We start from the raw sequence: 56,252 nt of genomic DNA, 5'->3' as shown, positions 1-56,252 counted from the left end.
ATACGTCGGCCAGCAGGTCGTCGCGGTCGATCAGGTCCTCTGTCGTGTTCGAAAACTCCCGGAACTTCTCCGCTATCCAGGCCAGCTGGCCCGCCGGGGAGTCGTGCAGGCCGTACGCCAGCGTCTGGGGCTTCGTCGCCTGGAGCATCGCGTACGCCGTTCCCTCGCGGGAAAACTTCGTCCCCTTCGCCAGCGAACGTTGTCCCTTCTCCAGCTCCGGTCCCTCGATGCCTTCGAGGTCGGCTTCGGTGCGGACGACCGCCGACGGCAGCATCGTCACGTGGATGCCCAGCAGCCGCTCCGGGAACTGGGTGGCCAGCGAACGGGAGATCGTTGCGCCCCAGTCGCTTCCGTGGGCGCCGAAGCGGGAGTAACCGAGGCGGGTCATCAGCTCCGCGAACGCCCGGGCGATCCGCGCCGGGTCCCAGTCCGGCGTCGGTGTCGGGCCCGAGAAGCCGTAGCCCGGGATCGACGGCGCCACCACCGTCAAGGCGTCCGCCGGGTCGCCGCCGTACGCGCGCGGGTCCGTAAGGGGCCCGATGACGTCCAGGAACTCCACGATCGAGCCCGGCCAGCCGTGTGTCAGCAGCACCGCGGGCGCCGCCGGCTCCGGTGAGACCACGTGCAGGAAGTGCACCTTCGTGCCGTCGATCATCGTCGTGGCCTGCGGGAATCCGTTGATCCGCTGTTCTTGCGCCCGCCAGTCGAAGCTCGTGCGCCAGTATTCGGCCAGCTCGCGCACGTAGTCCACCGGCGCCCCGAGCCGCCAGCCCGTGTCCGCCGGCTGGTCCGGCCAGCGGGTGTTCGCCAGGCGGGCACGGAGGTCGTCGAGGCGGGACTGCGGGACGTCGACGCGGAACGGCGTCAGCTCGTGAGTCATGCCGCGACCCTAGGAACGATCGCGGACAGCTCCGGTCCTCAACGCCTCGGGCAGATCGTCAGCTCGCCCGCCGGCATCGCGTGGTCGCAGTCGAACCGGCTCCGCACACCCGCCGCGACGTCCGGTGGCAGCCGGTCCACCGCCAGCCAGGACGGCTGGACCACCAGGTACTTCGCGTCCGTTCGCTCGAGGCAGTCGAGGTTCTCCCGGTAGCTCACGAGCCCGCGCACCGCCGGGATGTACGTTCCGCGCTGCACGAACACCGGCGCCGGGTAGCGGCAGGCCGCCGGGTTGCCGAAGAAGTACGCCATGTCGCCGAACGCCAGGTAGACCACCGGGGTGTCCGCGCCGATCTGCGCGCGGACCGGCGCGAACAGGCGCTCGTCGGCCTGGGCTGCCGCGACGCGCTCGGAGTTCGTGTAGTCGGCGTGGATCGCATCGAACGAATACGGCGCGCTCGGCCACACCGGCACCGCGAACACCGCCAGCGCGCTGCACAGCGCCAGCACCGGCCACGTCCGGCCGCGATCCTTGAGGGCGAACAGCACGCCCACCACGACCAGCACCACCAGCGCCGCGTACACCGGCGTCCCGTGCGCCTGGCGCCACTCGGTCGACGCCGAAGCAACGATCGGCAGCCCGACGCCGAGGGCGATCGCCGGCAGCACCAGCGCCTTGGGCGGCCCGCCGTGCGCGGCCGACCAGCGCGCCAGCGCGAGTCCGCCGAGGGCGGCGGCGAACGGCACCAGCGCCGCGAGGTGGTACTGGAACCACTGCCCCTGCAGCACCACGGCCGCCAGCACGACGACGACCGCGGCCGCGGGCAGCAGGACCCACGCCAGGCGCGCACGCCGTCCCACAGCGAGCCGCGCCAGCACGGCGACGCTCACCGCGAGCAGGGCCACCATCGGGACGGCCAGCGCCTCGTTCAGCACGGTCGAGACGAGCGCCCGCGCGTCGCTCGACGCCAAGCCGCGGCCGAGGGGGCTGGCGCCGTTGAGCGTGGACAGCTCCCCGAACCACCGCCACTCCCGCGGCTCGATCAGGACCGTCAGCCCGAACAGGCCCAGGCAGATCGGCGCGCCGAGCAGGCCGGTGAGCAGCGCGCGGCGCCGGTCGACCACCGCGATCACGCCGAGCGCGACCACCGCGGTCGGCGCCGTCGTGTACTTGACCAGCACGGCCAGGGCCAGCAGCACGCCACCGAGCAGGGCGGCCGGCACCGGCCGCCGGATCCGGAACGCCGCACCGACGGCTCCCGCCGCGAAGACCGCGGCCAGCCACTCCGGCTGCAGGAAGTCCCAGTTCGGGGCCAGGGCCAGGGCCACACCCGTGGCCGCCGCGACGGCGGTCGCCTCCGGGGCCGGGCGGTAGCGCTGCAGGCCCGCGCGCAGCAGGAGCGACACCAGCAGCACGGCGACCAGCGCCAGCACCCGCACGACGGCTTCGCGGGCCGGGACCGGCAGCCCGCTCCCGGCGTCACCGAGGGCCAGCACCAGCCGGTACGCCATCGGGCGGTGCACGAAGACTTCGGACGGCGACAGCCCCGCGCGCCCGGCCGTGTGCAGCGTGCCGAGGACGAACCGGACGTCGTGGTTGAGCCCGGTCCAGGCGACCGTCAGCGCCAGCGGGACCAGGACCGGCACCGTCAGCCACGCCGGACAGGGCCGCCGGGAGGCGGCGGGCGGCGCGGCAGCGGCAGTGGTCAGCCGGTCACCTCACGCCTGGCCGCGAAGTCCTCCTCCAGGCGGGCCAGCCGCTCTTCGTACTTGGAGATCGCGGCGAGGCGCGCGCGGATGCGGGCGTGCTCGGCGCGGACCTCCTCGGCCTCGTCCGGCGCGTACTCGAGGCGCTCGGCCATCCGGGCCACCGAGCCCGGGCGTTCGAAGGCCGCGATGCGCGCTTCCAGCGCCGCGAGGTGCGGCGCCAGCCGGCGCTGCTCGTCGTAGAGCCACTTCACGTGGCCGTCGAGCTCCTTGGTGGCGTGTTCGACGTCCCGGCGGAGCGCGGCGATGTCCGAGTGCAGCGCGTCGAGTTCGGGCCGGATGCGGTCCAGCGCGATGTTCTCGATCCGCGGCCGCAGCTTCGCGACCACCGGCCGCCCCGCCACGCGGGCGAGCTCTTTCGCCCGCGAAACCACCCCGTGAATGTCACTCACTGTATGATCTCGATTCTTCCGGAGTCACGCCATGTGCTCAGCAGCCGGGATTCCGCGTGCAGCCGGTGTTCCGCCGTCACCCCGACCTTGCTGCCCCAGGCGTGCTCGAAGTCGGTCTGGTCGGGTCGTTCGATGATCGACACCCCGGTCAGGCGCACCCGCGCTTCGGGGAAGAGCTCCTGGCACATGTACGTCACCAGGGTGCCGGTGGTGGCCCAGACGTGTTCGTCCGCCGAAAGCCCCAGCAGCCGCGACAGCGGCAGCACGAACCGCCGGTTCGGGATCGGCACGAACCCGAGGTCCGCCGGCCACCAGTCGGGCAGCGTCTCGGGTTCCCAGAACAGCCGGCCCGGCTCGGCGAGCAGGTACAGGCGCGAGGTGTAGTCGGCGAAGGTGTACGGCGAGACGACGACACCGCGGTGCACCACCACGATGTCGGTGCGGTGCCCGTAGGCCGGCTCGGCGTCCGGCTCGTCCAGCGCGAACGTCGTCATCCGGATGACGAGGTCGCTGCCGTCGATCAGCGCGGCGCGCCCGGCGTCGGGGGCCATCGGCGCGTTGCCGACCACCGCGATCGTCTCCACGCGCTGTCCGCGGGCGTAGGCGAGCAGGAGGTCACGGAACATGCGGGCACAGTCGTCGAGCTGCTCGGAAGCTTCGTCCGCGAACTGAGTCCGATTCATCGCTCCCCCATGGCATCGGTGACCGGGGCCGCCGTCGGGCGGCAGCCGAGCAGACGGACAATAGCCGACAGACCACCGTCGATACCCGGAAGGGGTCCCCTGTGACCGCGCTGGCCATCGTCCCGGCGAGGGGCGGCTCCGTGGGGCTGCCGGGCAAGAACCTGGCGCCCTTCCGCGGCCGCCCGCTGGTCGCGCACACCGTGTACACCGCCGTTTCCGCCGGCATCGCCGACGTCGTCGTCACCACCGACGACGCCGCCATCGCCGCCGCGGCCGAGGCGGAGGGCGCCCGGACCGTCCACCGGCCCGCCCACCTCGCGGAGGCGACGAGCCGGACCCTGCCCGCGGTCACCCACGCCATCGACGCGCTCGGTGTCCCGGATTCCACGCTCGTCCTCCTGCTCCAGCCCACTTCGCCGCTGCGGACGGCCGAAGACATCGCCGAGTGCCTCGACATCCACGCGGACCGGCCCACCGGCTCGGTCGTGCAGATGTGCCGGACGGCCGAGCACCACCCGCTGAAGGTGTGCCTGCAGACGCCGGACGGCGGGATCGCCCCGGTCCGGGACTGGGCCGACCTGGAAGCCCCGCGGCAGACCCTGCCCGTCGTGCTGCGCCCCACCGGCGGCATCTACCTCGTCCGCGCCGGCGACCTCCGCCGGCACGAGCGGTTCTTCATCCCCGAGGTGCGGCCCCAGTTCGTGCCGGCCGAGCGCGCGATCGACATCGACTCCGCGGCGGACCTCGTCCTGGCCGAGCAGCACGCCGCCGGCTAACGGTCCACGAAGGCCTTGTACAGCGAAGGCCGCCAAATCTCCTCGCCCTCGAGCAGGTCGATGATCCGGCGGTGCGCACCCGGCTCGCCGAACTCGGTGTGCGGCTCGCACCGGCCCATCGCGCGGGCCTTGCCGATCCCGGCCGTGACGGCTTCGGCGGTCGGGTCGACCGCCAGCACGCTGGGCGCCATCGCCCGGTTGCGCTGCCGGGTGCCGACGGTCACCGACGGCGTGCCCAGCACGGGCGCCTCCCGGACGCCGGCGCTCGAGTTGCCCAGCACGACGGCCGCGTTCTTCATCAAGGTGACGAAGTACTCGAACCGCATCGAGGGCAGGCGGACGAACCGCGGGCCTTCGAGCCGGTCGAGTTCGCTCCTGATCTCGCGGCAGCCTTCGTCGTTGTTCGGGTCGATGACGACCCAGTTGCCTTCGGTCAGCACTGCGTCGACCACGGCGGCCGCGTTGCGCCGGTTCTGGTCGCGCTCGGTCGTCACCGGGTGCAGCGCGAGCAGGCCGTAATCGGTGAACGGGATCTCGTAGTGACGCCGGACCTCGTCGAGGTCGGGCAGCCGCGCTGAGGTCAGGACGTCGACCTCGGGGCTGCCGACGACGAAGATCCGGTCCTCCTCCTCGCCGAGCTGCAGCAGCCGGCGCCGGGCCGTCTCGTTGGCGACCAGGTGGACGTGGGCGTGCTTCGACAGCGAGTGCCGGATGACGTCGTCGATCGTGCCGCTGACCTCGCCGCCTTCGATGTGCACGACCCGCACGTTCGCCAGCGAGCCGACGATCGCGCCGGCGAGCGCCTCGACGCGGTCGCCGTGCACGACGATCGCCGCGGGCTGCTCCTCGTGCACCAGCCGGGCCAGCGCCTGGACGGTGTTGGCCAGCACGAGCGCCATCGGCTCGTCCTCGATCTGGTTCGGGATCAGGTGCAGCCGCTCCAGCCCGGCCAGCTCGATCTCGCGCACGGTGTAGCCGTAGCTGCGCAGCATGTGCATGCCGGTGACGACGATGCGGGCGGAGAGCACCGAGCTCCGCTGCACGGCCAGCATGACGTCCCGCAGCTTCCCGAAGTCGGCGCGGGTCCCGGTGAGGAACAGGACCTCACGCCGCCCGGTCTCAGCCAAGGTCCGCCCAGCTCACCTGCGTGTTCGCCGGCAGCGCCCGCGTGACGGCCCGGCCGAGGAGGCTCTCGTAGTCCTTGGCCTTGATCTCGCCGGTCCCCGGGCGCTTGACCCAGATGTTGTCCGCGCTCAGCGTCTCGCCCGCGGCGACGTCCTTGGTGGTGACGACGCAGGCGTACGCGAAGTCGATCGTCGGCTGCTCTTCGGCCAGGATCTGCTTCGACCCGCCACGGGCAGCGTGGATCAGCCGCGAACCCTCGACGAGCTGCTTGAACTCCGCGGGCGTCGAGGAGACCGGGATGTCCGGCCCCGGCCAGCTCATGTCGGACGTGAAGTGCCGCTCGAGCACCGAAGCGCCGAGCGCGACCGCGCCCAGGCACGGGTAGATCGTCACCGTGTGGTCGGAAAGCCCGAGTTCCGCGTCCGGGAACGCCTCGTGCAGCTCGGCGAGCGCGCCGAGGCGCACCTGCTCCGGCGGCGTCGGGTACAGCGACGTGCAGTGCAGCAGCGCGAAGCCGACGCCCGCCGCCCGCAGGATCTCGACGGCCGGGGTGATGGACGCGATGTCGTTCATCCCGGTCGAGAGGATGACCGGCTTGCCGAACGAAGCGACGTGGCGGATCAGCGGGTAGTTGTTGCACTCCCCCGAGCCGATCTTGAAGCCCTCGACCCCCAGCTCGGCCAGCCGGTCGGCGGCCGCGCGCGAGAAGGGCGTCGACAGGAAGACGAGCCCGCGCTCCTCGGCGTGCGCCTTGATCTCGCGCTCGTCCTCGGCGGTGAGCGCGACGCGGTTCATCATGTCCCAGATCGGCTCGTCGGCGTTGCCGGGCACGACGTCGTTCGGGATCATCTCGTCGTCGACCACGTGGGTCTGGATCTTGACGACCTGGACGCCGGCGTCCGCGGCGTCGTCGACCATCTTGTGCGCCTTCTTGGGATCACCCTCGTGGTTGATCCCGATCTCGGCGATCACGAGAGGGGGGTGGTCGGCACCGACCGGGTGCTCGCCGAGCATGAACATGGAGACCTCCGGGTCGCTGCGGGGCTGCGGTCCGTCCCCGACCCTATCCCGAGGCGCGCCGCGGGGTCCGGCCCGGCGCCAGTGCCCTGTCAAGGCCGCCGCACTCCCATCGGTACCCTCGTCCACGTGCATGCCACCAGCACGGTTCAGGCCGCGGAGTCACCCGTAGCGGCGTCGGCACCCCCGACGTCGGACAGCAAGACGTTCTCGCGCGCCTTCGCCGACATCAAGGCCGGTTTCCGCGCCCGCGAGCTGTGGGGTCACCTCGGCTGGCAGGACATCAAGCAGCGCTACCGCCGCTCGGTGATCGGGCCCTTCTGGATCACGATCAGCCAGGCGGTCATCGCGCTCGGGCTCGGGCTGCTGTACTCGCAGCTGTTCCACTCGCCGATCCAGGTGTTCCTGCCCTACCTGTCCACCGGCTTCATCCTGTGGGGCTTCATCAGCGGCTGCCTCTCCGAGGGCATGGAGACGTTCATCGCGAACGAGGGGCTGATCAAGCAGCTCCCGGCGCCGCTGAGCGTGTACATGCTGCGCACGGTGTGGCGGCAGACGCTGCTGCTGGTGCACAACATGATCGTGTACGTCGCGGTGCTGGTCATCTTCTTCAGCGCGCTCGACAACCCGTACTCGCTGGGCTCGAAGGACGGGCTCTGCACCGGCAACCTGTTCTGCCACCCCGGCCTCAGCTGGAACATCCTGCTGGCCATCCCCGGCTTCCTGCTGCTCGCGCTCAACGCGGGCTGGGTGACGCTGCTGCTGGGCATCATCTCGACCCGCTTCCGCGACATCCCGCAGGTCATCAACTCGCTGATCCAGCTGCTGTTCTACGGCACGCCGATCGTCTGGCCGGTCGACCAGCTCCTCGGCGGCGGGGCGCGCGAAGGCATCTCCTGGGTGCTGCCGATCATCCAGCTGAACCCGCTGTACCACTTCATGCAGGTGGTCCGGGCGCCGCTGCTGGGGCAGTCGTTCACGCCGGGCAACTGGATCGTCGTCGCCTGCATCACCATCGTCGGCTGGGCGCTCGCGCTCGTCGCGATGCGCAACTACCGTGCCCGCGTCTCCTACTGGGTGTGACACATGGTCAGCATTGACGTCCACAACGCCTTCGTCGACTTCCCGATCTTCGACGCGAAGACCCGGTCGATGAAGAAGAAGGTCCTCGGGAAGGTCGGCGGCAAGATCGGCACCGAGACCAAGGTGCCGATCATCGAAGCACTGCACGACGTGACGCTCTCCCTGCGCGAGGGCGACCGGGTCGGCCTGGTCGGGCACAACGGCGCCGGCAAGTCCACGCTGCTGCGGCTGCTCGCCGGGATCTACGAGCCCACCCGCGGTTCCGCGCGGATCGAGGGCAAGATCGCGCCGGTCTTCGACCTCGGCGTCGGCATGGACCCGGAGATCTCCGGCCAGGAGAACATCATCATCCGCGGCCTCTTCCTCGGCATGACCGCCAAGGAGATGGAGAAGCGCGTCGACGACATCGCGGAGTTCACCGAGCTCGGCGACTACCTGCAGATGCCGCTGCGGACGTACTCGACGGGCATGCGCGTCCGGCTGGCGCTGGGCGTCGTCACCTCGATCGACCCCGAGATCCTCATCCTCGACGAGGGCATCGGCGCGGTCGACGCGGCGTTCCTCAACAAGGCGCGCGACCGGCTCAAGGACCTGGTCAAGCGCTCCGGCATCCTCGTGTTCGCCAGCCACTCGGACGAGTTCCTGTTCGAGCTGTGCGACTCGGCCCTCTGGATGGACGAAGGGCACGTGAAGCAACGCGGCTCGCTGCGGGACGTCCTCACGTCGTACAAGGGGCGTGACCCCTTCGAGAACATGAGCCAGGAGACCCTGGACCGCTTCGGCATCGAGCCGGTGGCGACGACGAACGGCGGGGAATGATGGCCAGCGAGACCCGGCAGCTGCCCGACGGCGCGGTCGTCGGCGTGGTCGTCACGCGACACCGGCGGGAGCTGCTGGCGGACTCGCTCAAGGTCATCGCGGCCCAGACCCGGCCGGTCGACCACCTGGTCGTGGTGGACAACGGGCCGGACGACTCGGCGCGCGAAGTCGTCGAGAACTACCCGCTGCCGTACACGTACCTGCCGTCGCACCGGAACCTCGGCGGCGCCGGCGGGTTCGCGCTGGGCATGCTGCACGCGCTGTCGCTGGGCGCGGACTGGGTCTGGCTGGCCGACGACGACGGGCGTCCGGCCGACGAGAACGTGCTCGCCATCCTGCTCGAGGAAGCGGAAAAGCGGGATCTGGCGGAGATTTCGCCGGTGGTGTCGAACATCGAGGCGCCGGACAAGCTGGCGTTCCCGTTGCGCCGTGGCCTGACGTGGAAGCGGTCGCAGTCCGAGCTGGGCGTGGACTTCCTGCCCGGCATCGCGTCCCTGATGAACGGCGCCCTGTTCCGTGCGTCCACTTTGGACGTCGTGGGCGTGCCGGACCTGCGGCTGTTCTTCCGCGGCGACGAGGTCGAGCTGCACCGGCGGCTGGTCCGCTCGGGCCTGCCGTTCGGTACGTCGCTGAAGACGAAGTACCTGCACCCGGACGGCTCGGACGAGTTCAAGCCGATGCTGGGCGGCAAGTTCCACGCGCAGGACCCGGAGAACGAGGTCAAGCGCTACTACACCTACCGCAACCGCGGATACCTGTTGTCCCAGCCGGGAATGCGCAAGATCGGCGCGCTGGAGATCGTCCGGTTCGGACTGTACTTCGTGGGCGTGAAGCGGGACCCGAAGGCGTTCCTGCAGTGGCTGAAGCTGGTGCGGCAGGGCCGCGCGGAGAAGTTCTACCGCTACTGACGCACAAAGGGCCCCCGCCGCGCGGGGGCCCTTTCTCGCTTATTCGCCGATGACCGGCGGCGCGGTGCGCAGGTCGGTGCCGAAGACCTCGTCGGGATCGCCCTCGACCAGGTAGGTCGGCCGCGAGTGCTCGGTGTCCTCGTCGCCTTCGCCCTTCTGGCCGCGGCCCATGCCACCACGACCGGCTGTGCCGGCGCCGAGGCCGCCCATGCCGCGTCCCGCAGCCGCTTCGGCGGCACCGATCCCGCCGGGCCGGGCCGCCCCGGACGCGGCGCCCGCGCCGGTCGCGTTGCCGGCACCCGAGCCACCGGGCCCGAAGCCACCGCTGCGTCCGCCGCCACCGCCGCCGATCTTGGAGTTGTAGGCCTCGTCGCCGCCGAAGTTCATCCCGCCCATCGGCATCGGGCTCATCGGCGGCATGCCCCCGAACTGCTGGTTCGAGTTCGACGTCGAGGCGCCCGGGATCGAGCTGGGCGTGAAGCTGGAGGGCGTGGTGGTACCGGCCGGGACGAACCCGGACCCGGTGGTCGAGCCAGGCCCGGCGATGGTGTGCCCGGCCGGCCCGCCGGTGCCGCCGGGGACGTTGCCGGGCACGAAGCCCTGGGTGCCGGCGCCCCCACCGGGCATGTTCACCGCGTGACCACCTGGCGTGTTGACGCCGGAGGGGCTGTTGACGCCGTTCTTGTCACCGGTGCCGCTGGAGTCCTCGCCACCCCCACCGGTGCTGAAGCTGGGCGGCGGCGCGAAGGCGGGCTGCTTGGACGCGGCCTCGTAGAGGTTCTTGTCGTAGGTCGCCATGACACCGGCGGCCTCGTCGTGCGCGGCCTGGCTGTCCTTCTGCTTCTGGATCGACTGGTCGATGTTGTCGGCCAGGTTCAACGGGTTCGACGTCGCCCACGACTTGAACTCGTCACCCCAGCTGAACGGAATGGGCGCCGGCATGGAGTTCTTCGCCGTGGCGGCGGCCTGGCCCTGTTCGTAGATGGTTTCCGAGGCCAGCTTGGCGTTCTGCGAGTTGGCGTCGGACCACTTGCTGAGGCTGGTGAAGTACTGCTGCGCGTTGTCGGCGGCGGTGCCTTCCCAGGTGCCCTTGGAGGCGTTGACCGCGGTGGTCATCGACTGCGCGAACTTGTCGAAGACCTGGTGGACCTGGTGATAGGCGGTCGAGACCTCGGACACCTGCTCGACGTCCAGATTGCTCTGGAGGAACGCTTGAAGCTGCGTGTGGTCGGTGCCCTTGTAGTCGGCATTGGGTGCGTGCAGGCCCCGGACGTACTCGACGTCGCGGCCCTGGGTGGCGTCCTTGACGTTCTTGTCGCCCATCTGCTGGGCCTGGTTCTTCGCCCGAGCCTGGGCCATCCACTGCTGAACGGGACCGAACAGCCAGCTACTGGGATCGACGCCCTCTTCGGCCTTCTGCTGCAGGTAGGCGTCCCGCTCGGCGGGCGCCATTTCCTGCACCTGCTGGGGGGTCTTGTCCTCGGTCTTCGGTCGCGGGCCCTGTCGCGTCGTCATCCGGTTTCCCCTTATCCCTTCGGCAGCCGCGGTTCGACAGCGGCCTTCGCGACCGCCTCGGCGACCTGGCAAGCCTCGTCCGACGACGCGACCGCCGTCACTTCCACGTCGACCCGGGAAGAGTCACCGACGGCCAGCCCCAAGGTGCACCCGGGAGCGGCACCATCGGGCGATTCCTTCGCCTTCCGGCCGTTGATCTCCTTGTCGGCCACCCCGCGGCCGGTGTCCCTGACCTGATCGATCGAGGCGTTGTCGCGGACGTTCGCGCTGATCACCATGGCCTTGTCGCTCGCCGAGGCGATCTGCTTCTGGTAAGTGCACGACCGGGCGCTGCCGATCTTGCCGTTCTCCGGCGGATCGAACTGGCCGTAGCTGCTCAGATCACCCATTTCCAGGAGCGAGCAGGGATCGGTGATCGACTGGGTGCCCCCGCCACCGGAAGAGGTGCTGTCCGGCGCCTTCGACTCGCTGGCCGACGGTGACTGCGCGGGTGAAGCCGTCCCGCCCTTGGTGGTGGTGCACCCGGCCAGCAGTACCCCGCCGACGAGGAGCGGGAGGACGATGCGAACGAGGGATTTCGTCATTACCTCAGGCCTGTTTGGTCTTGAACGCGGAGAAGGCGTCGTCTTCGGTTCCGGTGTAGAGCCCGGCCGCCCTGGCCAAGGCTTGGTCGGCCTGCGTGGCCACTTCCCGGAGCTGGTTCAGCACTGCCCGCGCCGACCCGGTGGCTTCGGTGGCGCTCTTCTGGTCGTGCGAAGCGACGGTTTGCCCGTACGGGTGGCTACCGAGCTGGGGCGCTTGGTCCAGCGCGTAGACCTTGTGGCCGAGACCGTCGAGGTCCTTGACCAATGCGGTCAGCGCGTCCCGGAGCGGCTTCACGCCCTCCGGCGTGATCTTGAAACCACCGCTCGCGGCCGCGGCGACCAGCTTGTCGGTCTGCGCCTTGGCCGCCTGGACCGCGGCACCCATGGCACCGGAAGACAGCGGGTTGAGGAGGTCCGCGAGGTAGGCACTACCCCCGCCGTCAGCTATCAGCATCGCTGTTCCACCCCGAATCGCTTCGCCCGTGCGTGTGCACCCGGGAGTCTACTAGCCGGGCACCCAGCGCAACCGCTGTTCACCGATCTTCCCTTCGGACGCACCAGGCGCCCGGCCGGTTCCCGGCGCTCAGAACTGCCCTTCGAGCTGGGCGTACAGCTGCTGGGCCAGCCGGGCGTTGTCCGCCGGGGCGTAGGTGATCCAGCGCTGGCCGTCCGCCGCCGCGCTGGAGGACATCAGCCAGCGGCCGCTGGGGGTGTCGAACCAGGCCAGGGGCGGGAACGTGGCGCCGCGGGTCTGGGCCGTGAACTGGCCCACCCGCTTCTTCGGCTCCTGGAAGACGCGCTCGATCATGCGGACCTGCGGGCCGCCGCTGCCGCTGTGCGACCGCGGGGCGCTGACGCCCGCGAACGGGTCGTACGCGTCGTCGCGGCGCTGGTGGCGGGGCTGCTGGACCGGGCGGGAAATCGTCACCGACTGGCCGGGCGCGGCCGGCGTCAGCGGGAGGAGGTCGACGATCGCCGGGACGATGCCCGTCGGGCGGACCTCCTCGAAGACGATGAGGTTCTCCTTCTGGTGGGCCAGCACCGCGAACTGGCCGTCGGAGGCGACGCGGGCGAACAGGTGGCGGTCGCCCAGCTCGGCCGCCGCGCTGATCGTCACGCTGCCGCGGACGAACGTGGCCAGCGCCAGCTCGGCGTCCGCGTCGAGGCGGCCGCGGCTCCACAGCCCGCGGCCGGTCAGGTCGCGGACGACGGCGTCGCGGATCATCGCGCGCTGCTCGACGGTCGTGCCGACGTGCGGGACCTCGAACGGTGTCGGCGCGCGGCCGAGCCCGAGCTGCTCCAGCAGGATGTCCACCGCTGCCAGCGACAGCGAGAACGAGTGCGGCATTCGCTTCCAACCCCCCGCGGATGAGTCCGGCCTTCGCGAAAACCGTAGCTCCGCCCTCAGCGAACCTGCTTGCCGGGGCAAGATCGCCGCTGGTCCGATGGACGCATGGCTGACCAGAAACCCGCACTCGTGCTGCACCTGGCGACCGGCGGCGAACCGCTGCTGTTCGCGCTGACCACCGAGGAATCCGGCAAGCTGGCGGGCAGGCTCGCCCAGCTCGTGAAGGCGGGGGCCGTCGAAACGGTGACCACCAAGGACGACTCGGCCGTCGCGGTCAACTTCGCCCACGTCGCCGCCGCCTACATCGACGACCTCAACCGCAAGAGCAAGGTCTTCGGCCTGCACGCGTGAAACGACGAAGGCCGCCTCACGACGTGCGTGAGACGGCCTTCGCGAAGCACCTCAGAGCTTGTACAGGCGCTTCCAGTTCTCACGCGAGGTGAGCTCCGGCATCGCGCGCTTGTACTGCTCCTGCACCGCCGCGCCTTCCTTGCGCAGCCGCTGGACGACCTTCGCGCCCTGCTTGGCCAGCGCGAACATCTTGACCCGGTCGTAGGACCGGACGCGGACGCCCTCCTGGCTCGCGTCGGTGACGACCGCGGTGTCGAACAACGCGATGTGCCACCAGTTCGCCTCGTCGATCGGCACCGCGCCGAGCCCGAAGCGGCTGCGGCCGAGCACCCGGTCGAGGACGCGCTTGATCAGCACCAGGCGCTGCATGCTGGGCCGCGGCGCGCTGTTGATGATGCCGATGTCGTTGGACGCGATGCCCGGGACGTCGGTCGCCTTGTGGCGCTTGGTCTCCGGGTACTCGTCGCGGATGCGGCGGATCTCCTTCATCGCCTCGACCCCGCCGTCACGCAGGATCTCGGGGCCCTTCAGGAAGTCCTCGACGGCCTTGATCAGCGTCGCCGACAGGCCGTACTGCATGCCGAGCAGGTAGCGCACCAGCTGGGCGAGCAGCACCCGCGAGAGCAGGTTGAGGTTGAACGGCGAGTGCAGCGCCGCGGTGATGATCGAGTTGCGCAGGTTGAAGTACCGGTGCCACTCGTCCCAGTCCTTCATGTGGAAGTCGGCGTGCCACACGCCCGCACCCGGCAGGGTCACGGTCGGGAAGCCGTGCGCGCGGGCCCGGTAGGAGTACTCCGCGTCGTCCCACTGGAAGAAGAACGGCAGCGGGTAGCCGGTGGCCTGGACGACCTCGTAGGGGATCAGGCACGACCACCAGCCGTTGTAACCGGCGTCGAGACGGCGCTCCTGGCGGTTCGGCTTCAGCGTCTCCTCGTCCACGCCGAGCAGGTCGGCGGTGGACAGCGAGTGCTCGACCGGCTGACCGGGCTCGAGCGTGTTGAGGCGGGCGTACTCGGCGCCGACGTGCAGCTGGTTCGGGTGGAACAGGTTCAGCATCTGGCCGCCGACGATGATCGGGTTGGCGGCGCGGTTGGAGAACGCCGTCATCCGGATCACCAGGTCCGGCTCGAGCAGCACGTCGTCGTCCATGAACAGGACGTTCGCGTGCTCGGTGGCGGTGTGCCCCGCCACCTCGAAGAGGCCGCGGGTGAAGCCGCCGGCGCCGCCGAGGTTCGGCTGCTTGATGTAGTGCAGCTTGTCGGCGAGGTCCTTGGCGACCTGCTCGAAGCCGTCGCGGGACTCGACGAGGTCGGTGCCCTGGTCGGCGACGTAGATCGCGTCCAGCGTCTCCAGCGACGAGACGTCCGCGGCGAGGGCCTGCAGGTTCTTCAGGCAGTCGTCGGCGCGGTTCATCGTGCAGATGGTCACCGCGGTCGGGCGGATCTTCTCCGGCGCCTCGACCGTCCAGCGGACCTGCTCGACGCGCAGCGTCTGGCCGCCCTCGGTCTCGAGGTCGAGCCAGAGCGCGCCGCCGTCGTAGAACTTGTCCAGCTTGCCGGTCAGCGTCACCTTGGCCTGCTTGACGTCCTTGACCTGCTCGGCGGCCACCACGCGGGGCTCGCCCTCGACGTCGGAAGCGCCCATCGACAGCAGGCCGGTACCGGTGACGACGGCCTCGACCGAGACCTCGGTCACCGTCGTCCAGCGCTGCCAGTAGCTGGCCGGGAACCGGCCGAAGTACGTGTTGCCCGACACCTTGGAGGCGGGCTCGAGCGTGATCGACGCACGTTCCCGCACGGCCGCGCCCCACTCGAGCTCGGCGTACAGGTCCTTGCTGACGATCGGCGCCGGGCCGGCGTAGAGCCCGCGCTGCGCCGTCAGGCGGCCCTGCGGAGTGTGCTCGGTGAACCGCGTCTCGGTGGCCGCGCCGGCTTCGGTGGTCGGCGCCGGGGTGGCTGTTTTACCGGGCATCAGGTTCCTCAGTTCTCCTCAGTCGACGGCGCTTTTGGGGGGTCCAGGGGGGCTCGTCCCCCGGCCGGGGTCTGGGGCTCGGCCCCAGAAGGCAGAGCCTCGCGGAAGACGACCCACTTCAGCATCACGAAATTGATCACGGTGGCGGTGGCCTGCGACACGGCCCAGCACAGGGTGTGCTGCCAGGCGGACTCCGGCAGCACGTTCAGCATCAGCTGGTTCACCCCGACCGCGACGAAGAACGTCACGGTGTAGAGCAGGACGAACGAGCCGACCTGCGCCTTGCCGTCGCGGCGCCCGCCGGCGAAGGTGAACTTCCGGTTCAGGAAGAACGCCGTGGTCGTGCCCACGATGAAAGAGATAGCGCGGGCGATGTCGACCCACGGTGAGGTGGCCATCCCGGCCACCTGGGTCAGCAGCGTGTAGGTGCCCAGGTCGACCAGGGCGCAGAAGCCCCCGATCAGGGCGAAGCGGATGAGCTGGCCCAGCAGTCCCGGGGAGGACTGAGCAGCCGTTGCCTCGGCTTGCGGATCGGTCGCCACCACTGCATTACCTCGTCACCTGAGTCACGGTCACCCGCGCGGGCGCTTGTGCCTTGATGCGCAAAGTGTAGAAGCGGGCACTTCAGGGTCACGTTCCGGGCGTCGGTCGGCGTGGCTACCCTGGTCGAGTGACCCAAGCACCCAATACACAGCGTCGCACGCTCATGGGCTGGGCGCGGACCGCACCGACCACCGCCGACGTCCTGAGCACGCCGGACGTCGAGGCCATCGCCCGCGCCGTGGCCCAGGCCGGTGCACGCGGCGTGATCGCCCGCGGCCTCGGCCGGTCCTACGGCGACCCGGCGCAGAACGCCGGCGGCCTGGTCGTCGACATGACGCCGCTGAACCGGATCCACTCGATCGACCCGGACAGCGCGCTCGTCGTCGTGGACGCCGGCGTGAGCCTGGACCAGCTGATGCGCGAGGCGCTGCCGTACGGCCTGTGGGTCCCGGTGCTGCCCGGCACGCGCCAGGTGACCATCGGCGGCGCGATCGCCAACGACATCCACGGCAAGAACCACCACAGCGCGGGCAGCTTCGGCAACCACGTCGTGTCGATGGACCTGATCACCGCCGACGGCCAGATCCGCACGCTGACGCCGGAGGGCCCGGACGCCGAGCTGTTCTGGGCGACCGTGGCCGGCATCGGCCTGACCGGCATCATCGTCCGGGCGACCATCCGGATGACGAAGACCGAGACCGCGTACTTCATCGCGGACAACGAGCGCACGAACAACCTCGACGAGACGCTGGAGCTGGTCAGCAACGGCTCCGACGACAACTACACGTACTCGTCGGCGTGGTTCGACACGATCTCCACCGGCTCGAAGCTGGGCCGCGCCGCCTTCGGCCGCGGCTCGCTGGCCAAGCTGGACGAGCTGCCGCCTAAGCTGCGGGCGAACCCGCTGAAGTTCGACGCCCCGCAGCTGGCGACCCTGCCGGACGTGTTCCCGAACGGCCTGGCCAACAAGCTGACGTTCGGCGCCATCGGCGAGCTGTACTACCGCAAGACGCCGAAGGCCGCCCGCGGCGTGATCCAGAACCTGACGGCCTTCTACCACCCGCTTGACATGTTCGGCGAGTGGAACCGCGCGTACGGCTCGAAGGGCTTCCTGCAGTACCAGTTCTCGACGCCGCTCAACGCGCACGAGCCGCTGCGGAAGATCGTCCGGAAGATCGCCGAGTCGGGGCACGTGTCCTTCCTCAACGTCTTCAAGCGCATGGGCGAGGGCAACGCGGCGCCGCTGTCGTTCCCGCACCCGGGCTGGATGGTCTGCGTCGACTTCCCGATCAAGGACGGCCTGAGCCGGTTCTGCCAGGAGCTCGACGAAGACGTCCTGGAGCTGGGCGGCCGGCTGTACACGGCGAAGGACTCGCGCACCTCGCCCGAGACGTTCGCGAAGATGTACCCGCGGCTCGAAGAGTGGCGCAAGGTGCGCGCGTCCATTGACCCCGAAGGCGTTTTCGCCTCTGACATGAGCCGGAGGCTCGAACTGTGATCGACGCGGTGGGCAACCCCCAGTCCCTGCTCCTGCTCGGCGGCACGTCCGACATCGCGCTGGCGATCGCCGAGAAGTACCTGGCCGAGAAGCCGCTGCGGGTGGTCTTGGCCGCCCGCCCGTCCCCCCGCCTCGACGCGGCCGCGCAGCGCCTGAAGGACCGCGGCGCCGAGGTGTCCACGGTGGACTTCGACGCTTCGGACATGGCCTCGCACCCGGCCGTGCTGGACAAGGCGTTCGAGGGCGGCGACATCGACGTGGCGGTGGTGGCGTTCGGCCTGCTCGGCGACCCGGAAGAGGTCTGGCAGGACCACGCGAAGGCGGTCGAGCTGGCAACGGTGAACTACACGGCGGCGGTCTCGGTCGGCGTCGCGCTGTCGGAGAAGCTGAAGGCCCAGGGCCACGGCACGGTGATCGCGCTGTCGTCGGTGGCGGGCGAGCGCGTCCGCCGCTCCAACTTCGTCTACGGCTCGACGAAGGCCGGCTTCGACGGGTTCTACCTGGGCCTCGGCGAGGCGCTGGCGCCGTCCGGGGTGAAGGTGACGGTCGTCCGCCCCGGGCACGTCAAGACGAAGATGACCGAGGGCCTGAAGGACGCCCCGCTGGCGCAGACGGCTTCACAGGTCGCTGAGATCGCGGTGAACGCGGCTCGTGCGGGCAAGGAGCTGGTGTGGGCCCCGGCGCAGTTCCGCCTGGTGATGTCGGCACTGCGGCACGTGCCGCGGCCGATCTTCCGCAAGCTGCCGATCTGATCAGGCTTCGTCGAAGGCCCGGACCGCGAGGGCCGGGTCTTCGACGAAGAACTTCACGACGCGTACGGTCTCGGTCCGGCCCAGCGGCCGCGTCGCGACAACGGGGCGACGCAGGACGGCGACGATGTTCGTCTCCATGTTCTGGGCCATCACGAGCTCTTCGCCGCCCCAGACGAGGGTCCTCGCGCTCGGGTGGGTCTCCTTGCGCCGGGTCAGGCTCTCGACGTGCGTGCGCGGTATGCGCAGGTCGAACATCGCCGCGACCCGCAGCCGCAGCGCGCGGGGAGACAGCGTGTGCGGCCGGGTGATCGTCGTGGCCAGGTAGCCGAGCAGCCACGCGGCGGTGTAGATCTCCGCGACCAGCAGGATCGTCCCACCGAGCTCGCCGAAGTCGGCGAGCATGAACGCACCGGTCTCGACCAGCGCAACGGCGAAGAAAACCACGATCATCGGCCGCTGCGGGCCGGCGTAGGGCAGAGCCACGCCATCGGGCGGGACGTCCTTGCGGCCGCTCAGCAGCAGCCCGATGCTCGAGAAGAGCACAGCTTCGTGTCGCAGCAACCGCCGGATGACCCCCATCACCGGCCAGCGTACTCAGCCTCCGGCGGCGTGGGCCGGCATCAGGTACAGGTTCTGGCTGCCCATCCACGGCGAATCGATGCGCCAGCTCGCCAGCGCCGCCGGGGGTGGGGTGCGGCGGGTTGTCGCCAAGACCAGGTCCGGGCTGGTCGGGGCCACGCTGTGGTCGAAGTTGTGGAAGTTCGCCTCCAGCAGCGCTCGGCCGAGGTCGCCGCTGCGGCGCTTCGTCTCGGTTATCGCCGGGTCGACCGCGCCGCGGTCGGAGAACTCGTCGACCAGCTCGCAGTCGCACGCGTACGCCAGTGCGCCGACCTCGCCCGCCGTCTCGACCTTGCGGCCGTGGGCGATCGCTGCCAGCTCCTGGCCTATTTCGCGGTACTCCGTCGTCGATGCGTGGTTGCTCGTGATCGGCGCGAACTGGCGTGGGAGGCCCGGGAACGCGTACACCGCGACGCTCGCCGCGAGCACCGCGCCGGCCGTCGTCCACGTTCCGCGGCGGACCCGCTCCGGCACCGCTGACGCGCAGGCCGCGAGGAAGATCGTGGCGCCGATGATGCTCGGCGCGTAGTACCAGTGGTACGGCGGTACGCCCAGCCGGCTGTAGGCGAGGTAGTGCAGGGCACCCGCCACGGCGAGCGCCGCGAACGGCGTCAGACGGCGGCCCGTCTCGGAACCGCGGCGGAACTGGACGATCCACGCCACCCCGGCCACGCCCGCGAGCAGCAGCGGCAGGAACGACAGCGTCGCCGCGGCCGGGAAATTGCGCCAGTACAGCAGCGGGCCGTTGGTGAAGCTGAACGGGCCCCACGACTGCTGGCTGATCTTGATGACGAGCGTGTCCGGCACGGCCGAGCCGAGCACCACCCAGCTGAACGCGAACCAGGGCAGCGTCACCGCGAGCGCCGCGAAGGCCGTCCGCCAGATGCCGGCCCAGAACTCGCGGCGGGCGGCGAACAGCACCGCGGCGATCAGCAGGAGGTCGATCCGGACCAGCGCCAGCAGGCCGATGACGACGCCCAGCCGGCCCGCATGGCGCTCCCCCGCGTAGACCAGCGTCCACACCACGCCGGTGGCGCCGAGCGCCACCTCCAGCCCGATCGAAGACAGCAGCAGCGGGTTGACCAGCAGCAACGCGAACGTCAGCGGTGCGAACGCCGGCGGCAAGCTCCGTTGCTCGCCCAGGCGGCGCAGGCCCAGGACGAGCAGCACCTGCGCGGCGATGAACACGACTCCGGCGGCGAGCACGGCGTCGCGCACGACGAACGTGACCGCGCCGAGGGCCAGGACGTTCAGCGGGGACGTCGCGGTGTTCGCCGTCCCCTGTTCGATCAGACCCCAGTGGCCGTGGAAGGCGAGGTTCTTCGCGTAGGACAGCGTGATGTACGTGTCATCGATGAGATGGCTGCTGACCAGGGCGAACATCAGCGCGGAGGCCGCCGCGGCGCCGATCGGCAGGGCCTGCGACCGGGCGACGGGGATGGCCGCCGGCAGCGCGCGGACGGCTTTGGGGAGTTCTGCGGAGGCGCTTCGCATCCCGGACACCGTACCTCGCCCGTGATGAATCTGTGATCTGAGCGAGGTACGGGTAGCCCAGGCCACAGTCCGGGGTCAGATGCCGTCCCCGGAGCCGTTGCCGTCGCCGGAGCCGGTGTTGCCGCGGCCGCCGAAGCCGGGTCCGCGGCCGTTGAAGCCCTGGTTGCCGTTCGGGCCGTCGTGCTGGCGGTGGATGCCCGGGCGGCCGTCGCGGGGGCCGTGGTGGGTGGCCGCCGCGACCCCGCCGACGATGCCGCCGCCGACCAGCAGCCCGAGGACGCCCACGGCGACGAGCTGAGTGGCCCGGTGGCCGACGAACCGGCGGAACCCGCCGGGCTGCCGGGGAGCGGGCGCTCCCCACGCGTAGGACTGGCCGGGGCCGGGCTGGGAAAGCTGCGGGGTGGGCGGCACGGGCGGCGGTTGCTGGCCGTGGACGGCGGTCTGGCCGGACGCGGCAGGCGCGGCGTGGGGTACTTGAGCCGCCGGATCCCCCTGACCGGAGTCGGCGGGTTGGCCGGGCGCGGCGGGCTCGGCCGCGCCTTGCGCGGCGGCCGCTCCCGCGGCAGGCGCGGCGTGATCTGCCTGGCGGGCGGCCGGTTGGCCCGGGCCAGGTGTGCCGGGATCTCCCTGGCCGACGGCAGCCGGCTCGGCCGGGGCCGCGGACGGCGGAACCGTGGGCTGGACCGCCGTCGGCTGGTCGGCCGGTGCCGGCTGTTCGACGGTCGGCTGGTCGGCCCCCTCGGGGGTCTTCTCCGCGCGCGGCTGGTCGTTCATGGTCGCTCCTGTGGTCACGGGGACGGGCGCAGTGCCCGCCCCCACCACCTCAGGGTGCGACCGTCAGCTGTGTCCCAGCTGAAACGAACCTGTCGATCCGCAATGAGTCCGCGGCGGATTTCACAGGTAGAACGACAGGAACAGCGTGACCACCCAGGTCGCGCCCAGCACCTGCAGGATGCGGTCCTTGAGCGCGATCTCCTCGGGTTCGCCCGCGATGCCGCCGTCGACGTCGACCGCGTAGCGCAGGACCGCCACCACGAACGGCACCATCGAGATGAGCGCCCACACCGAGTTGTGCTCGGTCTGGCGGATCTCGAACGCCCACAGGCAGTAGGACATGATCAGGATCGCCGCCGACGTCGCCCAGACGAACCGCAGGTAGCTGGCCGAATACTTCTTCAGCGACGAGCGGATCTTCGCGCCCGTGCGCTCGAACAGCATGATCTCCGCGTAGCGCTTGCCGGCCACCATGAACAGCGAGCCGAACGCCGTGACCAGCAGGAACCACTGAGACAGCGCGATGCTGCCCGCGACACCGCCCGCGATGGACCGCATCAGGAAGCCCGAGCCGACGATGGCCAGGTCGACCACCGGCTGGTGCTTGAGGCCGAAGCAGTAGCCGAGCTGGACGGCTTCGTAGACCGCCAGCACGATCGCCAGCTGCCAGCTGGCCAGGAAGGACACGCCGAGGCCGGCCAGGAAGAACACGACCGCGGCCCCGTACGCGACGGGGACCGGCACGATGCCGGCCGCGATCGGCCGGTTGCGCTTGGTCGGGTGGGCCCGGTCGGCCTCGACGTCGATCGCGTCGTTGATCAGGTAGACCGAGCTCGCCGTCAGCGAAAAGGCCACGAAGGCGATGATCGCGTCGATCAGGAGACCGGTGCGGTCGGTCGACTTCGAGAACGCGAAGAACGGGGCCGCGAAGACCAGGACGTTCTTCACCCACTGCCGCGGCCGCGCCGTCTTGATGACGCCGCCGACCAGGCCGAACGGCCCACGTGACGCAGTAGGCTCAACAGCCTCCGCAGTCACGGCAGTTTCGTCGCTGTTGCGCTGCTCGGTCGTTTCGCTCATGGGTTCTTCTTCAGCTTCCGTCGTATCAGACCACCGACGAGCCCCCCGAGAGCTGCACCGGCCAGAACGTCTGTCGGATAGTGAACGCCGAGCACGAGCCTCGAGGCCAGCATCGGCGGTACCAGGGCGGGCACCAGATTACGCCCGGTCAATCCGGAGTAGAGCACCGCCGCCGCTGTCGTGGACGTCGCGTGCGACGACGGGAAGCTCAGCTTGCTCGGCGTGCCCACCAGGACCTCGACGCTCGGGTGGTCCGGTCGCGGCCGCCTGACCACGCGTTTCACCGCGATCGACGCCGCGTGCGCACCGACCACACCGGCCGAAGCGACCAGCCAGTCCTTGCGCCGCTTCTTGTCGACGACCGCACCGAGGAGGCCCAGGCCGAACCAGCCGAGTGCGTGCTCGCCGAAGTGCGACATGCCGCGCGCAGCCTTCACCGAAGCTTCACTCTTCAGAAAGCCCTGGGCCTTCGCCAGGACCGCGACCTCGCCCGCTGGGCTCCCCTTCTCAAGCATCGAGGGACCCGTCGAGCGGCGCGCCGTCGGTCAGGTGCGGGGCGATCTTGTTGTCGAACGCCGACAGCGCCGAGCCGATGGCCATGTGCATGTCGAGGTACTTGTAGGTGCCCAGCCGGCCGCCGAACAGCACGTTCCGCTCGCGGGCCTCGGTCTTGGCCAGCTCGCGGTAGGCCTCGAGCTTCTCGCGGTTGTCCGGGGTGTTGATCGGGTAGTACGGCTCGTCGTTCTCGCCCGCGAAGCGCGAGTACTCCCGGAAGATGACCGTCTTGTCCTTCGGGTAGTCCCGCTCCGGGTGGAAGTGGCGGAACTCGATGATCCGGGTGTACGGGACTTCCTGGTCGTTGTAGTTGACGACCGAGGTGCCCTGGAAGTCGCCGGTCTCGGCGACCTCGGACTCGAAGTCGACGGTGCGCCAGGTGAACCGGCCCGCCGAGTAGCCGAAGTAGCGGTCCAGCGGCCCGGTGTAGACGGTCGGGGTGCCCGCCGGGATGTGCTCGCGCACGTCGAAGTAGTCGACGTTCAGCCGGATCTCGATGTTCTCGTGCTCGGCCATCTTCTCGAGCCACGCGGTGTACCCGTTGACGGGCAGGCCCTCGTAGGTGTCGTTGAAGTACCGGTTGTCGAAGTTGTAGCGGACCGGCAGGCGCGTGATGATGTTCTCGCCCAGGTTCTTGGGGTCGTTCTCCCACTGCTTCGCGGTGTAGCCCTTGATGAACGCCTCGTAGAGCGGACGGCCGATCAGCGAGATCGCCTTCTCCTCGAGGTTCTGCGCGTTGGCCGTCTCGAACTCCGACGACTGCTTCGCGATGAGCTCGCGGGCCTCGTCCGGGGTGTGCGACTTGCCGAAGAACTGGTTGATCAGGCCCAGGTTCATCGGGAACGAGTAGACCTGGTCCTTGACCCGCGCGAACACCCGGTGCTGGTAGTTGGTGAACTCGGTGAACCGGTTCACGTACTCCCAGACGCGCTTGTTCGACGTGTGGAACAGGTGCGCCCCGTACTTGTGCACCTCGATCCCGGTCTCCGGGTCGGGCTCCGAGTACGCGTTGCCGCCGAGGTGGCTGCGCCGCTCGAGGACGAGGACCTTCTTGCCCAGCTCGGCCGCGGCCCGTTCGGCGACGGTCAGGCCGAAGAAACCGGACCCGACGACGACGAGGTCGTAACCTGCGAAATCGTCTTCAGTAATCTTGGCGGGGTTCGTGTGCGCGCTCACGGGCGTCGAGGGTACGCAGGTCGGTAACCCGGTCCGCACCCGACTATCACATTTCGGCCTACGACACACCTGGAAAGCAGTGCCTGCACCCGAGGACTTCTGGAGCTACTTCGCCGCGGTGGCCACCTACGTGGCCGTGCTGGCGCTCCCCGGCGGGGTCGTCGGGTGGGCCGCCGGCCTGCGCGGCTGGGCCCTGGCCGGGCTCGCGCCGCTGCTCAGCTACGCCATCACCGGCCTGGCCGGCCCGTGGCTGGCGATCGCGCACATCCCGTACGGCTCGCTCAGCGTCGCCGCCTGCACCCTGGTGCTCGCCGCCGTGCTGTACGGCCTGCGCCGCCTCGCCATCGCGCGCGGCTGGCTCACGCCGGGCGCCGAGGAGCCGGCCGTGCCGTGGACGCGCCGGGCGCACCTGGCCGTCGGGGCGTGCGTCGGCATCGCCGTGGCCCTCTCGATCGCCGTGGTGGTGTCCGGCCGCGGCGGGACGACCGCGGTGTTCCAGCGCTGGGACACCGTGTTCCACGCGAACGGCATCCGCTACATCGCCGAGACCGGCGACGGCTCGCTGACCGGCATGGGCACCATCAACTGGTACCCGGACGGCTCCTTCTACCCGAACGCCTACCACCTGGTCGGCGCCCTGGTCTACCAGCTGTCCGGGACGTCGATCCCGGTCACGCTCAACGCCATCACCATGCCCGTCGCCGGGCTGTTCGCGCTGGCCATGGCCACCCTGGTGCGCCAGCTCGGCGGCCGTGCGGTGTTCGCCGGCAGCGCCGCGCTCGTCGCGGGGGGCGCGACGACGGGGGCCTACGAGTCGGTGTCGAGCGGGCTGCTGCCGTTCGCCCTCGGCATCGTGCTGACGCCGCTGGCGGCGATCGCGCTGCAGCGGTTCCTCGCGCGGCCGGGGATCGACACCGGCGCGGTGCTGGCGCTGAGCGCGACCGGCCTGCTCGCCGCCCACTCGAGCGCGCTGTTCGGGGCGATCCTGTTCGCCTTCCCGCTGGTGGTGCAGCGCTGGTACCGGGCGGTGCGCGGCCGCCGCGTCGACGGCGTCCCGGAGGGCAGGGCCGCCTGGCGGGTCGTCGGCGGCGACGTCCTGCGGATGGTGCCGGTGATGGCCGCCGCCGGGCTGCTGGCCGCGCCGATGATCCTCGGCGCGATCGGCTTCACGTCCGGCTCGTACCCGTACCACGCCTGGGGCTCGCACATGCCGGTGTGGAAGGCCCTGGCCATGCTGGCGACGTTCAAGCAGGTGCTGCCGGTCCCGCAGATCTGGCTCACGGTGTTCCTCGCCATCGGCGTGCTGACGCTGACCGCGCTGCGGCGGATGCGCTGGCTGGTGCTCTCGGCGCTCGGGCTGTCCGCGCTGTTCGTGGTCGTCGCGTGCTTCGGCGGCGAAGAGTGGGTCATCTCGCTGTCGCGGCCCTGGTGGAACGACCGGTTCCGGCTGATGGCGCTGGCGTCGATCCCGCTGTGCCTGCTCGCCGCGCACGGGATGAGCGAGGCCCAGCGGTGGGTGGCGAAGGTCGCGAGCGGACGCGCGTGGGTGCGCGCGCGGCCGTGGCTGACCGGCCGAGTGGGGCTGGCGACGGCGGTGCTGCTGGTCGTCGCGATGGGCGTGCTGACCGGCGGCTTCTACCGCGCGGCCAACGCCAAGACGGTGTCGCTGCTGTACTACAACGGCCTGCCCGGCGAGGTGGTCCCGCCGGTCAGCCAGGACGAGATCGACGCGATGGACCACCTCGGCACGCTCGGCATTCCCGCGGACCAGAAGGTGCTCAACGACCGGCTCGACGGCACGGCTTGGATGTACGCCCTGACCGGCGTGCACCCGGTGGCCGGCCACTACGACGCCGGCGTGGCCCCGCCCGACGCGCTCTACCTGGCCCAGCACTTCGCCGACTACGACAGCGACCCGCAGGCGCGCGCGGCCGTCCGCCGGCTGAACATCCACTACGTGCTGGTCGGCAGCGGCACCATCCGCCGGGACACGCCCATCGCACGCGGGCTGCAGCACCTGGACGGGCACGACTTCCTGCAGGTCGTGTACCGGAACCCGGGTGCGGTCATCTACCGGATCGTGAAGTAGAACGCCCTCGTGGCCGCGGCGCCCCAGCCGCGGCCACGAGGGCCCCCGCACCCCCGGGGTGATCTCGGTCGTCTGCAAAGTACCGACGCCTGAGGACCGGCAATCGGTTTCCCGATCACCCCGATGTCACTCGATCGGACTAGCGCAGCTCCGGCAGGACGTCGCTCGCCACCTGCTCCAGGACGGCTTCGCGGCCCTCGTAGGGCGACGACGAGCGCGGCCAGTGCGAGATGACGTCGGTGAAGCCGAGCTCCTTCGCCCGGCCGACGGCGTCGCGGAACGCCTCCACGCTGCTCAGCGAGAACACCGGGGACGCGTCCAGGCTGAGGTGCCGCTGGATGCTCGCGCGGTCGCGGCCCGCCGCGTCCAGCCGCTGGTCGAAGACCTCGGTGAGCTGCTTGATGCCGGCCCACCACTCGTCGGCGGTCGCGCCGCCCTTGCCCGTCGTGACCCAGCCCGCGCCGAAGCGCGCGGCGAGGGTCATCGTGCGCGGGCCGTTCGCCGCGACGACGAACGGCAGCCGCGGCCGCTGGACCGGGCCGGGCAGGTTGCGGGCCTCGCGGGCCCGGTAGTACTCGCCGTCGAAGCCGAACTTGTCGGTCATCAGCAGCCCGTCGAGCGCCTCGACGAACTCGGTGAAGCGGTCGACGCGCTGCTTCGGCGTCAGCTCGGGGGCGTCGAGCACCGCGCCGTCGTAGTGGTGGTGGTCGACGCCCGCGCCGACGCCGAGGACGAGCCGGCCGTCCGAGACGTCGTCGAGGGTGATGAGTTCCCGCATGAACGGCACCGGGTGCCGGGCGACCGGCGACGCCACGAACGTGCCGAGCCGGATGCGGGAGGTCACCGTCGCCGCCGCGGTCAGGGTGGGGATCGCCGAGAACCACGGGCCGTCGACCAGGTTGCGCCAGCCGAGGTGGTCGTAGGTCCAGGCGTGGTCGAAGCCGTACTCCTCGGCGGCGCGCCACTTCGGCTCGGCGGCCCACCAACGATCTTCCGGAAGAATGACGATGCCTACTCGCACAGGTCCGGACGCTATCGGTTACCACCGACAGTCGCACGGACGGGGAAGGCTTCGCCCGAACGAGTCAGGGACAATGGCGGGGTGGAGAGACCCCAGTTGATCGCGTCCGATGTCGACGGCACCCTGCTCGGCCCCTCCGAAGCCCTGACCGGCCGCACCATCGCCACGGTCCGCCGGGTGATCGAGGCCGGCGTCCCGTTCGTGCTGGCCAGCGGGCGCCCGCCGCGCTGGATCGCCCCGATCGCGAAGCCGCTCGAGCTCACCGGGTACGCCGTGTGCGCGAACGGCGCTGTCCTGTACGACTGCGGCCGCGAAGAGATCATCGAGGTCCACGGCCTGCTCCAGCCGACGCTGCTGCACGACATCGCGCACGCGCTCGACAAGGCGCTGCCCGGCTGCCGGCTGGCGACCGAGCGCGTCAGCACCGGCGCGGTCGACCACGACATGCGCAACTTCGTGATCGAGCCGGACTACCACAACCCGTGGGGCGACGGCGAGGGCCGCACCGGGCCGCGCGCCGAGGTCCTCGGGCACCCGGCGATCAAGCTCCTGGTCAGCCACCGCGGGATGTCGTCGCAGGAGATGGCGGACGCGGTGAACGCGCTGTTCGACCGGGAGGTCGACGTCACGTACTCGTCGTCGGGCGGGCTGGTCGAGCTGTCCGCGCACGGCATCACGAAGGCGACCGGCCTCGCCGACGTCGCCGAGCGGCTCGACGTCGGCTCCGAGCAGGCCATCGCGTTCGGCGACATGCCCAACGACGTCGAGATGCTGCGCTGGGCGGGCCACGGCGTCGCGATGGAGAACGCGCACCCGCGGCTGCTGGCGGTGGCCGACGAGGTCACCGGGCCGGCCGGCGAGGACGGCGTCGCGCAGGTCCTCGAGCGCTGGTTCTAGCGTTCTAAGGGCGGTTCTAGCGGCGGTCGAGCTCGGCCGCTTCGGCCGGGGTCGGCGCCGTGCCGCCCAGGTGCGCGGGCAGCCACCAGCGTTCCTCGTCGGAGGCGGGCTGGTCGGGGTAATCGGCCTGGGCGCGGTCGAGCAGCGCGCTCATCCGGGTGCGCAGCTCCTTCGTGACGACGTCCCAGTCGTCGCCCTTCGCCGGGTGCATCGGCTCGCCGACGAGGATCGAGATCGGCACGTGCCGGCGGGTCAGGTCCTTCGGGCGGCCCTTCGTCCAGAGCCGCTGGGTGCCCCACAGCGCCATCGGCACCACCGGGACGCCGGCCGCCGCGGCCATCCGGACGGCGCCGGACTTGATCTCCTTGACGGTGAACGACTGGCTGATGGTGGCCTCGGGGAAGACGCCCACGACCTCGCCGGCCTGCAGCTTCCCGAGCGCCTCACGGTAGGAGCCCAGCCCGGCGGAGCGGTCGACGGAGATGTGGTGCATCCCGCGCATCAGCGGCCCGGCGATCCGGTTGTCGAAGATCTCCTTCTTCGCCATGAACCGCGTCAGCCGCTTGGCCGGGCGCGCGCCGAGCCCGCAGAAGATGAAGTCCAGGTAGCTGATGTGGTTGCACGCGATGACCGCGCCGCCGTGGCGCGGGATGTGCTCCGCGCCCTCGATCCGGATGCGGTTGTCGAGTACCCGGAACATCGTCCGGGCCGCCGCGATCACGGGCGGGTAAACCAGGTCAGCCATCCGGCAAGGTTACGGGACCGTAGGTTCGGAACGGCGGTTCAGCGGGGAAGAACACAAAACGAGGGCGAGCAGGATCGTGAACAGCGCGACGGACTGGTGCTTGATGCCCTCGATGCCGTCGCCCAGCGCCGCCGTCCCGAACTGCGTCACCGAAACGGCGAACAGGAACCCCAGCACGATCCCCAGCGCGGTCCGGCGCCGCGACCACGTCCTGACCAGCACGAACAGCCAGATCGGGACCAGCGCGAACAGCCCGAGCGGGGCGATCAGGCCGGTCAGCCACGACACCACCGGCACCCGGTACTCCTGGGCGTGCGGCGGGAACCCGGCGCTCTGGCCGAAGCTGCCGAGGTAGTCCGGGCGCGCGGTGAGCTGGTCGGTCGCGGCGCGGTCGAGCACCTCGAGGGTCCGGCCGGGGTGCGTTGCGAAGAACGTCACGACGTTCCGGCGGCTGATCTTGTCGCGGTACCGCGGGTACAGCGGGTCCATCGTCGCCGGGTGCGGGTGCCACCAGCCGTTGCCCGCGTACTGCGCGAACGACGGCGGCAGCCCGAGTTCGGCCAGGTCGGCCTGGGTGTCGTGCCGCCCGTCGACGATGTTCAGGAAGATCGAGTTGAAGACGTTGATCTCGCGCGAGTCGTCGCCGGGCCGCGCGGCGAGGGTGCCGTCGGGCGCCCGTGCGGGCTCGACGCTCTGCTGCGCGTAGAGCGTGACAGCGCCGATCGCGCCGATGACCAGCGCCGCCGACGCCCACCGCCGCACGCCCCGCAGCCCGCCGGGCCGGACCAGCAGGATCGCCACCGCGAGGATCGGCAGGATGGTCAACGTCTGGACCTTGGCGTTGACCGCCAGGACACCGCCGACGAACGTCACAGCCATGCCCGCGTGGCTCCACCGGCCCTCGCGCGCGGTCAGCAACAGGCCGCCGGTGGCGAGCAGCAGGCCGAGGAAGGCCGCGCCTTCGCCGAGGATCGCGGCGAAGTAGCCGAAGAACGCCGAGTCCGCGACGACCAGCAGCAGCCCGGCCGCCACGGCCAGCCGGACCCGGCGCGCGTGGGGCAGGCCGAGCACGATCGCGGTGACGGCGGCCGCGGCGATGACACTGCTCAGCAGGCCCAGCACGACCAGGCTGAGCGTGGTGTGGAGGCCGATCAGCCGGCCGATCCGGACGGCCAGGTCCGCCAACCAGCTCTGGGTGAGCAGGTACGTCGGCCGGCACGGGGCCGCGCCCGGGGCGGCGGTGTAGGTGAGGTGGATGAACGCCTCGGGGCCGCTGTGCCAGGTGATCCCCGCGCCGCACAGCACGCGGGCGCCATCGCCGTTGTTCGACATCGCGATCGGCCGCGGCACCAGGAACCGCACCACGAACAGCGCGAGCGACGCGCCGAACACCCCGATCCCGAGCCGGGCTTCCGCGCCCAGGTGCCGCCGCGGGGCCTCGAGCTTCACGAAGGACAGGGTACGTAGCGGAAGTCCGGGCCCTTGTCGAGGTCGGCGACCAGGGACTTCGCCTCCTCCGCGCGCGGGTAGACCGAGACCCAGTAGGGCGTGCCGAGGCGGCGGAAGGTCGCGACCTGGTACTTGCCCGCGTACACCGGGTCGATCGCGCAGTGCTGGCGGTCGCCGTAGCCGGCGTCCGGCACGGCGACGGCCGGGCGGCGGCCGTTGACCACGTAGTCGTAGTCGGTCGCGACGCCGCCGTCGTGCCGGCCGTCGCGGGCGATGTGGTCGTCGGTGCGGCCGAAGACGTCGACGATGAGCAGCTGCCCGCCGTGGGCGGCGAGAGCGCCGGGCGCGGCGCCGCTGACCACCGACCCGGGCGGCAGGTAGTCGCCGAGCCAGCCGCCGATCTCGGCGAGCTCGGTGCCGTGCGCCCGCCAGTCACGCACGCGGTCGAGCATCTCGGGGCTGAACACCGAGACGAGCACCGCGATCCCGGCGAGCCCGCAGGCGGCCACCGGGACCAGGCGCGTCCCCGCGGGCCACGGCTTCGGCCGCGGCGACGGCTTCCCGGCGACGTCCACGGTCAGCACGCCGTAGGTCGCGAGAGCCGCGACGGCGAACAGCGGCGGCAGCGGGGCCAGCAGCCGCCACGAGGGTCCGGGGTCGCCGCCGATCAGCACCGCCGCGGCGGCGAGGCCGACGGCCATCGCGAACAGCAGCCAGATCAGGGCGCGGGCCTCGGTGGCCGGGACAGCCGGGGCTTCGGTCCGGCGCAGCAGCAGCGCGACGGCGGCGACCAGGCCGAGCAGCAGGAAACCCTGGTGCGCCAGCGCGAACCCGGACAGGTACGGCCAGCCGGCGGCGACCTGCGAGCCGAGCGGGGCGCCCAGCTTCGCGGCCAGCGGCGCGGGGAGGAAGTGCTGGTAGAACGTCGCGCGCCAGGCCAGCCGGGGGATCAGGAACACCAGCGCACCGAGCACGAACCCGGCCGGCGCCCACCAGGTGTGCTTCTGCTTCAGCGCGGCACCGGCCAGCCACAGCCCGGCCAGCACGGCGACCACCAGGCCCTCCGGGCTGGTCATGACGGCGAAGGCGACGAGCACCCCGGCGACCACCGGGCGGCGCGCGGCGAGCGAGTAGCCGACGGCGAGGACGAGCAGCACGAACAGCGGCACCTCGGACCCCGACGCCCCGTAGACGGCGAGGCCGCCGGCGCTCGCGGTGAGCACCGCGGCGGCCACCCCGATCGCAGGCCGTGGCGCGGCGCCGTCCGGGGTGGCCGCGGCGACGATCCGGTTGACCAGGAAGCAGGACACGAGCACGCAGCCGAGCGCGGCCAGCACGCCGAAGAAGATCGCCGTCGTGCGCACGTCGGCGCCGAACGCGGCCCGCGGGAGCGCGATCAGCACCAGCCACAGGAAGTTCGTGTAGCCCTCGACGCGTTCGCCGGGGTTGAACACCGGGCCGTTGCCGTCGGCGATGTTCTGCGCATAGCGGAACGTGACGAGCGCGTCCTCGGTGACGGTCGCGAACAACAGCTGGTGGAGCAGCGACAGGCCGAGCGTGAGGGTGAAGACGAAGCCGCGCCAGCCGCGGTCGGTGTCGAGGCGGCTCCAAGTGAGCACCACAGTCGCGGCGACGACGACCCAGGCCACCACGACCGCGTAGACCACCCGGACCCCTCACGTCGGCACCGCACCTGACCCGCCCACGTCAGGTTATCGACCAGCGACGGCGGGGCGTTTCCCGTGGGGTGGCCGCTTGCCCGGAAAGGGGTACCGCACCCGATCGGGTGTTGTCCACATGCGCGCAAGCCCTGAGGACAACCGGTGGGCAACCGCGTCAGGCGGCGGTGACCGCCGGGCGGGCGGAACGGGCCGCCACGGCCGCCAGGCCCGCGGTCAGCAGGTCCGCCACCGTGAACATCACCCGTGAGGCCACCGCGAACGCCGTGGCCTGGCCGATCGTCAGGCCGCTCGCCGTCAGGACGGCCACCTGGGCCACCTCGCGGACGCCGACGCCACTGGGGAGGATGAACGCGAACGTGCCCACCGTCATCGCCACCGCCATCGCGCCCACGCACAGCACGAAGCCGCCGATGCCCGGGGTGCCGACCGAGTTGGCCAGGAGCCACAGGTGGACGCCCTGCAGGCACCACGCCGCCGTCGAGGAGGCGAACACCTTGCCGATCACCGCCCAGCCCAGCGGGTGCGCCAGCGGCGGGCGGCGGAGGATCCGCAGCACCAGGGACGTGCCCCAGGTCAGGATCTTCGGGTGCAGCATCGCCAGGCCGAGCGGGATGAGCACGAACAGCCACAGCGCACGCGGGCTGTTGCTGAACACCGCCGGCGCGGCCAGGAGCGACACCACCAGCGCCGACACCACGCCCACGCCGAGCTGGATCAGGGAGCCGGTGAAGATGCGGGCGCGGGCCAGGCCCGCCTTGCGGCCGAGCTCCATCTGCAGCAGGTACGCCCAGACCGAGCCCGGCACGTACTTGCCGAGCGAGCCGACCAGGCAGATCTGCGCGCCGCGGGCGTAGCCGATCGGCTCGCCGAGGTCGTCGACCATCATCTGCCAGCCCCAGGTGGACACCAGGATCGCCGCGACCAGGGCCACCAGGCTCAGCAGCGACGACTCCCAGGCGACGTCACGCAGGGTGTGCCAGAACTCGCCCCAGTTGGCCGCCAGCTGCTTCGCCGCGAAGCCGATGACCAGCAGGATCGCGACCCACCGGACGACGTCGAGGATCTTCGCCCGGGTGGACTTCGGCTGCTTGCCGGCCGCCGGCAGGTCCTCAACGGTCGTCATCGACGCTCTCCTCAGACCTGGACCGTGACCAGGCGGCTGAACTCGGAGAGCAGATCGTAGCCGTCCCACACCGCGGAGAAGGTCAGGGCGGAGCCGAACGGCACGATCCGGTCGACGCCCCGGCCCGCCAGCTCGTGCGCGAACGCCGTGAGCTCCTCGGTGGTGAAGCCGAACTGGCTGACCGTCTGGTCCTTGCGCAGGACGATCGGCACCAGGTCGGCCAGCGAGGCCACCCGCGCGTTGGCGAACGTGCCCGCGCCGAGCCACTCGCGCGGCAGCACCGCCGGGTCGGTCAGCTCGAGCGTCGCCAGGCCGTTGCCCTGGAACGCGATCTCCTTGACCAGGCCGTCGACCGCCGCGCCGTACGCCGAGACGCGCTTCTGGACGGCCATCGCGGGCTCGGTGACGTGCTGCTTCGCCGCCAGCACCTCGGCCAGCAGGGTGCGGAACTCGCTCCCCGCGGCCCGGGCGCCGGATTCGTCGCCGACCCAGAACACCGCGCGCGGTGACGAGCAGGCGGCCTGGTCGAACCAGTACGAGTCGTTGTAGAAGCCCTCGGCGGCCGCGCGGCGCTCGGCTTCCGAGGCCGCCTGCCAGCCCGCGACGGACGCGACGGCGAAGGACGAGCGGTCCGGGAACGTCAGGTCACGCGCGTGCGGGGCGAGCGGGTACTTGCGCAGGGCCGCGACCGAGCCGTCGCCGCCCCAGATGACGCGCAGGTCGGCGGCCAGCGACAGGGCGCCGCTCACCTCGTCGCTGCGGTCGTAGGTCACCATCCGCTGGGTGGCCGTGATGGCGGCCGCCGTGTCGGCGTCCACTTCGGACAGTGCGGCGTTCAGCGCCTCCAGCACCGCCTCGGCGGCCCCGGCCGAGCGCGACGAGACCCGCACGACGTTGTGGTTGCCCGCCAGCGCGGACAGCGCCCAGGAGTAGACGAAGATCGTGTCGACGTTCGCCGGCGGCACGTGGAACACCAGCCCGCGCGGGAACCGCAGCGCGTTGCCGGAGGTGTCCAGAGTGGACAGCGCCTTGGCGATTTCACCCTTGCGCAGGAAGAAGCCGAGCGACGCCAGTTCCGGGAACCGGCGCGCGGTGGCCGGGGCCAGCAGCTTGCGCGCGAACTTCGTGACGAACTCGACGATCCGCGGGTCGCCGACGCGCAGCCGGCCGCCCGGCGGCTCGGCGCGCAGCTGATCGACCAGGTCGTCTACCGAAACCGCATCCGACAGAGGGAAACGCTGGGTCAGGGAAGTCACGCCGCCGCTCCCGAGAACGTGTCCGAGCACCCGCGGGCCTCGGCCTTCGGCAGCCGGCCGAGCACGGAGAAGTGCTTGCCCGGCCAGTCGCCGTCGTCGATGCCGTTGTAGACGCCGAGGTCTTCGGTCAGCAGCACGTGCCCCGGGTACGACGTCGGCAGCGTCGAGACGACCTCGATCACGCCCGGCTCCCCGACCGGCTGCTCTTCCCACGTCTCCGGGTTCCGGATCACGACGTCGGCGAAGTCCGGGCAGTACAGCGAGTTCCCGGACGGTCCTTCGAGGAACACCGTGCCGATCTGCTCGATCATCCCGTAGTAGTTGTGGATCCGGGTGAGCCCGGTGTCCTCTTTGAACCGCCGCCGGAACTCGGTGTTGTCCACCGCGCGGTCGATCAGCTTCTTCCAGCCACCGGAGTGGATGAGGATGCCGTTCGAGAGATCCAACCCGTGGTCCCGTGCGACCTCGTACAGGTACAGCCACACCATGAACGTGAAGCCGAAGATCAGGAACGGCTTGTCGCCGTACTCGGCCAGGAACTTCTTGACCGCCTCGACGTCCGGCTTGTCGTTCTCGTCGAGCACGTACGTGTGCTTGCGGCCGAAGTTCGCCATGCCGAGCACGCCCGCGCCGCGCGCGGAGAACGACCGGCGGTTCTTGATGATGCCGATCGTGTCGACCATCAGCATCGGCAGCCGCTCGCCGCCGAGCACCTCCTGCAGCGTCGCGCCCAGCTGCTTGGTCTGCGCGCCCGCCGACTCCTTGTCCAGGTAGATGCGGGACGCGCCGGCGCCGGTGGTGCCCGACGACGTCAGCGTCTTGAACACCTCGCTGTCCGGGACCGACTTGAGGTCGTGCGTCTTGAACATCCGCACCGGCAGCCAGGGCAGATCCGCGATCGTGGCGAACGAAGCGTCGGACGCGATCCCCAGCGACGACAGGATCCGGTCGTAACCCTCGGAGTTCGCCCTGTGGTGGGCCGTCAACGAGGCCAGCTCGGGCAGCAGCAGGGCCTCCCGGTCGGCCTGCGACCGAGTGAACACGCTCATACCTTCGCCTCCAATGACCGGTAGTCGATCTTGCCGCTGGCCAGCAGCGGCACGGTGTCGATCGGGCGGACGTCGAACCCGCTGACGTGCAGGTGCAACCGCTCGGACAGCGCCCGCGACGCGTCCTTGCAGATGTCCTTGTCGGCGCCCTCGGCGAACAGCACGACCTTGTCGCCGGCGGGGACCGCCGCCACCACGTCGATCCCGACCGCCGCCGTGCGCACGGCCTGCTCGAGATCGTCGAGGCTGACGCGGTTGCCGAACACCTTGCCGATGCGCTTGAGGCGCCCGGTGATGAACAGGTACCCCTCTTCGTCGAGGTACCCGAGGTCACCGGTGGCCAGCACGCCGCCGAATTCGTCACCCTTGGCCAGGCCGGACTCGTCGTCCGCGTAGCCCATCATCACGTTGGGCCCACGGTAGACGACCTCACCGACAATTTTCGGGTGCGTGGTCTCCGAACCGTCGTCGCGACGGACCGAAAACCTGCCGCCCGGCAGCGCCGGCCCGGCGGAACCGAGCTTTTCGGCCAGCCGCTCGGCGGGCACCGTCGTCATCCGCGGCGCGGCCTCGGTCTGGCCGTACATGACGTACATCCGGCCGCCGACGGCGAGCATCTTGTCGTTGAACTCGGCGATCAGCTCGTCGCGCAGCTTCCCGCCGGCCTGCGTCAAGGTGCGCAGCGTCGGGTACTTCGCGGGGTCGAACTTGAGCCGCCGCAGCATTTCGTAGTGGTACGGGACGCCCGAGAGCGACGTGACGCCGTAGGTGTTCACCGCGTCCCAGAAGCCGCGGCCGAGCACGCCGGACGGCTCGATCACGACGGTCGCGTCCCGCACCAGGTGCGAGTTCAGCACCGAAAGGCCGTAGCTGTAGTGCAGCGGCAGGCACGTGGGCGCGACCTCGTCGGCGTCGATGTGCAGCACCTGCGCGATGGCGTCGGCGTTGGCCAGGATCGCCTGCCGCGAAAGCCGGACGAGCTTCGGGTTGCCGGTGGACCCGCTGGTCGGCAGCAGGACGGCGAGGTCGGGGTGCGGGACGACACCGTCGGCGGCGTCGCGGACCCAGTCGGCGCCCCGCGCCGAATACCCGTCGGGCGCGTCACCCGAAGCCGACAGCACGGCCGCCGGGCGGAACCGCGTGACCAGCCCGGCCAGCACGTCGGCGTCGAGCGCCGGGTCGATCAGCGCGATCGCCCGCCCGGACTCGAACGCGCCCAGGTAGGTCAGCACGCTCGGCAGGTCGACCGCCATCCGCGCGAAGACGACGCCGGCGGGCAGCGCCGCCATCGCCTCCATCGCGCGGCCGGCCTCGGCCGACAGTTCCGCGCCCGCCAGCGTGCGGCCCCCGGCCACATCGACCAGCCGGGCTCCCGCACCCAACAGCGTCACAGCACCAAGCCTCCGTCGATCCCCAGCACCTGGCCGGTGATGAACGACGCATCGTCGCTCACCAGGAACCGGATCGCGTTCGCCACTTCTTCGGGCCGGCCCAGCCGCCCCAGCGGCGTCTTGCCCGCGTTTTCTTCTTTCGCGTCCTCGGACAGGCCCGCGGTGAGGTCGGTCTCGATGACGCCCGGCGCGACCGCGTTGACGCGGATGCCGGACCGGCCGAGCTCCTTCGCCGCCGACCGCGCGATGTTCGCCACCGCGGCCTTGGACGCGGCGTACACCGTCTGACCAGCGCTTCCGTACTCGCCGACGATGGAGGCGAGGACCACGATCGCGCCGGACTTCTTCCGCATCATCGCCCGGGCCGCGGCCTGGACGGTGTGCAGCGTGCCGGCGACGTTCGTGCTCAGCGTCGTGTCGACGAGCTCCTCTTTGATCATCCCGAGGAGCGCGTCCTCCATGATCCCGGCGTTCGCGACAACGATGTCCAGCTTGCCGTGCTCCTTGGCGACGCCCCTGACCAGCGAAGACACCGCTTTCGCGTCGGTGACGTCCAGTGCGAGCCCGGAGGCGCCCACCGAGGCAGCCGCCTCCTTGGCGCGAGCCTCGTCACGGCCGGTCAGCACCACCGTCGCGCCCGCCTCGGCGAGCGCGCGGGCGGTGGCCAGGCCGATGCCCCGCGTCCCGCCGGTGACGAGCGCGACGCGACCGGAAAGATCAGTCATTCTTCGACTGGAGCTCGGTGACCATGTCCACGGCGACCTTGAAGCTCGACATGTCGATGACCTGGTCGGTGTCGAACTCGACGTCGAACTCGTCCTCGATGGCCGCGACCAGCGCCATGTGGCCGACCGAGTCCCACGCCTCGATGTCGCGGTACTTCAGGTTCTCGACGTCCACACCGCCGTCGAGGTCCAGCGCCTCGACGAAGACCTCGCGCAGCTTGGGGGCGACTTCGGACATGCGTGACTCCTAGTGCTCTTCGCGCGGGCGGGCGTCCCACGCCTTTACCAAGGTAGAGAGGTCACCGGGCAGCGTGACGTCCGGGAGACCTTCCTTGCCCTTCAGCCACGGCCCGAGGGCCTCGATCGTCTCCTCGTCGAGACCGCGGCGGGACAGCCCCACCACGTTGACGCCGGTGACGCGGGCCGGGTTGCCGACGGCGATGGTGAACGCGCCGATCTCGCGCCGCACCGCCGAGCCCATCCCGATCATCGCGCCGGGGCCGATCACGACCTTCTGGTGCAGGATCGCGCCCATGCCGAGGTTGGCGCCGTCCCAGATGTGGCAGTGGCCACCCGTGACGGCGTTGGAGGCGATCGTCACGCCGTCGCCGACCAGGCAGTCGTGCGCGATGTGGCTGTTGCGGAGGTAGTAGCCGTCGCTGCCGACGGTCGTTGTCCGCCAGGTCCCTTGGTGGACACTCACGTACTCGCGGATCCGGTTGCGGCTGCCGATGACGACACCGTGCCCGTCGTGATCGGGGTCACCGGTGGGAGCGTCTTCCCAGGCTGCAGGATGGGGACGGCTGCGGTCCTCGCCGGGCGTGCCGATCGTCACGTGCGGGCCGATCCAGTTGCCGTCGCCGATCCGGACCGGTCCGGCGATCACCGTGAACGGCCCGATGATGTTGTCCTCGCCGAGTTCGACACCTTCGCCGAGGACGGCGGTCGGGTGGATGCGGTTGGCCACGGGTGGTCGTCCGTTCGTCGGCGGCTGGGTACTGGGCGTGCTACCGCGCCCGGTAACGTGTGGCCCGCGTTGCTGCAGGGCGGCCGGGCGCAGAACCGGCGGCTCACTGTACCGGACGCACCGAAATCGCCTGCCGAGAGAGACTGCCCATGATCCCCATCACTGTGGTCGACGTCCGCGACGCGGAGGACCTCGTCGTCGAGGTGCTGCGTTCCGGCGCCATCGCACAGGGACCGATGGTCAAGCGCTTCGAAGACGCCTTCGCGGCGGTCTCCGGGACCAAGCACGCGATCGCGGTCAACAACGGGACCACCGCGCTGGTCGCGGCCCTGCAGGTGCTGGACCTGAAGCCCGGCGACGAGGTCATCACCTCGCCGTTCACCTTCGTGGCGACGCTGAACGCGATCCTCGAGGCCGGCGCGACCGTCCGCTTCGCCGACATCCGGCGCGACGACTTCGCGATCGACCCGGACGCCGTGGCCAAGGCCGTTACAGACCGCACGAAGGTGCTCATGCCGGTGCACCTCTACGGCCAGACCGCGGACATGGGCAAGCTCGCTCCCCTCGCCGCCGAGCGCGGCCTGCAGGTGATCGAGGACTCGGCGCAGGCCGTCGGCGCGTCGTTCGAGGGCAAGCAGGCCGGCTCGTTCGGCATCGGCTGCTTCTCGCTGTACGCGACGAAGAACATCACCACCGCCGAGGGCGGCGTCATCACCACGGACGACGACGCGCTGGCCGACAAGCTGCGCGTGCTGCGCAACCAGGGCATGCGCGCCCGCTACCAGTACGAGGTCGCCGGGCACAACTACCGGATGACCGACCTGCACGCCGCCGTCGGCATCCCGCAGCTGGCGAAGCTCGACCAGCTGACCGCCGCCCGCCAGGCGAACGCGAAGCGCCTCTCGGAGGGCCTCGCGGGCACGCCGGGCCTCGAGGTGCCGAAGGTGCTGCCGGGCCGCGAGCACGTGTGGCACCAGTACACGGTGCTGGTCGGGCCGCACGCGTTCCTTTCGCGCGACGAGCTCGCCGCGGCGCTGACCGAGCGCGGCATCGGCAACGGCATCTACTACCCCAAGATCGTCTTCGACTACGACTGCTACGCGGGTCACGACCTGATCCCGGGCGCGCGCGTCGAGGACTTCCCGGTGGCCCGCGCCGTCTCGGAGCAGGCGCTGTCGCTGCCGGTGCACCCGCACCTGACCGAGTCCGACCTGGACACCATCATCGAAACCGTTCGCGAGGTACTGGGCGCATGACGCATCGGATCGCTCTTGTCGGTACCGGGAACATGGGTTCCCTCCACGCCCGCGTGCTCGCCGGGAACGAGCGCGTCGACCTGGTCCGCGTGATCGATCCGCGCGAGGAAGCGGGCAAGGCCGTCGCCGAGCGGTACGAAACCCGGTGGACACCGGAGATCGGCGAACTGTCCGATGTGGACGCCGTCGTGCTCGCGTCGGCCACCGAGGTGCACTACGACCTGGCGCAGGAGATCTTCCGCCAGGGCAAGCCGATGCTGGTCGAGAAGCCGGTCTGCAACAGCTTCGAGAAGTCCCAGGAAATCGTCGCGCTGTCGGCGAAGAACGACATCCCGCTGATGTGCGGGCTGCTGGAGCGCTACAACCCCGCGGTCATGACCGCGCGGGCGCTGGTGCAGGAGCCGATCCACCTGATGGCCCGCCGCCACGGCCCGTACGCGCCGCGGATCAAGACCGGCGTCGCGTGGGACCTGCTGGTGCACGACGTCGACCTGGCGATCCAGTTCTTCGGCGGCGCAACGCCGTCGCGCGTGGCGTCCGGCGCGGGCTACTTCCACCCGTCGTCGGCCGAGGGCGCCGAGGACACCATCGAGACGGTCCTGTCGTTCGAGACCGGCCTGGCCACGGTTTCGGCTTCGCGGCTGGGGCAGCGGAAGGTCCGGTCGCTGATGGTGTCGGAGCTCGACCGGCTGATCGAGATCGACCTGCTGCGCCGGGACGTCACGATCTACCGGCACGTCTCGCACGACTCGGTCACCCCGGACGGCCTGGGCTACCGGCAGCAGACGGTCATCGAGATCCCGGAGCTCGTCACGGCCCGGGAGCCGCTCGCCACCCAGCTGGACCGCTTCTGCGACCTCCTCGAAGGCAAGATCGACGCCGACACCGAGCGCGACCTGATCCTGCCGTCGCACCACGTCGTCGAGCAGGTCCTGACGCAGGCCGCGGCCTAGCTCACCGGCGCCGGGAACGCGGCGGGGCTCCGGCGTCCACCGGGGCCCACCGCGCGGACGCCGAAGAAGACGTTGTCCTTCGACAGGTCGATCTTCGCCGTCAGCGCCGGGCCGACGTCGATCGCGTGCGTCCAGTCCGGGGCGGTCGTCTCGCGCCAGACGACCTCGTAGCTCGTGGCGCCCGGCGTGGCGTCCCAGAGCAGCTCGGAGTCGTTCGTCAGGGCCGCCGTGCGGATCTTCACGCCCTTCGGCGTGCCGGGCGCCGTGGCGAGCGACCACAGCGCCGCGCCGTTCACCCGCGCGACCCGGGCGATGAACGGGAAGTCGCAGAACTCCGGCAGGTCGCCGTACTGGACGCCGTTTTCGACCCGGACGTCCTGGTGCTGGTGGGCGAAGTCCTCGTTCGGCTCGGTGAACCGCGCCGCCGGGTAGCCCTGCTCCAGGAAGCCGATGTGGTCGCCGCCGCGCAGGTAGCGGTCGCGGCGGTAGATCACCCGGACCGTCATGCCGGTGACGTCGTTCTCGGCGACCGACTTCACGAATCTCGCCAGCTGCCGCGGCGGGGAGTCGTTCTCGCCGCCGATGCTGCGGCGCAGGTTCGCCTCGGCCGGGGTTTCGGCCGTCGGGACGCCTTCGGCGAACAGCCGGATCGTGAACGGGTCGCGGGTGCCGTCGTCGGCGCGGCTCGAGCCGACGATGTCGTTGGTGAACATCGCCTCGACGTCGGTGCCGGCCGCCTTGAACTGCTGCGCCATGAACCGCGAGCCGTAGAGGCCCTGTTCTTCCCCGGCGACGGCCGCGAAGACGATCGTGGCGGCCGGCTGCCGCGTCGAGAGCACCCGGGCCAGTTCCAGGGAAACCGCGACGCCCGAAGCGTCGTCGTCCGCGCCCGGCGCGTCCCCGGTGAAGTCCATGACGTCGCTGCGGCGCGAGTCGTAGTGCCCCGAAACGACGTACACGCGGCCGGGATCGGTGGACCCGCGCAGCGTCGCGACGACGTTGGTGATCGTCGTCGGCACCGGGATCCGGTCGGCGGGCGGCTGGACGTACGACTGCAGCGCGACGCTCAGCCGTCCCCCGGAAGCCGCCGCGACCTGCTGGAACTGCGCGAAGAGCCAGTCGCGCGCGGCGCCGATGCCGCGGGCCGGGTCGTCCTGGGCGGACAGCGTGTGCCGGGTGCCGAACGCGGCCAGCCGCCGCACGGTCGCTTCGATCCGCCGTTCGTCGACCTGGCGGAGCAACGCCCGCAGCTCGGCGTCCGGGCGCTGGGGGCGGACCGGGCCGCCGGGCCCGCGGTCGCCGAGTTCGGCGGCGCCGGCCGGGACGGCGGCCGTCATCCCGAGCGCGGCCGTGGCGGTGAGGAACGCTCGTCGAGAGGTCACGGTTGGGTTCTTACGCCCGCTTCGCGTGGCCGGGTACCGCCTACTTGGTGAGCCGCTTGCCGTCGGCGTCGTAAGCGATCAGGGGCGTCAGGACGGCGGAGTTGGGCACGTCGCCGGCGTCGAACCAGAAGATGACCACGCTCGGGTCCGCGGTCCACCTGGCCAGGCGCGCCTCGACGGTCCGGCCGTGCACCGTGGTCGTGATCTTCGCCGCCGGGCCGGCGAAGTAGCCGAAGACCGGGATGACCTGCCTGTCCAGGGTCTCCCCGCCGTCGGTCGCGTGGAAGCCGAACGAGCGGTCGGAGCCGCGGAACTCGTTCGCCACCAGCAGCGGCTGCAGCGAGGTGCCGGACCGGAGGCCGGCCACCAGGCCGAAGTGCACGCCCGGCAGCTCCGGCAGGTCGACGGCCCGCGCGTAGAAGACGAGCTCCCCGGCCGGCGTCCGGATCCCGGTGCCGACGACGTCCCCGATCGGCTGCTCGGCGGCCGGCACGCGGGACGTCGTGGACACGGCGGGCGGCGGCGACGGCGGCTGCGCGACCGGCGCGGGCGCGGGCTGCCGCAGCTGGATGGCGAACACCACGACGAGCACGACGGCGGCCGCGGCGGCGACCCCGGCGGTGCCGGTCAGCAGGCGGCGGCGACGCCGGAGGCGCGTCCCGTCCGCCATGATCCGGGCCAGGTCGGGTTCGGCGAAGGGCTCTTCGGGCGGCTGCCGGAGAGCGGCGCGGAAGTCGTCGAGCTCGTTCACCGCCCGCTCCCTCCGATCAGCGTGTCCTCCGGGTCCGCCTCGACCCGCAGCTTGGCCAGCGCCCGTGAGTTCGTGCTCTTCACGGTACCCACGGAAACGCCGAGCTCCTGGGCCACCTCGGCTTCCGGCAGGTCGAAGAAGTGACGCAGCACGACGACGGCGCGTTCGCGGTCGGTGAGCGTCTTGAGGACCGCGGTGAGCCACGCGCGCTGGGTGACGGCCTTGCCGACGTCGAGGCGGTCCTGCTGTTCGGGCAGGGCTTCGGCGGCGTACTCCCGGATCGGCCGCCGCCAGCCGTCGATGACGTGGTTGACCAGGACGGTCCGGGCGTAGCCGTAGGCGTCCTTGTGCCGCACCCGCGACCACGCGGCGTAGGTTCGCGTGAAGGCGGTCTGGGCGGCGTCCTCCGCCTGGTGGCGGTCCCCGGTGAGCAGGAAGGCGGCGTGGGTGAGCCGGGCCGACGACGCACGGACGAACTCCGCGAACTCCTCGTCGCCACGCGCCATGCGTCACCTCACTTCGTCCTCACCCAGCGACGGCCGGGGAGCCGGAAGGTTGCTTCGCGGCTCTTCCGCCGGGGCGCGGTGAAACGTTGCGTAACCGATACCTCGCACTGGGTCACTGAGGACTAGATTGTGCAGCGGGCGGGCCGTGCGGGTCCGTGCGGAGGACTTCACCGCCGGGAGGATCGGGCGGTTTCACGACGGCGGCGCCGGCGTACGGCGCCGGTGCCGCCGTCATCCAAAGTCCGCCGGCCGCGCTAGACCTCGTCAGCGTGCGGGGTGAGAGCGTTCAGGTCGAACTCGAGCGATTTACCCGCGAACTCGGCCTCCACGCGGCCGGACTGCTCGCCGAAGTCTTCGTAATCATCCTCGCTCAGGCGGTAGCGAACCATGCTCACCGGCGGAGCAAGATCGACAATCCAATAGTGCTCGATGCCCGCCTCGGCGTACTCGGAGAACTTCGTGACCCGGTCGGTGCGCCTGCTGCCCTCGGAGATCACTTCGACCGCCAGCCGGACGTCCGCGGCGTGGCAGCGTGCGGTATGTGCCTGTACTACAGCGTTTTCCACCACGATCACGTCAGGCACCCGAACGGTGAGCGGTACGTCGGCAACGACCATCTCCGCCTCGTTCAAGGCGCTGTAGCCGGCCGGCAACTTTTCGTCCAGCCAATAGGTCAATCGGTTCACGGCACGCTGGTGGACGAACAACGGACGCGGCGACACGACGAGAACCCCTTCGACCACTTCGACATGGAACTCCGGCGTCTCCGGGAGTTCCGCCCAGTCGTCGAGGGTCAGAAAGCGATGCGGCCAGTCCACGACACTCAACCGCCTTCTCCTCACCGTCAGTTACTGGACGTCATCTTCGCACGTCAGTCTGACCGGTCGCTACTGCTCTGAGTAGTCGCCCGATGGGGCGCCCCAGCCCGAAGTGTCCTGCCCGTGTGACTCCGCGATCTCCCGCCGCCGGGCGTTCTCCGCGCGTACTCGCTCCGCTTCGGCCTGGATGTACTCCTCGTCGTACCGCTGGAACACCCGGGCCGGATTCCCCGCGACCAGCGTTCGCGGGGGGACGTCCTTCGCCACCACCGAGTTCGGCTGGACCGTGGCGAAGTCGCCGATCGTCACGCCCGCCATGATCACCACCAGGCCGCCGATGAAGCAGCCCTTGCCGATCTTCACCGGCTTGCGCTCGATCAGGTCGCTGCCCGAATGGTTCTGCAGCGTCATGTTCGCCAGCCAGCTCGAGTGCGTGAAGATCAGCGTGTTGAGGCCGATGCTGGTGTGCTCGCCGATCTCCAGGCCGCCGCTCGCGTCCAGCGCGGCTCCTTCGCCCACCCAGCAGTGGTCGCCCATCTTCAGGTTCTCGGGACTGATGATCTTCACGCGCTCGCGCACGCGGCACGTCGAGGGCAGGCCGTAAAAAGCGGCTCGCTCGGCGTCGTTCATGTACTGCGAGACGAGCTCGGTCAGGATCTGCGGGCGCAGCCGGTGGCTGCGCTCGTCATCGAAGAACATCGGCTTCCGACACCAGCTTCTCGAACGTCCTCAAGTGCTCTTCCGCCACGACGTCGAGCCCGAAGTTCGAGCGCACCAGCTCGCTCTCGCGCTGGGCGATCAACGCCCGCCGCTCCGGGTCGTCGAGGAGCTCGATCACCGTGCGGGCCACGGCTTCCGCGTCGTCGGGGCGCACCAGCAGCACGTTCTCGCCGTTGCGCAGCTCGATGCCCGGGTAGTTGTCCTCGGTGACCGACGCGATCGTCGCCGTGCCGGACAGCATCGCCTCCAGGGACGCTGTGCCGCAGCCGCCGTTGAGGTCGTGCGTGACGATGTCCGCCGCCGCGAAGTACGCCGGGACGTCCTCCTTCGGGACCGCGCCCGTGACGACCAGCGCGTCCGAAACCCCCAGCTCGGCGGCCCGCTTCAGGAACGCGTCGTGGTACACGCGACCGACGACGACCACCCGGGTCGCCGGGTGCTTGTCCAAAATGGACGGCAGGGCCTCGATCAGCGGCAGCCGGTTGCGCAGCGGGATGACGTGCCCCAGCGACACGATCAGCGGCGCGTCGCCGATCTCGTGCTCCGCCCGGACGTCCTTCGTCACCGGCTTCGCGAAGTGCCCGGTGTCGACGGCGATCGGGAAGTACTCCGAGTTCGCGTCGCTGGTGCCGTAGCGGTCGACGCAGTAGTCGACACCCAGCTTGTCGAGGATCACGTACCGCGGCTTCATATACGCGAGGATCGGCCGCACGAGCACCGCGTCGAGCAGCCGGAACACGCTGCCGTACAGCTTGTTGTCGCTGATCAGCAGGGTGTGGATGGTCAGCAGTGTCGGCACGCCGTGGCGCCGCGCCCAGATGCCGGCCAGCCACGACAGGTCGAAGAACTGGCCGTGCAGGTGGATCGCGTCCGGCTTGAACTCGTCCAGCAGCTTCCACAGCCGCCGCCAGTTGCCCGGCCGCAGCGACGCGAAGCTCATGTCGAAGTCGATCGACAGGCCGATCTGCGGCATCTTCACCGCCGGGAGCCGCACGACGCGGTAGCCGTCGCGCTCCTCCTCGGCCGGGGCGTCGGCGTACGCCGCCGTGATCGCGAGAACCTCGTGACCGGCCGAGGCGAACTGCGCAGCCAGCGACGCCGCCATGTGCGCGCTGCCGCCCACCCGCGGCGGGAAGAAGTTGTTCACCACCGCGATGCGCATCGCACGTCCTTGGGCGGGCCCGGCGGTGGTGTTCACTCGGTTTCCTTGACCAGATCCCGCATGCCGTCCTCGACGGTGATCCGCGGCTCCCAGCCCAGCACGTCACGGGCCCGGCTGATGTCGGCCGCGCGCCGCGAGACCAGGACGTCACGCTCGTTGAACAGCGGCTCGACGTCGACGCCGACGGCTTCGATGAGGATCTTGGCCAGTGCCGCAATCGACGTGTCGATGCCCGTGCCGATGTTGATCGGCACGTTCGCCTTCTCCGACTCCAGCGCCGCGACGACGGCGTGCGCGAGGTCGGTGACGTGCACGAAGTCCATCGACTGGTCGCCGCGGCCGTCGATGATCGGCGGCTGGCCGTTGCGCAGGCGCTGGATGAAGTGGTTGATGACCGACGTGTAGTACGCCTCGATCTTCTGGCCGGGGCCGTACACGTTGAAGAACCGCAGCGCGTTCCAGGACAGGCCCTTCTGCCGCTCGTAGAAGCCGAGCAGGTCCTCGCCGGCGCGCTTCGAGATGCAGTACGGCGTCAGCGGGCGCAGCTCGTCGTCCTCGTGCATCGGCAGCCGCTTCGGGTCGCCGTAGACCGACGCCGTCGAGGCGAACACCAGCCGCTCGACGCCCTCGTCGGCGGCCGCGGCGAAGACGTTGTGGTTGCCGATCATGTTGATGTCGATCGACTCGTGGGGGTCGGCGATCGACTTGTTGATCGACACCGTCGCGAAGTGGATGACGTGCGTGCAGCCGCGCATCGCCTCGCGCACCGCGCCGCCGTAGCGGACGTCCTTCTCGACCAGCTCGACCTTGCCGGTGGCGACGAACTCGTTGACGCGCGTGCGGTCGCCGCGGGTCATGTTGTCGAAGATCCGGACCGTGTAGCCGCCCTCGAGCAGCAGCGGGATCACGTGCGCGGCGATGAAGCCACCGCCCCCGGTGAAGAGCACCTTCTTGTCGGACACCAATTTCTCCTCGGTCGGCGGCTTCAGGACAGGGACTGCACGGCTTCGCGCACGACCTCGGCGACGCGGGTGACTTCCGCGTCGGTGAGGTTGGCGTGCATCGGGATGGCGAGCTGACGCGCGAACGCGTCGGCGGAGACGGGCAGCGGGGCCTGAGGCCCGTAGATCGGCTGCAGGTGCGAGGCGTAGGTGCCGAAGTTGCACTGGACGCCCTGTTCGCGGATGCGCAGGGCGAGCGTGTCGCGGCTGACCTCGGGCGCCACCGTGAGCAGGTACGCCTGCCACGGGTGCTCGCGGTCGGGCAGCTCCACCGGCACGGTCAGCGCCTCGACGTCGGCGAACGCCTCGTGGTAGCGCTTCGCGACCGAGCGGCGGGCGGCGAGGAGGTCCGGGAGGCGGTCGAGCTGGACGTTCATGATCGCGGCCTGGACGTCCGACAGCCGGAAGTTGTAGCCGAGCTCGTGGAACTCCGGGATCGGCAGGGCGTTCGAGCCTTCGCGGCTGATCGCCGGCTCGATGCCGTAGGTGTGCAGCTTGCGGGCGTGCGCGATGAGGTCCTCGCGGTCGGAGACCAGCGCGCCGCCTTCGCCCGCGGTGATGCCCTTGCGGCCGTGGAAGGAGAACGCGGCGAGGTCGGCGAGGCTGCCGGCCGGGCGCGTCTTGTAGGTCGCGCCCGCGGCGCAGGCGGCGTCCTCGAAGAGCCAGAGGCCGTGCTTGTCGGCGATCGCGCGGTATTCGTCGAAGTCACCGGGCTGGCCGGCGACGTCGACGGCGAGGATGCCGACCGTCTTCGGCGTCACCAGGGCTTCCACGTGCGCCGGGTCGGCGCTGAAGACGTCCGGGCGGATGTCGGCGAACACCGGTTTCGCGCCGGCCTGCACGACGGCGTGGCCGGTGGCGGGGAAGGTGTAGTCGCCGACGATCACCTCGTCGCCCGGCTGCACGCCGAGGACCTTGAGCCCGAGGAAGAGCGCCGAGCCGCAGTTCGCCGTCGTCAGCGCGTGCGCTGTCCCGGTGACCTGGGCGAACCGTTCTTCGAAGCGCCGGCACGCCGGGCCGGCACCGGCGAGCCAGCCGGACCGGAAGACTTCGGCGACGGCGGCGAGCTCCTCTTCACCGACGGTCGGCTGACCGAGGGCGATGCTGTCTGACGACATACCTCTCCCATTGCGTGGGGACCCGGCGAAGTGTATAGACGCACGCTCAGGTGATTCACAGGCCCACGCCGAACTCCCGTTTGGAGGGACGCTTCCCCCAGGTCGGGGACGTCCTAGGCTGGTGTCCATGCGATTCGGGGTGCTGGGGGCCGTCGCCGCGTGGCGCCCGGACGGCACGCAGGTGGCGGTGGGCGGCCCGCGGTCGCGGACGCTGCTGGCGCTGCTCGCGCTGGAGGCCGGGCGGTTCGTCCCCGCCGAGCGGCTGATCGACGGGATGTACGGCGAACACCCGCCGGAAGGCGCGGCGAACGCCCTGCAGTCGCAGGTGTCACGGCTGCGGACGGCGCTGAAGGAGCTCGCGCCGGTCGAGTTCACCGCGGCCGGGTACCGGCTGGCCGTCGCTCCGGACGAAGTGGACGTTCACTGCTTCGAACGTCTCGCGCGCGAAGGCCGCACGCTTCTGAAGAACGGCGAGCACGCGCGAGCCGCGGCGGTGCTGGGCGAAGCGCTGCAGCTGTGGCGCGGGCCCGCGTTCAGCGACCTGGCGGACGCGCCGTTCGCCGCCGCGCAGGCGGCCCGGCTCGAGGAGCTGCGGGCCGACGCGGTGGACGACCACGTCGAGGCCCGGCTGCCGCTGGGCCACGCCGAAGACGTCCTCGCCGGCCTCCGGGAGACCGTCGCCGCGCACCCGTTGCGGGAACGGCCCCGGGCGCAGCTCGTGCGTGCGCTGGCCGCCGCGGGACGGCCCGCCGACGCGCTCGCCGCGTTCGAGGACGCCCGCCGCACGCTGGCCGACGAGCTGGGCGCCGACCCCGGCCCGGAACTCGCCGAAGCCCACCTCGCCGTGCTTCGCGGCGAGAGCGAGAAGCCGGTGCTGCCGGCGTTGCCCGCGCAGCTGACCAGCTTCGTCGGCCGCGGCGACGAACTGCGGCAGGTCGCCGGGCTGCTGGACCGCAGCCGGCTCGTCACGCTGACCGGGCCGGGCGGCACCGGCAAGACCCGGCTGGCCGTCGAAGTGGCCGCGGCCCAGGCCGGCCCGGTGGCGTTCGTCGAGCTCGCCCCGCACGACGGCGCCGGCGTCGCCCAGGCGGTGCTGAGCGCGCTCGGGCTGCGCGAGAGCTCGCGCGGTGGCCCGCAGGACCCGGCCGAACGGCTGATCGCGGCGCTGCGCGAACGTTCGGCCCTCCTGGTGCTCGACAACTGCGAGCACGTCGTCGACGTGGCCGCCCGGCTGGTCGCGCGGCTGCTCGCCGCCTGCCCGGGACTGCGGGTGCTGGCCACCAGCCGGGAGCCGCTCGGGATCACCGGCGAGCAGCTCGCGCCGGTGCCGCGGCTGGCCGTCCCGCCGCCGGGGACGCCGGCCGCGCAGGCCCGTGAGTTCGCGGCCGTCCGGCTGTTCGCCGACCGCGCGGCCGCGAGCGATCCGGCGTTCGCGGTCGACGACACCACGATCGGCGACGTCCAGCACATCTGCGCCGCCCTCGACGGCCTGCCGCTGGCCCTGGAGCTGGCCGCGGCCCGCGTCCGGACCCTGGACCTCGGCGAGATCGCCGCGCGGCTCGACGACCGGTTCCGGCTCCTGGCCCGCGGCAGCCGGACGGCCGAGGCACGGCACCGCTCGCTGCGCGGCGTCGTCGAGTGGAGCTGGGACCTGCTGAGCGACGAGGAACGCGAACTCGCCCGCCGGCTGACCGTGTTCGCGGGTGGCGCGACCGCCGCGGCCGCCGCCGAGGTGTGCGGCGCGGACGTCGACCTGCTGCCGGAGCTGGCCGACAAGTCCCTGGCCGAGGCCGCCGGCGCGCGGTTCCGGATGCTGGAGACGATCCGGGCGTTCGGCGCCGAGAAGCTCGCCGAAGCGGGCGAGACCGAGGCGTTCCACCGCGCGCACGCCGAGTACTTCCTGCGGTTCGCCGAAGAGGCGGACCCGATGCTGCGGACCGCGGAGCAGCTGACTTGGCTGGCGCGGATCGACGCCGACTACGACAACATCCTGGCCGCGCTGCGCTGGTCGACCGAGCACGACGTCGTGCTGGCGCTGCGGCTGGTGCCGCTGCTGGCGATGTACTGGTGGATGCGCGGGCGGCGGTTCGAGGCCGCCGGGCTGTCGCGGGCCGTGGTCTCGCGGTGCCCGCCGGAGCTGCGCGAGGAGTACGTCGAAGAGTTCCTGGTGTGCGTGCTCGGCGCGCTGGCGGGGCCGCCGCACGAGTCGCTGGAGCAGTACCTGCCGCTGGTCCGGCGGTACGCGACGGACGGTTCGTGGGCACCGCGGAGCCCGATGCTGGTGATGCTGCTGGGTGTCGTGACGGGCCCGCCGGGCGACGACGACGAGCTGCTCGGCCGCGGCGAAGGCCTGCTCGCCACCGGCGACGCCTGGAGCTGGGCGCTGCTGCCGATGGGGATGGGCCTGCGCTCGATGATGTCGGGCGACCTGGCCGGGGCCGAGGAGGGGCTGCGCGAGGGCGCGGCGCAGTTCCGGGCCCTGGGCGAGCGCTGGGGCCTGTCGATGGCCCTGGACCACCTGTCGCAGCTGCTGACGTGGCGCGGTGAGCACGAGGCCGCGCTGCCGATGATGGACGAGGCCCTCGCCCTGATGCACGAGATCGGCGCGACGGACGACGCCGCGGACCTGATCTGCCGCCGGGCCTGGGCGCGGCTGCTCTCGGGCGACCTGGCCGGCGCCCGCACGGACTACGAGCTGGCGGCGGCGACGGCCGGCCGCTCGGGCATGCCGGAGTCCCGCGCCGCGGCGTACCTCGGGCTGGCGAACCTGTCGCGGTTCTCCGGCGACCTGGCGGCGGCCCGGGAACTCTGCGAGCGCGCGCTGGCGGAGTGCTCGGGCGGCTCCTTCGCGGCCGAGACGGCCCGCGCCGCGGCCATGATCTCGCTGGGCCGGCTGGAACTGGCGGAAGGCCGTCCGGCGGCGGCCGCCGCGTTGCACCGCGAGGCGTTGCGGGTGGGACGGCAGTGGAACGCGGGTGACGTGGTGGCGTTCGCGCTGGAGGGCCTGGCGGACGTGGCCGGCCCGGAGCAGGCGGCGGTGCTGCTGGGCGCGGCGGCCGCGGTCCGGGGCACGGCGATCAGCGGCGACCCGGATGTGACGGCGGTCCGGGGACGGCTGGTGGAATCACTCGGCGTCGACGGGTTCGAGCGGGCCTACCGGACGGGCTCGGAGATGAGCGCGCAGAAGGCACTGGAGCACTCGATCGAGGGAATCGAGGGAGAGGTGTCCACAACTTCGGACACGTAGGCTCGGACCACGCGCCCGGCTGACCGCCGCGGCCGAGCTCAGGGGCCTGATCGCACCGGTTCCCGCAGTTCAGCCCCCGCGCCGCCCGCTGCCGCATTCGCGTAGCCTGATCGACCGTGCGTAACGTGGTAGTCGTCGGGGGCGGGATCGTCGGTCTGGCCGTGGCCTGGGAGCTGACCAGGCGCGGGCTGGACGTCACCGTCCTGGAAAAGGAATCCCGCTGGGCGGCCCACCAGACCGGGCACAACTCGAACGTCGTGCACGCCGGGCTCTACTACAAGCCCGGCTCCTTCAAGGCCCGGATGTCCGTGGCCGGGAACCGGTCCATCGTGGACTTCGCGCGCCAATACGGCGTGCCCGTCGAGGTGTGCGGGAAGCTCGTCGTCGCGACCCACGAGCGGGAGATCCCCGCCCTCACCACCCTCGCCGAACGCGCCGAGGCCAACGGCGTCCCGGCCAAGCAGATCTCGCCCGCCGAGGCCCGCGAGTACGAGCCCGAGGTCGCCTGCGTCGCCGCCTTGCGCGTCGAATCCACCGGGATCATCGACTTCCCGGCCGTCTGCCACACGCTCGTCCGGCTGCTCGACGAGACCGGCGTCGACCTCCGGCTGAACTCGCCGGCGGTGGCCATCCGGCCCGGACGCAACGGCGGGGTCGAGGTCGCCACCGGCGACGACGTCGTCCAGGCCGACGCGCTGGTCAACTGCGCCGGCCTGCACTCCGACCGCGTCGCGCGGCTGGCCGGGCTGACGCCGTCGGCGAAGATCGTGCCGTTCCGCGGCGAGTACTACGAGCTCAAGCCCGACCGGCGGCACCTGGTCAAGGGCCTGATCTACCCCGTCCCGGACCCGACGCTGCCGTTCCTCGGCGTGCACCTCACGCGGATGCTCGACGGCAGCGTGCACGCGGGCCCCAACGCCGTGCTCGCGTTGCGCCGCGAGGGCTACCGCTGGCGCGACTTTTCCGCGAAGGACGTCGCCGAGGTCGCGGCCTTCCCCGGGATTTGGCGGCTCGCGCGCAAGTACGCACTCCCGACCGGGCTCGACGAGGTCCGCCGCTCGTTCTCGAAGAAGCGGTTCGCCGCGAGCCTCGCGCGGCTCGTCCCGGCCGTCACCGCCGACGACATCGTCCGCCACGGCTCCGGCGTGCGCGCCCAGGCGATGCGCCGCGACGGCTCGCTCGTCGACGACTTCCTGATCGAGACCGCGCGCGACCAGGTGCACGTCCTGAACGCGCCGTCGCCGGCCGCGACGAGCGCGCTCGAGATCGCGCGCCACATCGCGGACCAGGTGTCGGCGGAGAGCTAGCCCGGCAGGTTCGCGGTCACCAGCGGCAGGCCCTGCTTCACGACGTCGCAGGTCTTCGTGTCGTCGCCGATGAACCCGCTGACCACCTGCACCGACGACGTGTCCGTGATGGCCAGGGTCGCGCCGCAGGTGACCCGCAGGCCGCCCATGTTCGGGAAGATGCCCCACTTCTTGCCGCCGACGTCGACGGTTTCGGTCGGGTTGACGCCCTTCGCCCCCGGCCACTCCCCGACCGGCGTGCTCGGGCCGAACCAGACCTCGAACGCCTTCTGGCCGCCGTCGCCGTCGGTGTCGTCCCAGAGGCAGTACGACGCGTTCGGCACCACGGACGAGGTGTCCTTTTCGCCGTTCGGCGAGATGTCCTTGAGCAGGGCCACCTGCTCCGGCTTCAGCATCGCGCACGGGTCCGCCGACAGCAGCGGGCCGCCCGGCTCCGGCTTGGCCGAGGTCGTCGGCGTCACCGGCGGGGCGTCCTGCCCGCCCGGCAGGTGCGCCGCGACCTGCGGGATGGCCAGCTTCGCCTGCTCGCACGACTTGTCGAGCTTGCTCGTCGAGACGCTGACGTAGGCGAACGACTTGGCGCCGAGCAGGGTGTAGAACACGCAGTCGTCGGGCAGGATCGAGGCGTACTGCGTCCAGGTCAGGCCGCCGATCTCCTGCGGCTCGGACTTCTTGAGGGCACCGGAGATGTACTCGTTGAAGTCCATGCCGGAGGCGACCCCGACGTTGAGGACGGCCGACGGCTCGACGTCCTCCTTCGAGTTCCAGAGGCACATCGGCGGCTGGAGCCGCTCCTTGTTCTCCGGCACCGAACGGCCCTGCGGCTGATAGGCGAGCGCGTCGACCTGGGCCGGGTCGAGGAGCGTGCAGGCGTCGACGGCCTTGGCGATCGGGCCCTGGCCGGGCACCGGCGACGCCGAACCGCCGACGGTCACCGTGCAGCCGGTCACCACGGTCGCGGCCGCCAGTGCCGCCGCGACCTGCCACTTGATCCGCATGGGGTCCTCCCGTTCGGCCCGGACACTACTGGGACGAACGGAGCAGCACCGCGGATCCACCCGATTCAGCGGGGCGTGAGGACTTCCTTGCCGCCGACGAACGGGCGGAGCGCCTCCGGCACGCGGACCGAGCCGTCCTCCTGCTGGTGGTTCTCGACGATCGCGACGATCCAGCGGGTGGTGGCCAGGGTGCCGTTGAGCGTCGCGGCGATCTGCGGCTTGCCGTTCTCGTCGCGGTAGCGGACGGAGAGCCGGCGGGCCTGGAACGTCGTGCAGTTGGACGTCGAGGTCAGCTCGCGGTAGGTCTCCTGGGTGGGGATCCACGCCTCGCAGTCGAACTTGCGGTGCGCGGACGTGCCGAGGTCGCCGGTCGCGGTGTCGATGACCCGGTAGGGCACCTCGATCTTGGCGAGCATCTGCTCTTCCCAGCCCAGCAGCCGCTCGTGCTCCGCCTCGGCGTCGGCCGGCTTGGCGTAGACGAACATCTCGACCTTGTCGAACTGGTGGACGCGGATGATGCCGCGGGTGTCCTTGCCGTACGAGCCGGCCTCACGCCGGTAGCAGGACGACCAGCCCGCGTAGCGGTTCGGGCCGTCGTTCAGGTCGAGGATCTCGTCGGCGTGGAAGCCGGCGAGCGGCACCTCCGACGTGCCGACGAGGTACAGGTCGTCGTCCTCGAGGTGGTAGATCTCGCTCGAGTGCTGGCCGAGGAAGCCGGTGCCGGCCATGATCTCCGGGCGCACCAGCGACGGCGTGATCATCGGCGTGAAGCCGTTCTCGAGCGCCTGCGCGATGGCCATGTTGAGCAGGCCGAGCTGCAGCTGCGCGCCGACGCCGGTGAGGAAGTAGAACCGCGAGCCCGAGACCTTCGCGCCGCGTTCCATGTCGACGCCGCCGAGGGCTTCGAGCAGCTCGAGGTGGTCCTTCGGGGCGAAGTCGAACTTCGTCGGCTCGCCGACGTGCTTGACTACGGCGAAGTCGTCCTCGCCGCCGATGGGCGCGTCCGGGTGGACCAGGTTCGGCACGGTGCGGAACAGCTGGTCGAACTCCTCCGACGCGGTGTTCTGCTCCACTTCGGCCGCCTTGACCTGCGCGGCGAGCTCCTTGGCGGTGGCCAGCAGCTGCTGCTTCTCCTCCGGCGGCGCCTTCGGGATCTGCTTGCCCAGGAGCTTCTGCTCGTTGCGCAGCTTGTCCGCGGCCGCGATCGAAGAGCGGCGCCGGGTGTCGAGGGAGAGCAGCTTGTCGACCACTCCCTCGTCCTCGCCACGGGCGCGCTGCGACGCGCGCACGGCTTCCGGGTCATCGCGCAGAGTCCTGGGGTCAATCACGGGTCAGAGGGTAGTCCGTACAGACTGTGCGGCCCTACTGGGTTATCCCGACAGTCTGATCGTTGAAGCGCTGTTCACGGCGTCCTCATACTCCAGGGAACCACGGAGGAGGCGCCCCGATGACCGATGAGCTGCTCGCCCGGCACCGCGCTGTCATGCCGTCCTGGATGTCCCTGCTCTACGAAGAGCCGATCGAGATCGTGCACGCGCACGACCGCCGGATGACCGATGCCCAGGGCCGCACCTACCTGGACTTCTTCGCGGGGGTGCTGACCAACTCGATGGGCTACGACGTCGCCGAGATCGGCGACGCGGTCCGCAAGCAGCTCGACACGGGCATCCTGCACACCTCGACGCTCTATTTGATCCGCTCCCAGATCGAGCTGGCCGAGCGGATCGCTGCGTTGTCCGGAATTCCGGACGCCAAGGTGTTCTTCACGAACTCGGGCAGCGAGGCCAACGACACGGCGTTGATGCTGGCAACGCAGTACCGCCGCAGCAACCAGGTGCTGGCGATGCGGAACTCCTACCACGGCCGGTCGTTCGCAACGGTCGCGATCACGGGCAACCGCGGCTGGTCGGCCTCGGCCCTGAGCCCGGTGAAGGTCAACTACGTCCACGGCGGTTACCGGTACCGAAGCCCGTTCCGCGACCTGTCGGACGCGGCGTACATCGACGCGTGCGTGGCGGACCTGGTGGACGTCCTGGACACGGCAACGGCGGGCGACGTGGCGTGCCTGATAGCCGAGCCGATCCAGGGGGTGGGCGGCTTCAGCCTCCCCCCGGACGGCCTGTTCCGGGCTATGAAGGAGGTCCTGGACGCGTACGGAGTCCTGTTCATCTCGGACGAGGTCCAGACGGGCTGGGGCCGAACGGGCGAGCACTTCTGGGGCATCGAGGCACACGGCGTGACACCGGACATGATGACGTTCGCGAAGGGCCTCGGGAACGGCCTCGCGGTCGGCGGCGTGGTCGCACGCGGAGACGTCCTGGACTGCTTCCAGGCCCAGTCGTTCTCGACGTTCGGCGGAAACCCGGTCTCGATGGCGGGCGCAACGGCGGTCCTGGACTACATCAAGGACCACGACCTCCAGGCCAACTGCGCGGCCCGCGGAGCCCAGCTGCTGTCGGGCCTCCGAGCAGCCGAGTCCCCGTTGGTGGCGGAGGTACGCGGCAAGGGCCTGATGATCGGAGTGGAGCTGATCAAGCCGGGCACGACCGAGCCGTTCGTCGCCGCGGCGGCCCGCATGCTGGAGGAGACGAAGAAGCGAGGATTGCTGATCGGCAAGGGCGGCCTCCACGGCAACGTCCTGCGCCTGGGCCCCCCAATGACGTTGACGGCGGACGAAGCCCAGGAGGGCCTGCAAATCCTGGTGGACGCACTGGCAGCAACGCACGAGGCCCTGACCTGACCCGAACCAAGGAGCGGGGTGGTCATCCCGTCGCCTGAGGCCGTCAAATCACTTTGAGCCGGGCCCGCAACACACAGCGCAACGCGAGAGAGCAGCGCAAGATTGCGGGCCCGGCTCAAAGTGATAGGCCTCAATCAGGCGACGGGATGACCACCCAGCGGCCCACCTCCCAAACGAGAGATGACAGCGGC

General features: G+C 70.9%; 53 protein-coding genes (1 of these 53 running past the window's edge). 14 read left to right on the top strand and 39 right to left on the bottom strand.

Going from position 1 to position 56,252, the window contains the following annotated elements; genetic code table 11:
• The 4 genes in view from AB0M93_RS29745 to AB0M93_RS29730 are tightly spaced (at most 59 nt apart) and all read right to left on the bottom strand, a layout consistent with a single transcriptional unit that may run on beyond the window.
• On the bottom strand, positions 1-880 hold the 5' portion of the coding sequence (locus tag AB0M93_RS29745; RefSeq protein WP_364279035.1) for an epoxide hydrolase family protein. The gene continues 266 nt to the left of window position 1, outside the view; 880 of the gene's 1,146 nt are visible here — the first part of the coding sequence; the start codon lies at positions 878-880; the stop codon falls past the left edge of the window.
• A gap of 38 nt (positions 881-918) precedes the next feature.
• On the bottom strand, positions 919-2,526 hold the full coding sequence (locus AB0M93_RS29740; protein ID WP_364279032.1) for a hypothetical protein: 1,608 nt from the start codon (positions 2,524-2,526) through the stop codon (positions 919-921).
• Between the two features lie 59 nt (positions 2,527-2,585).
• Positions 2,586-3,038: a hypothetical protein gene (locus AB0M93_RS29735; protein ID WP_004560754.1), complete on the bottom strand. Its 453-nt coding sequence runs from the start codon at positions 3,036-3,038 to the stop codon at positions 2,586-2,588.
• Positions 3,035-3,721, bottom strand: coding sequence for a hypothetical protein (locus AB0M93_RS29730; RefSeq protein ID WP_364279029.1), 687 nt, complete (start codon positions 3,719-3,721; stop codon positions 3,035-3,037). Before AB0M93_RS29730 ends, AB0M93_RS29735 begins: the two co-directional genes overlap by 4 nt.
• A 101-nt stretch (positions 3,722-3,822) precedes the next feature.
• Between AB0M93_RS29730 and AB0M93_RS29725 the strand changes: the two genes are divergently transcribed.
• Complete coding sequence (locus AB0M93_RS29725) at positions 3,823-4,497, top strand: acylneuraminate cytidylyltransferase family protein (RefSeq protein ID WP_364279027.1); 675 nt, start codon at positions 3,823-3,825, stop codon at positions 4,495-4,497.
• On the opposite strand, the gene neuC is transcribed toward AB0M93_RS29725, so the two are convergent.
• Together neuC and AB0M93_RS29715 are read right to left on the bottom strand one after the other, a co-directional pair.
• A complete protein-coding gene (gene neuC, locus AB0M93_RS29720) occupies positions 4,494-5,624 on the bottom strand; it encodes a UDP-N-acetylglucosamine 2-epimerase (RefSeq protein WP_364279024.1) in 1,131 nt (376 codons plus the stop codon). The two genes, AB0M93_RS29725 and neuC, sit on opposite strands and share 4 nt — an antisense overlap.
• Positions 5,617-6,642 carry an N-acetylneuraminate synthase family protein gene (locus tag AB0M93_RS29715; RefSeq protein ID WP_364279022.1) on the bottom strand — a complete coding sequence of 342 codons (1,026 nt, stop codon included), beginning with the start codon at positions 6,640-6,642 and terminating at the stop codon, positions 5,617-5,619. The genes neuC and AB0M93_RS29715 overlap by 8 nt, the downstream gene beginning before the upstream one ends.
• Before the next feature lie 126 nt (positions 6,643-6,768).
• Here AB0M93_RS29715 and AB0M93_RS29710 point away from each other — a divergent pair, with 126 nt between their 5' ends.
• From AB0M93_RS29710 to AB0M93_RS29700, 3 genes are read left to right on the top strand one after another with little or no spacing between them, the layout of a single operon-like run.
• The gene (locus AB0M93_RS29710; protein ID WP_364279019.1) at positions 6,769-7,722 is read left to right on the top strand and encodes an ABC transporter permease; all 954 of its coding nucleotides are present in this window, start codon (positions 6,769-6,771) and stop codon (positions 7,720-7,722) included.
• Positions 7,723-7,725: 3 nt separating this feature from the next.
• Entirely contained in the window at positions 7,726-8,541 is an 816-nt protein-coding gene (locus AB0M93_RS29705) for an ABC transporter ATP-binding protein (RefSeq protein WP_004560760.1), read from the top strand.
• Positions 8,541-9,449, top strand: a complete 909-nt coding sequence (locus AB0M93_RS29700) for a glycosyltransferase family 2 protein (protein ID WP_364279017.1) — start codon at positions 8,541-8,543, stop codon at positions 9,447-9,449. The genes AB0M93_RS29705 and AB0M93_RS29700 overlap by 1 nt, the downstream gene beginning before the upstream one ends.
• 39 nt (positions 9,450-9,488) lie before the next feature.
• Here the strand turns inward: AB0M93_RS29700 and AB0M93_RS29695 are convergent, their stop codons facing one another.
• From AB0M93_RS29695 to AB0M93_RS29680, 4 genes are all read right to left on the bottom strand, one after another.
• Positions 9,489-10,964: a hypothetical protein gene (locus tag AB0M93_RS29695; protein WP_364279014.1), complete on the bottom strand. Its 1,476-nt coding sequence runs from the start codon at positions 10,962-10,964 to the stop codon at positions 9,489-9,491.
• Between the two features lie 11 nt (positions 10,965-10,975).
• Positions 10,976-11,548: a DUF3558 family protein gene (locus AB0M93_RS29690; RefSeq protein WP_364279011.1), complete on the bottom strand. Its 573-nt coding sequence runs from the start codon at positions 11,546-11,548 to the stop codon at positions 10,976-10,978.
• 4 nt (positions 11,549-11,552) lie between these two features.
• Positions 11,553-12,002 carry a hypothetical protein gene (locus AB0M93_RS29685; protein WP_364279008.1) on the bottom strand — a complete coding sequence of 150 codons (450 nt, stop codon included), beginning with the start codon at positions 12,000-12,002 and terminating at the stop codon, positions 11,553-11,555.
• 129 nt (positions 12,003-12,131) lie between these two features.
• Positions 12,132-12,896, bottom strand: a complete 765-nt coding sequence (locus AB0M93_RS29680; RefSeq protein ID WP_364279005.1) for an ESX secretion-associated protein EspG — start codon at positions 12,894-12,896, stop codon at positions 12,132-12,134.
• 105 nt (positions 12,897-13,001) lie between these two features.
• Between AB0M93_RS29680 and AB0M93_RS29675 the strand changes: the two genes are divergently transcribed.
• The gene (locus tag AB0M93_RS29675) at positions 13,002-13,247 is read left to right on the top strand and encodes a hypothetical protein (RefSeq protein WP_364279003.1); all 246 of its coding nucleotides are present in this window, start codon (positions 13,002-13,004) and stop codon (positions 13,245-13,247) included.
• Positions 13,248-13,298: 51 nt separating this feature from the next.
• On the opposite strand, the gene AB0M93_RS29670 is transcribed toward AB0M93_RS29675, so the two are convergent.
• Both AB0M93_RS29670 and AB0M93_RS29665 read right to left on the bottom strand, forming a co-directional pair.
• Positions 13,299-15,218 (bottom strand): glycosyltransferase, encoded by a 1,920-nt coding sequence (locus AB0M93_RS29670; protein WP_364279000.1) that lies wholly within the window; start codon positions 15,216-15,218, stop codon positions 13,299-13,301.
• 8 nt (positions 15,219-15,226) lie between these two features.
• On the bottom strand, positions 15,227-15,763 hold the full coding sequence (locus AB0M93_RS29665; RefSeq protein ID WP_364278997.1) for a GtrA family protein: 537 nt from the start codon (positions 15,761-15,763) through the stop codon (positions 15,227-15,229).
• Positions 15,764-15,924: 161 nt separating this feature from the next.
• Between AB0M93_RS29665 and AB0M93_RS29660 the strand changes: the two genes are divergently transcribed.
• Together AB0M93_RS29660 and AB0M93_RS29655 are read left to right on the top strand one after the other, a co-directional pair.
• A complete protein-coding gene (locus AB0M93_RS29660; RefSeq protein ID WP_364279547.1) occupies positions 15,925-17,259 on the top strand; it encodes an FAD-binding oxidoreductase in 1,335 nt (444 codons plus the stop codon).
• Positions 17,256-18,011 (top strand): decaprenylphospho-beta-D-erythro-pentofuranosid-2-ulose 2-reductase, encoded by a 756-nt coding sequence (locus AB0M93_RS29655; RefSeq protein ID WP_364278995.1) that lies wholly within the window; start codon positions 17,256-17,258, stop codon positions 18,009-18,011. The genes AB0M93_RS29660 and AB0M93_RS29655 overlap by 4 nt, the downstream gene beginning before the upstream one ends.
• Here the strand turns inward: AB0M93_RS29655 and AB0M93_RS29650 are convergent, their stop codons facing one another.
• The 6 genes from AB0M93_RS29650 to glf form a co-directional block, all read right to left on the bottom strand.
• Positions 18,012-18,590 (bottom strand): hypothetical protein, encoded by a 579-nt coding sequence (locus tag AB0M93_RS29650; RefSeq protein WP_364278992.1) that lies wholly within the window; start codon positions 18,588-18,590, stop codon positions 18,012-18,014.
• A 15-nt stretch (positions 18,591-18,605) separates the two neighbouring features.
• Entirely contained in the window at positions 18,606-20,123 is a 1,518-nt protein-coding gene (locus AB0M93_RS29645) for a hypothetical protein (protein WP_364278990.1), read from the bottom strand.
• A gap of 75 nt (positions 20,124-20,198) precedes the next feature.
• A complete protein-coding gene (locus AB0M93_RS29640) occupies positions 20,199-20,897 on the bottom strand; it encodes a hypothetical protein (RefSeq protein WP_364278988.1) in 699 nt (232 codons plus the stop codon).
• Positions 20,898-21,017: 120 nt separating this feature from the next.
• Positions 21,018-21,977, bottom strand: coding sequence for a decaprenyl-phosphate phosphoribosyltransferase (locus tag AB0M93_RS29635; protein ID WP_364278985.1), 960 nt, complete (start codon positions 21,975-21,977; stop codon positions 21,018-21,020).
• The gene (locus tag AB0M93_RS29630; RefSeq protein WP_364278982.1) at positions 21,974-22,492 is read right to left on the bottom strand and encodes a phosphatase PAP2 family protein; all 519 of its coding nucleotides are present in this window, start codon (positions 22,490-22,492) and stop codon (positions 21,974-21,976) included. The genes AB0M93_RS29635 and AB0M93_RS29630 overlap by 4 nt, the downstream gene beginning before the upstream one ends.
• The gene (glf, locus tag AB0M93_RS29625; RefSeq protein ID WP_364278979.1) at positions 22,485-23,708 is read right to left on the bottom strand and encodes a UDP-galactopyranose mutase; all 1,224 of its coding nucleotides are present in this window, start codon (positions 23,706-23,708) and stop codon (positions 22,485-22,487) included. The genes AB0M93_RS29630 and glf overlap by 8 nt, the downstream gene beginning before the upstream one ends.
• A gap of 79 nt (positions 23,709-23,787) precedes the next feature.
• On the opposite strand from glf, the gene AB0M93_RS29620 reads away from it, so the two are divergent.
• The gene (locus tag AB0M93_RS29620) at positions 23,788-25,797 is read left to right on the top strand and encodes a DUF6541 family protein (RefSeq protein WP_364278976.1); all 2,010 of its coding nucleotides are present in this window, start codon (positions 23,788-23,790) and stop codon (positions 25,795-25,797) included.
• Positions 25,798-25,936: 139 nt separating this feature from the next.
• Here the strand turns inward: AB0M93_RS29620 and AB0M93_RS29615 are convergent, their stop codons facing one another.
• Complete coding sequence (locus AB0M93_RS29615) at positions 25,937-26,818, bottom strand: LLM class flavin-dependent oxidoreductase (RefSeq protein WP_364278974.1); 882 nt, start codon at positions 26,816-26,818, stop codon at positions 25,937-25,939.
• Positions 26,819-26,914: 96 nt separating this feature from the next.
• Between AB0M93_RS29615 and AB0M93_RS29610 the strand changes: the two genes are divergently transcribed.
• On the top strand, positions 26,915-27,715 hold the full coding sequence (locus tag AB0M93_RS29610) for an HAD family hydrolase (RefSeq protein WP_364279544.1): 801 nt from the start codon (positions 26,915-26,917) through the stop codon (positions 27,713-27,715).
• Between the two features lie 16 nt (positions 27,716-27,731).
• Here the strand turns inward: AB0M93_RS29610 and AB0M93_RS29605 are convergent, their stop codons facing one another.
• The 10 genes from AB0M93_RS29605 to AB0M93_RS29560 form a co-directional block, all read right to left on the bottom strand.
• Positions 27,732-28,460 carry a lysophospholipid acyltransferase family protein gene (locus tag AB0M93_RS29605; RefSeq protein ID WP_364278971.1) on the bottom strand — a complete coding sequence of 243 codons (729 nt, stop codon included), beginning with the start codon at positions 28,458-28,460 and terminating at the stop codon, positions 27,732-27,734.
• Between the two features lie 9 nt (positions 28,461-28,469).
• Positions 28,470-29,909 carry a hypothetical protein gene (locus AB0M93_RS29600; protein WP_364278968.1) on the bottom strand — a complete coding sequence of 480 codons (1,440 nt, stop codon included), beginning with the start codon at positions 29,907-29,909 and terminating at the stop codon, positions 28,470-28,472.
• The gene (locus AB0M93_RS29595) at positions 29,906-31,576 is read right to left on the bottom strand and encodes a hypothetical protein (protein WP_364278965.1); all 1,671 of its coding nucleotides are present in this window, start codon (positions 31,574-31,576) and stop codon (positions 29,906-29,908) included. The genes AB0M93_RS29600 and AB0M93_RS29595 overlap by 4 nt, the downstream gene beginning before the upstream one ends.
• A 169-nt stretch (positions 31,577-31,745) precedes the next feature.
• A complete protein-coding gene (locus AB0M93_RS29590; protein ID WP_364278962.1) occupies positions 31,746-32,714 on the bottom strand; it encodes a lysylphosphatidylglycerol synthase transmembrane domain-containing protein in 969 nt (322 codons plus the stop codon).
• An 11-nt stretch (positions 32,715-32,725) separates the two neighbouring features.
• A complete protein-coding gene (locus AB0M93_RS29585; RefSeq protein WP_364278959.1) occupies positions 32,726-33,970 on the bottom strand; it encodes an acyl-CoA reductase in 1,245 nt (414 codons plus the stop codon).
• Entirely contained in the window at positions 33,967-35,019 is a 1,053-nt protein-coding gene (locus tag AB0M93_RS29580) for an acyl-protein synthetase (protein WP_364278957.1), read from the bottom strand. The genes AB0M93_RS29585 and AB0M93_RS29580 overlap by 4 nt, the downstream gene beginning before the upstream one ends.
• On the bottom strand, positions 35,016-36,410 hold the full coding sequence (locus AB0M93_RS29575; RefSeq protein WP_364278954.1) for an AMP-binding protein: 1,395 nt from the start codon (positions 36,408-36,410) through the stop codon (positions 35,016-35,018). The genes AB0M93_RS29580 and AB0M93_RS29575 overlap by 4 nt, the downstream gene beginning before the upstream one ends.
• Positions 36,407-37,135: a glucose 1-dehydrogenase gene (locus tag AB0M93_RS29570; protein WP_364278952.1), complete on the bottom strand. Its 729-nt coding sequence runs from the start codon at positions 37,133-37,135 to the stop codon at positions 36,407-36,409. Before AB0M93_RS29570 ends, AB0M93_RS29575 begins: the two co-directional genes overlap by 4 nt.
• On the bottom strand, positions 37,128-37,373 hold the full coding sequence (locus AB0M93_RS29565; RefSeq protein WP_003096467.1) for an acyl carrier protein: 246 nt from the start codon (positions 37,371-37,373) through the stop codon (positions 37,128-37,130). Before AB0M93_RS29565 ends, AB0M93_RS29570 begins: the two co-directional genes overlap by 8 nt.
• Positions 37,374-37,382: 9 nt before the next feature.
• On the bottom strand, positions 37,383-38,102 hold the full coding sequence (locus tag AB0M93_RS29560; protein ID WP_364278949.1) for a UDP-N-acetylglucosamine acyltransferase: 720 nt from the start codon (positions 38,100-38,102) through the stop codon (positions 37,383-37,385).
• 149 nt (positions 38,103-38,251) lie between these two features.
• Here AB0M93_RS29560 and AB0M93_RS29555 point away from each other — a divergent pair, with 149 nt between their 5' ends.
• Positions 38,252-39,358 carry a DegT/DnrJ/EryC1/StrS family aminotransferase gene (locus AB0M93_RS29555; RefSeq protein WP_364278947.1) on the top strand — a complete coding sequence of 369 codons (1,107 nt, stop codon included), beginning with the start codon at positions 38,252-38,254 and terminating at the stop codon, positions 39,356-39,358.
• Positions 39,355-40,311 carry a Gfo/Idh/MocA family oxidoreductase gene (locus AB0M93_RS29550; RefSeq protein WP_364278944.1) on the top strand — a complete coding sequence of 319 codons (957 nt, stop codon included), beginning with the start codon at positions 39,355-39,357 and terminating at the stop codon, positions 40,309-40,311. The genes AB0M93_RS29555 and AB0M93_RS29550 overlap by 4 nt, the downstream gene beginning before the upstream one ends.
• On the opposite strand, the gene AB0M93_RS29545 is transcribed toward AB0M93_RS29550, so the two are convergent.
• The 8 genes from AB0M93_RS29545 to AB0M93_RS29510 all read right to left on the bottom strand — a co-directional run bounded on the left by AB0M93_RS29545 (position 40,308) and on the right by AB0M93_RS29510 (position 47,769).
• Positions 40,308-41,648 (bottom strand): M20/M25/M40 family metallo-hydrolase, encoded by a 1,341-nt coding sequence (locus tag AB0M93_RS29545; protein ID WP_364279541.1) that lies wholly within the window; start codon positions 41,646-41,648, stop codon positions 40,308-40,310. The two genes, AB0M93_RS29550 and AB0M93_RS29545, sit on opposite strands and share 4 nt — an antisense overlap.
• Positions 41,649-41,733: 85 nt before the next feature.
• Complete coding sequence (locus AB0M93_RS29540) at positions 41,734-42,444, bottom strand: hypothetical protein (protein WP_364278941.1); 711 nt, start codon at positions 42,442-42,444, stop codon at positions 41,734-41,736.
• The gene (locus tag AB0M93_RS29535) at positions 42,441-42,950 is read right to left on the bottom strand and encodes a SigE family RNA polymerase sigma factor (RefSeq protein WP_364278938.1); all 510 of its coding nucleotides are present in this window, start codon (positions 42,948-42,950) and stop codon (positions 42,441-42,443) included. Before AB0M93_RS29535 ends, AB0M93_RS29540 begins: the two co-directional genes overlap by 4 nt.
• A gap of 254 nt (positions 42,951-43,204) precedes the next feature.
• On the bottom strand, positions 43,205-43,768 hold the full coding sequence (locus tag AB0M93_RS29530) for a Uma2 family endonuclease (RefSeq protein ID WP_364279538.1): 564 nt from the start codon (positions 43,766-43,768) through the stop codon (positions 43,205-43,207).
• A 69-nt stretch (positions 43,769-43,837) separates the two neighbouring features.
• Positions 43,838-44,467 (bottom strand): acyltransferase, encoded by a 630-nt coding sequence (locus tag AB0M93_RS29525; protein WP_364278935.1) that lies wholly within the window; start codon positions 44,465-44,467, stop codon positions 43,838-43,840.
• Positions 44,454-45,650, bottom strand: a complete 1,197-nt coding sequence (locus AB0M93_RS29520) for a glycosyltransferase family 4 protein (RefSeq protein WP_364278933.1) — start codon at positions 45,648-45,650, stop codon at positions 44,454-44,456. The genes AB0M93_RS29525 and AB0M93_RS29520 overlap by 14 nt, the downstream gene beginning before the upstream one ends.
• A gap of 32 nt (positions 45,651-45,682) precedes the next feature.
• Positions 45,683-46,612, bottom strand: a complete 930-nt coding sequence (locus AB0M93_RS29515) for an NAD-dependent epimerase/dehydratase family protein (protein ID WP_364278930.1) — start codon at positions 46,610-46,612, stop codon at positions 45,683-45,685.
• A 23-nt stretch (positions 46,613-46,635) separates the two neighbouring features.
• Positions 46,636-47,769, bottom strand: coding sequence for a DegT/DnrJ/EryC1/StrS family aminotransferase (locus tag AB0M93_RS29510; protein ID WP_364278927.1), 1,134 nt, complete (start codon positions 47,767-47,769; stop codon positions 46,636-46,638).
• A gap of 127 nt (positions 47,770-47,896) precedes the next feature.
• On the opposite strand from AB0M93_RS29510, the gene AB0M93_RS29505 reads away from it, so the two are divergent.
• Together AB0M93_RS29505 and lhgO are read left to right on the top strand one after the other, a co-directional pair.
• On the top strand, positions 47,897-51,016 hold the full coding sequence (locus AB0M93_RS29505) for a BTAD domain-containing putative transcriptional regulator (protein ID WP_364278924.1): 3,120 nt from the start codon (positions 47,897-47,899) through the stop codon (positions 51,014-51,016).
• 116 nt (positions 51,017-51,132) lie between these two features.
• Entirely contained in the window at positions 51,133-52,323 is a 1,191-nt protein-coding gene (gene lhgO / locus AB0M93_RS29500) for an L-2-hydroxyglutarate oxidase (protein WP_364278921.1), read from the top strand.
• Here the strand turns inward: lhgO and AB0M93_RS29495 are convergent.
• Positions 52,320-53,321: a DUF3558 family protein gene (locus AB0M93_RS29495; protein ID WP_364278919.1), complete on the bottom strand. Its 1,002-nt coding sequence runs from the start codon at positions 53,319-53,321 to the stop codon at positions 52,320-52,322. The two genes, lhgO and AB0M93_RS29495, sit on opposite strands and share 4 nt — an antisense overlap.
• Before the next feature lie 65 nt (positions 53,322-53,386).
• Positions 53,387-54,649 (bottom strand): serine--tRNA ligase, encoded by a 1,263-nt coding sequence (gene serS / locus AB0M93_RS29490; protein WP_364278916.1) that lies wholly within the window; start codon positions 54,647-54,649, stop codon positions 53,387-53,389.
• Positions 54,650-54,768: 119 nt separating this feature from the next.
• Between serS and AB0M93_RS29485 the strand changes: the two genes are divergently transcribed.
• A complete protein-coding gene (locus tag AB0M93_RS29485) occupies positions 54,769-56,061 on the top strand; it encodes an aspartate aminotransferase family protein (RefSeq protein WP_364278913.1) in 1,293 nt (430 codons plus the stop codon).
• Positions 56,062-56,252: the final 191 nt, after the last annotated feature.

This window comes from Amycolatopsis sp. NPDC051102 (assembly GCF_040682815.1).
Lineage (GTDB): Bacteria > Actinomycetota > Actinomycetes > Mycobacteriales > Pseudonocardiaceae > Amycolatopsis.
This window is presented reverse-complemented; position numbering and strand designations above follow the sequence as displayed.

What these genes read in the sequence shown, in the direction of transcription:
- AB0M93_RS29730 (WP_364279029.1), bottom strand. Translation starts at nt 3,721, where the DNA reads ATGAATCGGACTCAGTTCGCGGACGAAGCTTCCGAGCAGCTCGACGAC.
- AB0M93_RS29715 (WP_364279022.1), bottom strand. Translation starts at nt 6,642, where the DNA reads ATGTTCATGCTCGGCGAGCACCCGGTCGGTGCCGACCACCCCCCTCTC.
- AB0M93_RS29705 (WP_004560760.1), top strand. Translation starts at nt 7,726, where the DNA reads ATGGTCAGCATTGACGTCCACAACGCCTTCGTCGACTTCCCGATCTTC.
- AB0M93_RS29700 (WP_364279017.1), top strand. Translation starts at nt 8,541, where the DNA reads ATGGCCAGCGAGACCCGGCAGCTGCCCGACGGCGCGGTCGTCGGCGTG.
- AB0M93_RS29695 (WP_364279014.1), bottom strand. Translation starts at nt 10,964, where the DNA reads ATGACGACGCGACAGGGCCCGCGACCGAAGACCGAGGACAAGACCCCC.
- AB0M93_RS29690 (WP_364279011.1), bottom strand. Translation starts at nt 11,548, where the DNA reads ATGACGAAATCCCTCGTTCGCATCGTCCTCCCGCTCCTCGTCGGCGGG.
- AB0M93_RS29685 (WP_364279008.1), bottom strand. Translation starts at nt 12,002, where the DNA reads ATGCTGATAGCTGACGGCGGGGGTAGTGCCTACCTCGCGGACCTCCTC.
- AB0M93_RS29680 (WP_364279005.1), bottom strand. Translation starts at nt 12,896, where the DNA reads ATGCCGCACTCGTTCTCGCTGTCGCTGGCAGCGGTGGACATCCTGCTG.
- AB0M93_RS29675 (WP_364279003.1), top strand. Translation starts at nt 13,002, where the DNA reads ATGGCTGACCAGAAACCCGCACTCGTGCTGCACCTGGCGACCGGCGGC.
- AB0M93_RS29670 (WP_364279000.1), bottom strand. Translation starts at nt 15,218, where the DNA reads ATGCCCGGTAAAACAGCCACCCCGGCGCCGACCACCGAAGCCGGCGCG.
- AB0M93_RS29660 (WP_364279547.1), top strand. Translation starts at nt 15,925, where the DNA reads ATGGGCTGGGCGCGGACCGCACCGACCACCGCCGACGTCCTGAGCACG.
- AB0M93_RS29650 (WP_364278992.1), bottom strand. Translation starts at nt 18,590, where the DNA reads ATGGGGGTCATCCGGCGGTTGCTGCGACACGAAGCTGTGCTCTTCTCG.
- AB0M93_RS29645 (WP_364278990.1), bottom strand. Translation starts at nt 20,123, where the DNA reads ATGCGAAGCGCCTCCGCAGAACTCCCCAAAGCCGTCCGCGCGCTGCCG.
- AB0M93_RS29640 (WP_364278988.1), bottom strand. Translation starts at nt 20,897, where the DNA reads ATGAACGACCAGCCGCGCGCGGAGAAGACCCCCGAGGGGGCCGACCAG.
- AB0M93_RS29635 (WP_364278985.1), bottom strand. Translation starts at nt 21,977, where the DNA reads ATGAGCGAAACGACCGAGCAGCGCAACAGCGACGAAACTGCCGTGACT.
- AB0M93_RS29630 (WP_364278982.1), bottom strand. Translation starts at nt 22,492, where the DNA reads ATGCTTGAGAAGGGGAGCCCAGCGGGCGAGGTCGCGGTCCTGGCGAAG.
- AB0M93_RS29605 (WP_364278971.1), bottom strand. Translation starts at nt 28,460, where the DNA reads ATGGCTGACCTGGTTTACCCGCCCGTGATCGCGGCGGCCCGGACGATG.
- AB0M93_RS29590 (WP_364278962.1), bottom strand. Translation starts at nt 32,714, where the DNA reads ATGACGACCGTTGAGGACCTGCCGGCGGCCGGCAAGCAGCCGAAGTCC.
- AB0M93_RS29580 (WP_364278957.1), bottom strand. Translation starts at nt 35,019, where the DNA reads ATGAGCGTGTTCACTCGGTCGCAGGCCGACCGGGAGGCCCTGCTGCTG.
- AB0M93_RS29570 (WP_364278952.1), bottom strand. Translation starts at nt 37,135, where the DNA reads ATGACTGATCTTTCCGGTCGCGTCGCGCTCGTCACCGGCGGGACGCGG.
- AB0M93_RS29565 (WP_003096467.1), bottom strand. Translation starts at nt 37,373, where the DNA reads ATGTCCGAAGTCGCCCCCAAGCTGCGCGAGGTCTTCGTCGAGGCGCTG.
- AB0M93_RS29555 (WP_364278947.1), top strand. Translation starts at nt 38,252, where the DNA reads ATGATCCCCATCACTGTGGTCGACGTCCGCGACGCGGAGGACCTCGTC.
- AB0M93_RS29550 (WP_364278944.1), top strand. Translation starts at nt 39,355, where the DNA reads ATGACGCATCGGATCGCTCTTGTCGGTACCGGGAACATGGGTTCCCTC.
- AB0M93_RS29545 (WP_364279541.1), bottom strand. Translation starts at nt 41,648, where the DNA reads ATGACGGCCGCCGTCCCGGCCGGCGCCGCCGAACTCGGCGACCGCGGG.
- AB0M93_RS29535 (WP_364278938.1), bottom strand. Translation starts at nt 42,950, where the DNA reads ATGGCGCGTGGCGACGAGGAGTTCGCGGAGTTCGTCCGTGCGTCGTCG.
- AB0M93_RS29525 (WP_364278935.1), bottom strand. Translation starts at nt 44,467, where the DNA reads ATGTTCTTCGATGACGAGCGCAGCCACCGGCTGCGCCCGCAGATCCTG.
- AB0M93_RS29520 (WP_364278933.1), bottom strand. Translation starts at nt 45,650, where the DNA reads ATGCGCATCGCGGTGGTGAACAACTTCTTCCCGCCGCGGGTGGGCGGC.
- AB0M93_RS29510 (WP_364278927.1), bottom strand. Translation starts at nt 47,769, where the DNA reads ATGTCGTCAGACAGCATCGCCCTCGGTCAGCCGACCGTCGGTGAAGAG.
- AB0M93_RS29505 (WP_364278924.1), top strand. Translation starts at nt 47,897, where the DNA reads ATGCGATTCGGGGTGCTGGGGGCCGTCGCCGCGTGGCGCCCGGACGGC.
- AB0M93_RS29495 (WP_364278919.1), bottom strand. Translation starts at nt 53,321, where the DNA reads ATGCGGATCAAGTGGCAGGTCGCGGCGGCACTGGCGGCCGCGACCGTG.
- AB0M93_RS29485 (WP_364278913.1), top strand. Translation starts at nt 54,769, where the DNA reads ATGACCGATGAGCTGCTCGCCCGGCACCGCGCTGTCATGCCGTCCTGG.